The 55408-nt window shown below is 63.0% G+C and carries 59 protein-coding genes and 1 pseudogene (2 of these 60 cut by a window edge); 33 read left to right on the forward strand and 27 right to left on the reverse strand.

Annotated features, from left to right (window positions below; all coding sequences use genetic code 11):
* Window positions 1-113 carry the 5' end (the start) of an LLM class flavin-dependent oxidoreductase gene (locus NCS02_RS22565; protein ID WP_008349006.1) on the reverse strand. The gene continues 943 nt to the left of window position 1, outside the view, so 113 of the gene's 1056 nt are visible here — the first part of the coding sequence; its start codon is at window positions 111-113; its stop codon lies off the left edge, out of view.
* Window positions 114-453: 340 nt separating this feature from the next.
* Between NCS02_RS22565 and tauA the strand changes: the two genes are divergently transcribed.
* The 5 genes from tauA to NCS02_RS22590 all read left to right on the forward strand — a co-directional run bounded on the left by tauA (window position 454) and on the right by NCS02_RS22590 (window position 6082).
* Entirely contained in the window at window positions 454-1419 is a 966-nt protein-coding gene (tauA, locus tag NCS02_RS22570) for a taurine ABC transporter substrate-binding protein (RefSeq protein WP_372492545.1), read from the forward strand.
* Entirely contained in the window at window positions 1416-2195 is a 780-nt protein-coding gene (locus tag NCS02_RS22575; protein ID WP_250503380.1) for a taurine ABC transporter ATP-binding protein, read from the forward strand. Before tauA ends, NCS02_RS22575 begins: the two co-directional genes overlap by 4 nt.
* Window positions 2192-3067: an ABC transporter permease subunit gene (locus NCS02_RS22580; protein ID WP_175982627.1), complete on the forward strand. Its 876-nt coding sequence runs from the start codon at window positions 2192-2194 to the stop codon at window positions 3065-3067. The genes NCS02_RS22575 and NCS02_RS22580 overlap by 4 nt, the downstream gene beginning before the upstream one ends.
* Window positions 3068-3333: 266 nt before the next feature.
* Window positions 3334-5022 carry an ATPase gene (locus NCS02_RS22585; RefSeq protein WP_250523297.1) on the forward strand — a complete coding sequence of 563 codons (1689 nt, stop codon included), beginning with the start codon at window positions 3334-3336 and terminating at the stop codon, window positions 5020-5022.
* 73 nt (window positions 5023-5095) lie between these two features.
* Window positions 5096-6082, forward strand: coding sequence for a transglutaminase family protein (locus NCS02_RS22590; protein ID WP_008349015.1), 987 nt, complete (start codon window positions 5096-5098; stop codon window positions 6080-6082).
* Here the strand turns inward: NCS02_RS22590 and NCS02_RS22595 are convergent.
* Genes NCS02_RS22595 through NCS02_RS22605 form a run of 3 tightly spaced genes read right to left on the reverse strand, consistent with a single transcriptional unit; the run spans window position 6069 to window position 7921 of the window.
* Window positions 6069-6815, reverse strand: a complete 747-nt coding sequence (locus NCS02_RS22595; RefSeq protein WP_250503382.1) for an SDR family NAD(P)-dependent oxidoreductase — start codon at window positions 6813-6815, stop codon at window positions 6069-6071. The genes NCS02_RS22590 and NCS02_RS22595 overlap by 14 nt on opposite strands.
* A gap of 4 nt (window positions 6816-6819) precedes the next feature.
* The gene (locus tag NCS02_RS22600) at window positions 6820-7182 is read right to left on the reverse strand and encodes a cupin domain-containing protein (protein WP_008349017.1); all 363 of its coding nucleotides are present in this window, start codon (window positions 7180-7182) and stop codon (window positions 6820-6822) included.
* 34 nt (window positions 7183-7216) lie between these two features.
* Window positions 7217-7921 carry a glutathione S-transferase family protein gene (locus NCS02_RS22605; protein ID WP_250523298.1) on the reverse strand — a complete coding sequence of 235 codons (705 nt, stop codon included), beginning with the start codon at window positions 7919-7921 and terminating at the stop codon, window positions 7217-7219.
* Window positions 7922-8041: 120 nt separating this feature from the next.
* Between NCS02_RS22605 and nudC the strand changes: the two genes are divergently transcribed.
* On the forward strand, window positions 8042-8959 hold the full coding sequence (gene nudC / locus NCS02_RS22610; RefSeq protein WP_250503383.1) for an NAD(+) diphosphatase: 918 nt from the start codon (window positions 8042-8044) through the stop codon (window positions 8957-8959).
* A 100-nt stretch (window positions 8960-9059) separates the two neighbouring features.
* Entirely contained in the window at window positions 9060-9647 is a 588-nt protein-coding gene (locus NCS02_RS22615) for a histidine phosphatase family protein (RefSeq protein ID WP_033536518.1), read from the forward strand.
* A gap of 211 nt (window positions 9648-9858) precedes the next feature.
* Here the strand turns inward: NCS02_RS22615 and NCS02_RS22620 are convergent, their stop codons facing one another.
* The 7 genes from NCS02_RS22620 to NCS02_RS22650 form a co-directional block, all read right to left on the reverse strand.
* Window positions 9859-10524, reverse strand: coding sequence for a MarC family protein (locus NCS02_RS22620; RefSeq protein ID WP_008349021.1), 666 nt, complete (start codon window positions 10522-10524; stop codon window positions 9859-9861).
* Between the two features lie 89 nt (window positions 10525-10613).
* On the reverse strand, window positions 10614-10955 hold the full coding sequence (locus tag NCS02_RS22625; protein WP_008349022.1) for a hypothetical protein: 342 nt from the start codon (window positions 10953-10955) through the stop codon (window positions 10614-10616).
* A 64-nt stretch (window positions 10956-11019) separates the two neighbouring features.
* Complete coding sequence (locus NCS02_RS22630) at window positions 11020-11778, reverse strand: flagellar brake protein (RefSeq protein ID WP_250441250.1); 759 nt, start codon at window positions 11776-11778, stop codon at window positions 11020-11022.
* A gap of 222 nt (window positions 11779-12000) precedes the next feature.
* Entirely contained in the window at window positions 12001-12987 is a 987-nt protein-coding gene (locus NCS02_RS22635) for a hypothetical protein (RefSeq protein ID WP_175982634.1), read from the reverse strand.
* 221 nt (window positions 12988-13208) lie between these two features.
* A complete protein-coding gene (locus tag NCS02_RS22640; protein WP_033536494.1) occupies window positions 13209-14294 on the reverse strand; it encodes an alpha/beta fold hydrolase in 1086 nt (361 codons plus the stop codon).
* Between the two features lie 108 nt (window positions 14295-14402).
* Window positions 14403-15740 (reverse strand): glycosyltransferase family protein, encoded by a 1338-nt coding sequence (locus tag NCS02_RS22645; protein WP_250503384.1) that lies wholly within the window; start codon window positions 15738-15740, stop codon window positions 14403-14405.
* A gap of 112 nt (window positions 15741-15852) precedes the next feature.
* Window positions 15853-16485 (reverse strand): TetR/AcrR family transcriptional regulator, encoded by a 633-nt coding sequence (locus tag NCS02_RS22650; protein ID WP_250441248.1) that lies wholly within the window; start codon window positions 16483-16485, stop codon window positions 15853-15855.
* Between the two features lie 156 nt (window positions 16486-16641).
* Between NCS02_RS22650 and NCS02_RS22655 the strand changes: the two genes are divergently transcribed.
* Window positions 16642-16914: a hypothetical protein gene (locus tag NCS02_RS22655; RefSeq protein WP_175982636.1), complete on the forward strand. Its 273-nt coding sequence runs from the start codon at window positions 16642-16644 to the stop codon at window positions 16912-16914.
* On the opposite strand, the gene NCS02_RS22660 is transcribed toward NCS02_RS22655, so the two are convergent.
* The 3 genes from NCS02_RS22660 to NCS02_RS22670 are packed head-to-tail and all read right to left on the reverse strand — an operon-like array spanning window position 16907 to window position 19895.
* Window positions 16907-17233 carry an AtuA-related protein gene (locus NCS02_RS22660; protein ID WP_250436884.1) on the reverse strand — a complete coding sequence of 109 codons (327 nt, stop codon included), beginning with the start codon at window positions 17231-17233 and terminating at the stop codon, window positions 16907-16909. The genes NCS02_RS22655 and NCS02_RS22660 overlap by 8 nt on opposite strands.
* Window positions 17220-18578 carry an acyclic terpene utilization AtuA family protein gene (locus tag NCS02_RS22665; protein ID WP_250436886.1) on the reverse strand — a complete coding sequence of 453 codons (1359 nt, stop codon included), beginning with the start codon at window positions 18576-18578 and terminating at the stop codon, window positions 17220-17222. The genes NCS02_RS22660 and NCS02_RS22665 overlap by 14 nt, the downstream gene beginning before the upstream one ends.
* 12 nt (window positions 18579-18590) lie before the next feature.
* Window positions 18591-19895: a CitMHS family transporter gene (locus NCS02_RS22670; RefSeq protein ID WP_250481978.1), complete on the reverse strand. Its 1305-nt coding sequence runs from the start codon at window positions 19893-19895 to the stop codon at window positions 18591-18593.
* Window positions 19896-19993: 98 nt separating this feature from the next.
* On the opposite strand from NCS02_RS22670, the gene NCS02_RS22675 reads away from it, so the two are divergent.
* Complete coding sequence (locus NCS02_RS22675) at window positions 19994-20890, forward strand: LysR family transcriptional regulator (RefSeq protein ID WP_250503386.1); 897 nt, start codon at window positions 19994-19996, stop codon at window positions 20888-20890.
* A gap of 7 nt (window positions 20891-20897) precedes the next feature.
* Here the strand turns inward: NCS02_RS22675 and NCS02_RS22680 are convergent, their stop codons facing one another.
* Entirely contained in the window at window positions 20898-21956 is a 1059-nt protein-coding gene (locus NCS02_RS22680) for an NAD(P)-dependent alcohol dehydrogenase (RefSeq protein ID WP_008349042.1), read from the reverse strand.
* Between the two features lie 317 nt (window positions 21957-22273).
* On the opposite strand from NCS02_RS22680, the gene NCS02_RS22685 reads away from it, so the two are divergent.
* Window positions 22274-22594, forward strand: coding sequence for a hypothetical protein (locus NCS02_RS22685; RefSeq protein ID WP_250457612.1), 321 nt, complete (start codon window positions 22274-22276; stop codon window positions 22592-22594).
* On the opposite strand, the gene NCS02_RS22690 is transcribed toward NCS02_RS22685, so the two are convergent.
* Window positions 22585-23016 carry a hypothetical protein gene (locus tag NCS02_RS22690; RefSeq protein WP_250503387.1) on the reverse strand — a complete coding sequence of 144 codons (432 nt, stop codon included), beginning with the start codon at window positions 23014-23016 and terminating at the stop codon, window positions 22585-22587. The genes NCS02_RS22685 and NCS02_RS22690 overlap by 10 nt on opposite strands.
* Window positions 23017-23340: 324 nt before the next feature.
* Between NCS02_RS22690 and napE the strand changes: the two genes are divergently transcribed.
* The 14 genes and pseudogenes from napE (at window position 23341) to NCS02_RS22755 (ending at window position 34001) form a co-directional block, all read left to right on the forward strand.
* Window positions 23341-23499 (forward strand): periplasmic nitrate reductase, NapE protein, encoded by a 159-nt coding sequence (gene napE, locus NCS02_RS22695; RefSeq protein WP_008349047.1) that lies wholly within the window; start codon window positions 23341-23343, stop codon window positions 23497-23499.
* A gap of 25 nt (window positions 23500-23524) precedes the next feature.
* Entirely contained in the window at window positions 23525-23872 is a 348-nt protein-coding gene (locus NCS02_RS22700) for a chaperone NapD (RefSeq protein WP_008349049.1), read from the forward strand.
* Entirely contained in the window at window positions 23844-26327 is a 2484-nt protein-coding gene (gene napA, locus NCS02_RS22705; RefSeq protein WP_250523299.1) for a periplasmic nitrate reductase subunit alpha, read from the forward strand. Before NCS02_RS22700 ends, napA begins: the two co-directional genes overlap by 29 nt.
* 18 nt (window positions 26328-26345) lie before the next feature.
* A complete protein-coding gene (locus NCS02_RS22710) occupies window positions 26346-26828 on the forward strand; it encodes a nitrate reductase cytochrome c-type subunit (RefSeq protein ID WP_008349053.1) in 483 nt (160 codons plus the stop codon).
* Between the two features lie 20 nt (window positions 26829-26848).
* A pseudogene (locus NCS02_RS22715) lies at window positions 26849-27455 on the forward strand (NapC/NirT family cytochrome c).
* A gap of 24 nt (window positions 27456-27479) precedes the next feature.
* The gene (ccmA, locus tag NCS02_RS22720) at window positions 27480-28103 is read left to right on the forward strand and encodes a cytochrome c biogenesis heme-transporting ATPase CcmA (RefSeq protein ID WP_008349058.1); all 624 of its coding nucleotides are present in this window, start codon (window positions 27480-27482) and stop codon (window positions 28101-28103) included.
* Complete coding sequence (gene ccmB / locus NCS02_RS22725) at window positions 28100-28768, forward strand: heme exporter protein CcmB (protein ID WP_008349060.1); 669 nt, start codon at window positions 28100-28102, stop codon at window positions 28766-28768. Before ccmA ends, ccmB begins: the two co-directional genes overlap by 4 nt.
* Before the next feature lie 5 nt (window positions 28769-28773).
* Window positions 28774-29517 (forward strand): heme ABC transporter permease CcmC, encoded by a 744-nt coding sequence (gene ccmC, locus NCS02_RS22730; RefSeq protein WP_250523300.1) that lies wholly within the window; start codon window positions 28774-28776, stop codon window positions 29515-29517.
* A complete protein-coding gene (locus NCS02_RS36335; RefSeq protein WP_268811663.1) occupies window positions 29514-29639 on the forward strand; it encodes a hypothetical protein in 126 nt (41 codons plus the stop codon). The genes ccmC and NCS02_RS36335 overlap by 4 nt, the downstream gene beginning before the upstream one ends.
* Entirely contained in the window at window positions 29636-30091 is a 456-nt protein-coding gene (gene ccmE / locus NCS02_RS22735) for a cytochrome c maturation protein CcmE (protein WP_250519997.1), read from the forward strand. The genes NCS02_RS36335 and ccmE overlap by 4 nt, the downstream gene beginning before the upstream one ends.
* On the forward strand, window positions 30088-32055 hold the full coding sequence (locus NCS02_RS22740) for a heme lyase CcmF/NrfE family subunit (RefSeq protein ID WP_250503391.1): 1968 nt from the start codon (window positions 30088-30090) through the stop codon (window positions 32053-32055). The genes ccmE and NCS02_RS22740 overlap by 4 nt, the downstream gene beginning before the upstream one ends.
* A complete protein-coding gene (locus NCS02_RS22745; RefSeq protein ID WP_250441239.1) occupies window positions 32052-32591 on the forward strand; it encodes a DsbE family thiol:disulfide interchange protein in 540 nt (179 codons plus the stop codon). The genes NCS02_RS22740 and NCS02_RS22745 overlap by 4 nt, the downstream gene beginning before the upstream one ends.
* On the forward strand, window positions 32584-32976 hold the full coding sequence (locus NCS02_RS22750) for a cytochrome c-type biogenesis protein (RefSeq protein WP_008349071.1): 393 nt from the start codon (window positions 32584-32586) through the stop codon (window positions 32974-32976). Before NCS02_RS22745 ends, NCS02_RS22750 begins: the two co-directional genes overlap by 8 nt.
* The gene (locus NCS02_RS22755) at window positions 32973-34001 is read left to right on the forward strand and encodes a tetratricopeptide repeat protein (RefSeq protein WP_250503392.1); all 1029 of its coding nucleotides are present in this window, start codon (window positions 32973-32975) and stop codon (window positions 33999-34001) included. Before NCS02_RS22750 ends, NCS02_RS22755 begins: the two co-directional genes overlap by 4 nt.
* A gap of 9 nt (window positions 34002-34010) precedes the next feature.
* Here the strand turns inward: NCS02_RS22755 and NCS02_RS22760 are convergent, their stop codons facing one another.
* The 11 genes from NCS02_RS22760 to NCS02_RS36610 form a co-directional block, all read right to left on the reverse strand.
* On the reverse strand, window positions 34011-34232 hold the full coding sequence (locus NCS02_RS22760; RefSeq protein WP_250503393.1) for a DUF3079 domain-containing protein: 222 nt from the start codon (window positions 34230-34232) through the stop codon (window positions 34011-34013).
* A gap of 127 nt (window positions 34233-34359) precedes the next feature.
* A complete protein-coding gene (locus NCS02_RS22765) occupies window positions 34360-35535 on the reverse strand; it encodes an NAD(P)H-dependent flavin oxidoreductase (RefSeq protein ID WP_008349076.1) in 1176 nt (391 codons plus the stop codon).
* 75 nt (window positions 35536-35610) lie between these two features.
* A complete protein-coding gene (locus NCS02_RS22770; RefSeq protein WP_175982649.1) occupies window positions 35611-36279 on the reverse strand; it encodes a response regulator in 669 nt (222 codons plus the stop codon).
* A gap of 45 nt (window positions 36280-36324) precedes the next feature.
* Window positions 36325-38175, reverse strand: coding sequence for a type IV pili methyl-accepting chemotaxis transducer N-terminal domain-containing protein (locus tag NCS02_RS22775; protein ID WP_250503394.1), 1851 nt, complete (start codon window positions 38173-38175; stop codon window positions 36325-36327).
* An 18-nt stretch (window positions 38176-38193) separates the two neighbouring features.
* On the reverse strand, window positions 38194-38877 hold the full coding sequence (gene narI / locus NCS02_RS22780) for a respiratory nitrate reductase subunit gamma (protein WP_008349085.1): 684 nt from the start codon (window positions 38875-38877) through the stop codon (window positions 38194-38196).
* Complete coding sequence (gene narJ / locus NCS02_RS22785) at window positions 38874-39551, reverse strand: nitrate reductase molybdenum cofactor assembly chaperone (RefSeq protein ID WP_250503395.1); 678 nt, start codon at window positions 39549-39551, stop codon at window positions 38874-38876. Before narJ ends, narI begins: the two co-directional genes overlap by 4 nt.
* 13 nt (window positions 39552-39564) lie before the next feature.
* Entirely contained in the window at window positions 39565-41118 is a 1554-nt protein-coding gene (narH, locus tag NCS02_RS22790) for a nitrate reductase subunit beta (protein WP_250458177.1), read from the reverse strand.
* Window positions 41115-44822: a nitrate reductase subunit alpha gene (locus NCS02_RS22795; RefSeq protein ID WP_250519999.1), complete on the reverse strand. Its 3708-nt coding sequence runs from the start codon at window positions 44820-44822 to the stop codon at window positions 41115-41117. Before NCS02_RS22795 ends, narH begins: the two co-directional genes overlap by 4 nt.
* Before the next feature lie 204 nt (window positions 44823-45026).
* Window positions 45027-46415, reverse strand: a complete 1389-nt coding sequence (locus NCS02_RS22800) for a NarK family nitrate/nitrite MFS transporter (RefSeq protein ID WP_034472401.1) — start codon at window positions 46413-46415, stop codon at window positions 45027-45029.
* A 2-nt stretch (window positions 46416-46417) separates the two neighbouring features.
* Window positions 46418-47668 carry an MFS transporter gene (locus NCS02_RS22805; protein WP_250503397.1) on the reverse strand — a complete coding sequence of 417 codons (1251 nt, stop codon included), beginning with the start codon at window positions 47666-47668 and terminating at the stop codon, window positions 46418-46420.
* Window positions 47669-47766: 98 nt separating this feature from the next.
* Window positions 47767-48123, reverse strand: a complete 357-nt coding sequence (locus NCS02_RS36610) for a hypothetical protein (RefSeq protein WP_350029570.1) — start codon at window positions 48121-48123, stop codon at window positions 47767-47769.
* Here NCS02_RS36610 and NCS02_RS36615 point away from each other — a divergent pair.
* The 9 genes from NCS02_RS36615 to NCS02_RS22855 all read left to right on the forward strand — a co-directional run.
* A complete protein-coding gene (locus NCS02_RS36615) occupies window positions 48005-49240 on the forward strand; it encodes a peptidoglycan DD-metalloendopeptidase family protein (RefSeq protein WP_502800896.1) in 1236 nt (411 codons plus the stop codon). The two genes, NCS02_RS36610 and NCS02_RS36615, sit on opposite strands and share 119 nt — an antisense overlap.
* 54 nt (window positions 49241-49294) lie before the next feature.
* Window positions 49295-49819, forward strand: a complete 525-nt coding sequence (locus NCS02_RS22820; protein WP_502800895.1) for a septal ring lytic transglycosylase RlpA family protein — start codon at window positions 49295-49297, stop codon at window positions 49817-49819.
* A gap of 104 nt (window positions 49820-49923) precedes the next feature.
* Window positions 49924-50148: a hypothetical protein gene (locus tag NCS02_RS22825; RefSeq protein WP_008349097.1), complete on the forward strand. Its 225-nt coding sequence runs from the start codon at window positions 49924-49926 to the stop codon at window positions 50146-50148.
* A 368-nt stretch (window positions 50149-50516) separates the two neighbouring features.
* Window positions 50517-51401 carry a ubiquinol oxidase subunit II gene (gene cyoA, locus NCS02_RS22830; protein WP_008349099.1) on the forward strand — a complete coding sequence of 295 codons (885 nt, stop codon included), beginning with the start codon at window positions 50517-50519 and terminating at the stop codon, window positions 51399-51401.
* A gap of 3 nt (window positions 51402-51404) precedes the next feature.
* Entirely contained in the window at window positions 51405-53414 is a 2010-nt protein-coding gene (cyoB, locus tag NCS02_RS22835; RefSeq protein WP_250503399.1) for a cytochrome o ubiquinol oxidase subunit I, read from the forward strand.
* Window positions 53414-54022 (forward strand): cytochrome o ubiquinol oxidase subunit III, encoded by a 609-nt coding sequence (gene cyoC / locus NCS02_RS22840; RefSeq protein ID WP_250503400.1) that lies wholly within the window; start codon window positions 53414-53416, stop codon window positions 54020-54022. Before cyoB ends, cyoC begins: the two co-directional genes overlap by 1 nt.
* A complete protein-coding gene (gene cyoD / locus NCS02_RS22845) occupies window positions 54022-54354 on the forward strand; it encodes a cytochrome o ubiquinol oxidase subunit IV (RefSeq protein WP_008349105.1) in 333 nt (110 codons plus the stop codon). The genes cyoC and cyoD overlap by 1 nt, the downstream gene beginning before the upstream one ends.
* Window positions 54355-54535: 181 nt before the next feature.
* The gene (locus tag NCS02_RS22850) at window positions 54536-55063 is read left to right on the forward strand and encodes a 2,4'-dihydroxyacetophenone dioxygenase family protein (RefSeq protein ID WP_008349107.1); all 528 of its coding nucleotides are present in this window, start codon (window positions 54536-54538) and stop codon (window positions 55061-55063) included.
* 56 nt (window positions 55064-55119) lie between these two features.
* Window positions 55120-55408, forward strand: the 5' end (the start) of a protein-coding gene (locus NCS02_RS22855) for an MFS transporter (protein WP_250503401.1). The gene runs 1013 nt beyond the window's last position; 289 of the gene's 1302 nt are visible here — the first part of the coding sequence; the start codon lies at window positions 55120-55122; the stop codon falls past the right edge of the window.

The raw sequence follows: 55408 nt of genomic DNA on the forward strand, positions 1-55408 counted from the left end.
ACGAGCGCCTTGTTGCGCGCCCACGAGGCATCGTAGGGCTCGGCGGGATCCTGCAACGCCGCGCGACTGCCATGCACGAGCGCCCAGACGCCGAAGCGGGGAAGATTGGACATCGCTTGAATGAACCGAAGGACAGGTTGGAGAGGATGCTCATGCTAACGCCGGGCCCGCCCGCGGCGATCCAATTTCTATCGATAAGGAATTATCCATTTGGCATTTGAAGACTCGGGAAACTGTCTTCCTGAGCGCAGTTCTTCCGATAACCCTATGACGGCGCACGGCGAATATGCGAAGCACGCGCCGCGTCATTTGCTACGCACGATTGCTTCGTAGCCGCGGCACGCAAAGTGCCTATAGTCGAAGGCTTCACCACATCATTTCGTCCGTTCCATGAAACCTTCGATCCATCGCCGCGCGCTGATCGCCGGCATCGCATCCATCGTTCTCGCTGCTATGGCGCCCGTTCACGCAAACGCCGAAACGCGCGAAGTGGTCATCGGCTATCAGGACATGGTCGTGCCCTGGCGTTATGCGCAGGCGAGCGGCGCCGTCGAGAAAGCCACCGGATACAAGGTCACGTATCGCAAGCTCGGCAGCGGCGCGGATGTCATTCGCGCGCTCGCATCGGGCTCCATTCAGTTGGGCGAAGCCGGCTCCAGCCCGATCGCGGCGGGCTTGTCGCAAGGCGTCGACCTTTCGCTGTTCTGGATTCTCGACAACATCAACGACGCCGAGGCGCTCGTCGCGCGCAACGGCTCGGGCGTAAGCAAGCTCGCGGATCTGAAAGGCAAGACGCTCGGCGTGCCGTATGTGTCGACGTCGCATTTTCATGCGCTCGTCGCCTTGCAACAGGCAGGCGTCGATCCGTCGACGGTGAAGATCGTCAATCTGCGTCCGCCGGAGGTCGCGGCGGCGTGGGAACGCGGCAATATCGACGCGACGTATATCTGGGACCCGGTGCTCGCCAAAGCCAAGCAGAACGGCAAAGTGCTGATCACGTCGGGCGAAGTGGCGAAGGAATCGGGCAAGGCGACCTTCGACGGCTTCGTCGCGTCGCGCAAGTTCGCGCAGGACAATTCGGCGTTCCTGAACGGTTTCGTCAAAGTGCTCGCCGATACCGACGCGCAATACCGCGATCACAAAGCCGACTGGACCGCCGCGTCGAAACAGGTGCAGGCCGTCGCGCAGGAATCCGGCGCGAATCCCGCCGACGTGCCCGCGAGTCTCGCGCTCTACGCCTTCCCGAGCGCGGGCGAGCAGGCGTCGCCGACCTGGCTCGGCGGCGGAGCGCAATCCGGGGCGGCAAAGTCGCTCGCGGCAACCGCTCAGTTCCTCAAACAGCAGGGCACGATTCAGAACGTGCTCGCGGATTACTCCACGGGCGTCGATCCGCGCTTCGTGCAGCAGGCCGCGAAATGACATCGCTTTCCATCCGCAACCTCGGCGTCACGTATGAAGGCGCGAGCACGCCCGCGTTGCAAGGCGTCGACTTGCAGATCGGCAGCGGCGAGTTCGTCGTGGCGCTGGGTGCATCGGGATGCGGCAAGACCACGCTGCTGAATTGTCTCGCGGGTTTCCTGGAGCCGACCGAAGGCGAAGCGTCGCTGAATGGCGAACCGATCGACGGGCCCGGCGCCGAGCGTGGCGTCGTGTTCCAGAAGCATGCGCTGATGCCGTGGCTGAACGTCATCGACAACGTCGCGCTTGGCTTGCGTTTTCGCGGCGTGAAGCGCGACGAGCGCCGCGAGATCGCGCGTCGCACGCTCGCGCTCGTCGGCCTCGCGCAACATGAACACGCGAAGGTCTACGCGCTGTCGGGCGGGATGCAGCAGCGCGTCGGAATTGCGCGCGCGCTCGCGAGCGATCCCGAAGTATTGCTGATGGACGAACCGATGGGCGCGCTCGACGCCCTCACGCGCGAAACCGTGCAGGAACTCGTGCTCGACGTTTGGGCGCGCACCGGAAAGACGGTGTTCTTCATCACGCACAGCGTGGAAGAGGCACTCTTTCTGGCGACGCGCCTCGTGCTGATGACGCCAGGTCCGGGCCGCATCGAAGAGGTGCACGAACTGCCCTTCTCACGGAACTACGTTCGCAGCCGCGATGCGCGTGCCGTCAAATCGTCGCCCGCGTTCATCGAATGGCGGGAGCGGCTGACGCGCCGCCTGCATCGCACCGAGACGGAGGCGGCGTGAACCGGCCCGCTCACGATGTCCCGCTGCCGAACGCCCCAAGCGCATCGCCAGCCACGCGACGCGTCACCCGCACGAAGCATCGCGCGCGCTATCGCGGAATGCCGGGCGCGGGGCCGACCGCGCTGCCCAGCGCGCTGTGCGTCGCGACGCTCGCGGCATTGTGGTGGGCGGCCACGCATTTCCACTGGCTGCCGCCGCTCTTTCTGCCTTCGCCCGAGGCGGTCTGGCAGGCGTTCATCGACGCGTTGCACGGACGGCTTCAGGGCGGATTGCCGCTCTCGGAGCATCTCTTGTGGAGCGCGATCCGCGTGTTCGGCGCGTTCGCGCTCGCGGTTGTCACGGCGGTGCCGGTCGGAATTCTGATGGGCGTGAGCCGCATCGCGCGCGGCGTGCTCGATCCGCCGCTCGAGTTCTATCGGCCGCTGCCGCCGCTCGCGTATCTACCGCTCGTCGTCATCTACTTTGGTATCGATGAAACCGCGAAGATCGTCGTCATCTGGCTCGCCTGCTTCGCGCCGATCGCGATGGCCGCGCGCGCCGGCGTCAGGAGCGCGACTGCCGAGCAGGTGAACGCCGCGTGGTCGCTCGGCGCGAACTTCGGGCAAGTCGTGCGGTTCGTCGTGCTGCCCGCCGCGCTGCCCGAAATACTGACGGGCCTGCGCATCGCCGTGGGCTTCGGCTGGACCACGCTCGTCGCCGCCGAAATGGTCGCCGCGACCGCCGGCCTGGGTCAGATGGTGCTCAACGCGTCGAGCTTTCTGCGCACCGACGTGGTGGTGATGGGCATCGTGCTGATCGGCGCGATCGCGTGGATTTTCGACTTCGGCATGCGCGCGCTGGAGCAGCGGCTCGTGCCGTGGAAAGGACGCTGAGCCGCAAGGGCCTGGCGTCGCGGCGAACTTGGAATCGGCTGGACTCCTGATCCAGTAAGGGTTCCCTATCCGGCAATAAGGAAAATTAATTATTGACGTACTGCTGCTGAAAGGCAGAATCTCTCGGAAACAATCCTAATAAGTATTTCAGCGGCGCGACACGCTGAGAACAGATTTCCTTCCGCCATGCGTTGACGTGGTCTCTATACATGGAGAACAAAATGAGAAGGATACGAGGGATGGTCCTGGCTATTTCATCAGGAGTATTGATCAGTGCATGCGGCGGCGACGCCGGCTCCGATGTCTCAGGCCAGAGCACGAAAAGCATCGCAGGACAGCCGGCTTCACAGACCGAATCGACGACCAAGGGCTACGCGTTGTCGACCGTCATCTGGAGTCGCGTTCCCATCGGCGTGTGCTGGGACATGAACAACGCGGATTTCGCGCGCTTCGCGTCGGCACGAAACTGGAGCCGCCTCGCAGTTCAGGAAACCTGGGAACAGCATTCGGGCGTGCGTTTCACAGGCTGGCAGCAATGCACGAATGACCCCAATTACTTCGAGATCCGAATCAGCGTCGATGACAGCGCGCAGAGCGGGCCGCATACTTTCGGCCTCGGCGCGATGCTGAACAACGCGGTCGGCGGAATGGCGCTCAACTTCACGTTCAGGAACTGGAGTCGAAGTTGCCAGGGACGCGAAGAATACTGCATACGCCGCATCGCCGCGCACGAATTCGGTCACGCGCTGGGCTTCGCGCACGAGCAGAACCGGCCCGACACGCCTTCGACCTGCAACGAGCCCGCGCAGGGCACGAACGGCGACACGACGATCGGCGCGTGGGATGTCGCTTCGATCATGAATTACTGCAATCCCGAATGGAACGGTGACGGCAAGCTGAGCGCCACCGACATCGACATGGTGCAGAAATACTATGGGCCGCCGCCTTCCACTCAGACGGTGTACACGCTGACGCGTGCGCAGGCGCCGGCGCGGATTACCGCCTACGAGTTTCCTTCGCGCGCTGTGAAGGCGTCGATCGATCTTTCGCTGGGCGGCGACTATCAGCGCGTCGATCAGATGTTCGCAAGCGCCGACGGCAAGCGGCTGCACGTGCTGATGGAGCGAAATTCGACGTCCGTCGATCTCGCCACCATCGACACCGCGAGCAACAAGGTCGTGCGCGTCACGCCCATCGGTCCGATGTTGACGACGTTCACCGGCTATGGTTTTCAGCCCGCGTTGACCGGAAATCAGGTCTATCTGTGGAACAAAAATATCATCGACGTCGTCGATACGGATTCGGGAACGCTCGTCAGAAAGCTCGTGCTGCCGAAAGAATTCAGCGTCATCAAGATCGCGACGGCCGCCAATGACAGCGAGCACATCTTCGCGCTCGCGAACGAGCGGGGAACGAGGCTGGAGGTGCTGCGCATCGAATCGGCGAGCGGCTTCATCAGGGGCGGCTATCCGGCCGGTTCGGCGCCGGCGGCGCCGCGCGATGAGTTCACCGTCACGCCGGATGCGAAGAAAGCGTATTTCGTCGGATTCGCGTCGCCGAATGCACAGGGCAATCTCACGGAGATGGACCTGGAGAGCGGCTTCACGCGCGTGCTGACCGATCTGCCGGAGAAGAATCCGAAGTTCATCGCGGCGATCAACAATCAGCAAATTCTCTTCGCCGATGACAATGCCAACAGCCCGAGCTCGGTCATCCTCTACGACGTGACGAGCAGAAGCAAGACGACCGCGCTGAGTTCGTCGAAGTCGATGGCGTATCTCCAGTACGAGCCGAAAACGAAATCCATTCTTCTGGAGCAGGACGGCGTCTGGTCCGTCAATCAGTTGAGGCAGCGCGCGGACGGAAAATACAGAGACGTCGATCTCGGCCTGCGATCGTTCAGCAGCGGTTCGGCGTATGGCGGCGTCGCTCCGTTCGTGCTCGTGACGCGTTGATGTTCAAGGCGGCGCGCCAGTGGCATGATTGTCGGGTCGACCCGATCGTGCAGCGCTGGCCCGGAGGTGGCACATGTCCGTCTTTCTCGAAGTCGAGCACGTCACGACCTATCGCTACAACACGCCGGTGGAATTCTCGCCGCATCGCGTGATGTTCCGGCCGCGCGCCGCGCACGATATCCGCGTGCTGTCGGCGACGCTCGCGGCCGCTCCGCACAGCACGCAGTACTGGATGCACGACGTGTTTTCCAATTCGGTCGCGGTCGTCGAGCCGCGCGTGCCCGCCGACACGCTCGAACTGCGCGCGCGTTTCGTCATCGAGCATTTCGGCATCAGGAATCTGGAGTTGCCGGTCGCGCCCGAAGCCGAGAATTATCCGTTTCAGTACGCCGACGAGGACCGGCTCGATCTGGCGTCTTTCCTGCCGCCGCAGTATCCCGACGATCAGCCGATGCTGCGCGACTGGGTCGCGCAGTTTCTGCCCCGGCGCGGCGTCACGCACACGCGCGACATTCTGGGGAACATCAACGCCGCCATTCGCAGCGACTTTCAGTATCAGTCGCGCGACGCGATGGGCACGCAGCGTCCGTCGGAGACACTGAACCGGCGCAGCGGCACCTGTCGCGATTTCGCGCTGCTGATGATGGAAGTCGTGCGCGGACTCGGACTGGCCGCGCGCTTCGTGTCCGGGTATTTGTACGATCAGGCGCTCGACACGCCCGCTGCGCCGGCCGTCCGCAACACGGGGCTGCAGCAGGGCGCGCGACAGATCGAGAGCCGCGACGAGCCGCTCGTCGTCGGCGCGGGCGCGACGCACGCGTGGCTGCACGTCTTTTTGCCGGGCGCGGGCTGGGTGCCCTACGATCCGACGAACTCGCTCGTCGGCGGCACCGATCTGATCCGCGTCGCGTACACGCGCAAGCCCGAACAGGCGGCGCCGGTGTCCGGATCGTGGTTCGGCGCCGCGGAGGACTTCGCCGGGATGGACGTCAGCGTCAGCGTGCGGCGCATCGAGCCGCCGAGCGAGCCGTTGGCGTCGGCGGCGATCAAAACGGACTGATCCCCGACATGCCGCCATCGACGGCTAGATCGGCGCCGGTCATGTATTGCGATGCATCCGTCGCAAGGAAAAGGACCGCCGATGCGATCTCGGCGGGGTCGGCCGGACGCTTCATCGGGATGACTTTCGCCCACTCCAGCAATTGCGTCTCCGACATGCCCAAGCTGTCGAAGATCGGCGTGTTCGCGACGCCCGGCGAAATACTGTTGACGCGTATGCCGAGCTCGACGAATTCGGCGGCGAAGCTTTTGGCCAGAGAAACGACAGCCGCCTTCGACGCGCAATATGCGGAGAAATTTTTCGTGCCCTGATTGGCCGCGAGCGATGCCACGAGAACGATCGATGCCGGCCGCGCGAGCGAAGGCAGCGCTTCGCGCACCGTCGCATACACGCCGCCGACGTTGATGTTCAAGACATCGGTGAATTGTTCCAGCGAGGTTTCGCGCACGGGCGTCTGCCGGGAAATGCCGGCGTTGGCGACCAGAACGTCGATCTCGCGCTGAAAATGCTCGACTGCGGTTTTGTAGAGACGCTGCATGTCGGCCGGACTGGCGGCGTCGGCCACGACGCACAGCGCATTCTCGCCGAGCGTTTGCGCGGCCTGACGCAGCTTCTCCTGGTTGCGTCCGCTGATCACGACGCGGGCGCCCTCCGACACGAACCGTTGCGCGGTGGCGAACCCGATGCCCGAGCTTGCGCCGGTCACGACCGCCAGTTTTTTATCGAGCAGCATCGTTTCATCCTTGCAGGTTGATGACGAGGGCGCGACCCGAGCGAAGCGCGCGCGTCGAATGCCCCGAGCCTTTCAGATCGCCTGCGACGAACACCGAGCCTTCCGCGAAGCGCCGCGCGATGTCCCCGTCCTGCACCGCGATTTCAAGCTCGCCTTCGAGGACGACGACATACTGGCGCGACGGCGGATTATGACGATCGAGAAAATAGCCTTCGTCGAACTCATGCACCAGCACGCTCTCGCATGGCTGCGGCGGCGATAGCGTCACCGAAATGCCGTTGAACGGCACGGCGACGGTTTCGAACACGCGAATGGTCCTGAATGCCGAGTGCCCGTCGGCGTCGGTGTAGATCTCAGCGCAGTCCATGACGTCTCCTTGTCGACGATCCGCTTCGAAAATGTCACGCCACCGCTCCCTGGCCCATGCGTTCGCGCACCGCGCCGCAATGTTCGACGAGCTTGCCGCGCGTGGCGACGAATCGTTTGAGCGGCGTATCGATGTCGTAGAACCAGAAGTTCGCGACGAACCCGTACAGCGCGGCATCGATGCTCGCGGGCGCGTCGCCGAACATGAACGGACCGTCGCCGAGCAGATTCGCTATTGCCTGGAGACTCGCGATGCCGCGTGCATACACGGCGTCCGGCTCGTATCTGCCGATGCCCTGATATCGATAGCGTTCGAAGTTGTATTTGCGCGCGCCTTCGAGCGCGTCGGCGCCGATGTCCGGATGCTGCGTCAGGAGCGCATCGCGAAACTGCGGCCAGTAGCGGTCGTCGCGCCAGCGCGAGTACGACATCACCCAGTAAAGATCGTCGAGCGTGCGGCGGACCAGCAGATCGAGATCGCGCTGCGCGGCGCCCAGCGCGTCGTCCAGTTCGATTGCGTGCTTGCTCTTCAGATGCGCGATGATCGCATCGCTGTCGCCGATGGTTTCATCGCCGTCGACGAGATACGGCAACTGCCCGCGCGGCGCGGCGCTCGTGTCCAGCACGTGACGATGCTCGAATGGCAGGGCCGCGAGCTTCAGGAACGCGAACACCTTCAATCCGAACGGATTGTTGTCTTCGAGGCCGAACAACTGAGGATACGAATAGAGCGTGATCATCGACGTCTCCGTGCGTCCTCCAGCAAGGACGCGCCAAGTTCGTTACGATTCCCGGTTGGCCTTGCATCTTCCCGTCACGCGTCGCGCCGCTTCCGCGCGCCGCCACACACGAAAAATACTATGCCCACGCCGCCTCATGCCATCGGTTTTACACTCGATCCGCTCGATCGCGTATCGGAGAAGCGCGACGATGAAACCTACGTCGCCGGCCTGCGCGACGATCCCGCCACGCGCTTTCTGCTGTTCGTGAACAACGTGCCGCTGTTCAAGCGCGCGAACGGTCACGATCCGCTTTTCGTCGCCCAGGAAATCGCGGCGCTCGGCGCGCCCGCGCAGACGGTTCTTCTCGGCCGCGACGCCGACCGCCGCGCGCTGTTCGCCCATTCCTTCGATGCAGAAACGCCGAGCCTCGCCGATGTCGAAGCGGTCGAACTGCGCCCCATCGCGATGCAGGGTCTCGTGTCGCCGCCGCTCGTCAGCGCGCTCGGCGAAGCGCGATCGATGCTCGACTGGCATCGCCGGCATCGCTTCTGCGCGAACTGCGGCCATCCGACCGATTCGGCGGGCGCGGGCTGGCGGCGCATCTGTCCGAACTGCAAGGCGCAGCATTTTCCGCGTGTCGACCCCGTGGTCATCATGCTCGTCACGGAGGGCGAACGCTGCCTGCTCGGGCGTCAGCCGCAATTTCTGCCGGGGATGTATTCGTCGCTTGCGGGCTTCGTCGAGCCGGGCGAGACTTTCGAGCACGCGGTGTATCGCGAAGTGCTGGAGGAAGCGGGCATCCGCTGCACGGACGTGCGCTATTTCGCGTCGCAGCCGTGGCCGTTTCCTTCATCGTTGATGATCGGATGCTTCGCGCGCGCCGTCACGACCGATATCACCATCGACAGGAACGAGCTCGAAGATGCGCGCTGGTTCACGCGCGAGGAGATCCGCGCGATGCTCGACGGCACGCACGAACAGGGACTTTCCGCGCCGAAGCCCTTCGCGATCGCGCATCATCTGCTGAAGGCGTTCGCGACGCGCGAGGTGGACTGAGTGGGCAGCTTCGCGGCGCGGCTCCGGCGATCGGTGCAGAATCCGAACCTGTGTTGCGCGGGGCGCGGCGAGAGCATTCATCAGACATCGGGTGAACGACATGAACATGAAAGGCGGCATGCATATCTGGCTGATCCGGCATGGTGAGACCGAGTGGAGCAAGTCGGGCCAGCACACCGGCACGACCGACATTCCGCTCACCGACGAAGGACGCAGACAGGCGCGGGCGCTCGCGCCGGTGCTCGCGTCGCAGTCTTTCGACTTAGTTTTGACGAGCCCGATGGGCCGCGCGATCGAAACCTGCCGGCTCGCGGGTCTGGGCGATCGCGCGACGGTGGAGTCCGAGCTTCACGAGTGGAATTACGGCATCTACGAAGGCCGCACCACGCCGGAAATCCGTGAAGAGGCGCCGGACTGGTCGGTGTGGTCATCGCCGATTCCGGAGGGCGAAAATCTCGCGGATGTCGGCAGGCGCGCGCAGGCGCTCATCGACAAGCTGCTCGCGACGAATGCGATGAACATCGCACTTTTTTCGCACGCGCATTTTTCGCGTGTGTTCGGGGCGCAGTGGGCGACGGGATCGCCGGCTCTTGGGGCGCATCTCGCGATGGATACCGCCGCGATGAGTGTGCTCGGATTTGAGCGCGACGTCCGCGCCATTGTTAAGTGGAATCTCTTGCCTTTTTGATGTTTTTTGCGATAGGTCCCGTGATCGTGTCGGCCTTTTCTTTCGCCGGATCCCGTTTTCGTGTCGGTGCATTAGGACAGGGGCAACGCCAATAGACCGACACCAACACGGGATCCGGCGAAGAACCATAAAAACCATCATCAGCAAAAAGCCCATACCAACGGTGCCTGCGAAGTTCCTGCGATCCGCCATCAAAACCCCGTCTCCCGCTCTACTTGACGTTGAGCTGAACCGATGCGATCAGTTCCGACAAACCGAGCCAGAGAATTTGCACGCCGATACAAAAGATGATGAACGCGAAAAGGCGCATGGCAATCTGCGTTCCGACGGCGCCAAGCAGGCGCTCCAAATGCCCCGCGAATCGCACGCACACATAGATGCTCGCGCACAGAACGACAAGCCCGACGCCCACGCCGGCGAGATGCACCGGCTGCAGCCCATGACGCGGCGAGCCCGTGCCGAGCGCGATGGCGACCGCGATCGCACCCGGCCCGACGGTGATCGGCAGCGTCAGCGGATAGAACGCCTTCGCACGCAGCGACGCGCCGCCGCGCGGCGTGGGCGCGGGTTCGGCGCCGTCGTCGTCATCGGGCGTCTGAAGCAGGCTCCAGCCCGCCATCGCGACGACGAAACCGCCCGCCACGCGCAACACCGGAATCGAGATCCCGAAAAACGTCAGCACATAAGCGCCGATCAAAAGCGACGCGAGCAAGATCACGAAACTGTTGATGCAGATGCGCCGCGCGAGCTCGGCGCGATCGGCGTCGCCGATATGCGGCAGCATGCTCAGCACGACGAGCGCCGTCGCGGGAGGATTGATGATCGGGAACAATCCGGCGACGATCACAAGGACCGTCTTGGCGAATTCGTTGAGCATGCGCGTCGTTGTCCGTCGTTCGTTGGCGTGCTGCAAGCCCGGACATTGTGCACGCTAAGCCGGCGCGCGTGCGCGCAATGACGGTCCGATCAGACGAACGGTGCGGTGAGAATCAGCGTGCATTCGGTGAGAAACGAGCCGATCCCGACGCCGATCAGCACGCGCGCGACGATCGTCCATACGCGCCGATCGACATTGCCCGCGCAGCGCCACGCGAGCGTGCACCACAGCAGATACAGCGCCGAGCACACGGCGAATACGCCGAGCATGCCGGGCCAGAACCAGACGGTGATCAGCAGAAATGTTTCGGGAGTGACGCCGCTCGTCCAGAGGTCGAGATAGACGAACCACCACGCGAGGTGGATCGGCACGCCCAACAGCCACCAGACTTTCCAGAAGCGTTCTTCTCCGCGCCAGGCCTTGCGCAACATGCGTCGTCGTGAGTGGAAAGAGGCACGCATTTTACTCCACGCGTTGCGCGCCCTTTCCGCGCCTTCAGGCCGACAGGCTGCGGCGTTTCGCTTCCATGCGCGTGATGAGCCGCTGCAGCACGTTCTCCGCGGCGGCCGAAAGCCGCACGAAGCGAAAGCCGACGACGTAACGCACATCGCCGCGCGGCGTCGTCACGGAGCGCGGCGACACGAGTTCGAGATCGACGGGCAAGGCCGCGCCCGGACCGAGATGAAGCACGACATCGCGGAACACGGTGCCGCGCTCCGTTTCCGCGAGACGCGGCGTGTCCATGCGCAGCGCGATGCCACCGAGCGACAGGTCGTGCACTTCGTGGCGGAACGCTTCGCCGTCGGCGAATGCACCTTTCGCGTAGAAGGGTTCGAGAACCGGCGTCGGCACGCGGAAGTATTCGCGACGCTGGAACTGATAGAGCTTCTCGGGGAACGGCACTTCGAACGCCTGACGTCCTTCGTGGGTCACGGCGCGCGCGGCGAGCGTCGTGAATTCGACGCGCACGCCGTCCGGCGCACCCTTGAAATACAACTGCCGCGCTTCGAGCAGCACACGATTGTCCGCCTCGACGCCGCCCCAGTCGAACACGATGCACGCTTCGCGCGCGTCGGTTTTCAGCAGTTGCGTAACGATCTGTCCGCGCCCGCTCGTCACGGTGAGCATGTCGCCCCGCTGCACGAGCGTTCGCAGAACGATCGATATTTCGGATGGCGTGTGTCGCGCGAAGCGCTCATGATCTTCCGCGAATTTTTCGATGTCTGTCGTTTGCGGCAACGGTTCGGCGAGCATGATGGTCCAATCTAGTTATCAGTTTGGGACAGCGAGCGACGACTACCTGCTTTGCCTTATGTTGCCCGAAAAAAAACGGCTTCAGTACATCGGTAACGACTAGATTTTCACGGCAATTCAGCGTTTTGCAGAGCAGCAAACCATTTGTCTTACGGATAACTTTCTAAAAAAGAGAAGGCCGGGCGCGAACACCCGGCCTTCTCGCGCTTCATGCGACACGCGTCACGCGAGCGTATCGAGTTCGCTTGCGAGCGCGCGGCGTCGGATCGGCGCGAGCGCAGCGCCCATGCGTTCGCCCTGCGCCTCGCTGATGAGGCTCATCAGGATTTCGCCGAAGCGCGGTTCGTCCACGCCCGAGATGATGTACTGCCACCGATACGCATCGACCAGTCCCGCATGCACGCGCGCCTCTTCGTCGGCGGAAAGCGCGCGGTCGAGTTGCGATACGAAGTAATGCGCGTCGGCGGCGGCTTGCGCCTGCATCATCCCGTCGATGGCCGCGACTAGCTCGATCAGATCGCCGATCGCGGCATCGCGCGCGTCGTCGTCGAGCCGCGCGTCTTCGCGCATCCACTCGAGTTCGTCGATGATCGCGTGCTGCGACTCCTCCTTCCAGTGGAACAGGAAGATGTCCTTGAATAGCGGCGACAAGCTCGCGTCGCTTTCCATGCTCTGCCGGTAATGCACCTGCGTGACGATTTCGACGCAACACGTCAGCGCGAGAATCGACCACGTCGATTTGCCGAGCACGAACGCGGCAACCTCGTCGGCCTGCGCGATGAAGCGATAGCCCGGCGGCAGCGTTTGCGCGGCGAGCGCTTCCACGCGGCGAAACAATTCCTGATGCTTCAGCTCTTCGTCGGTGAACCGCACGATCGCTTCGAGCGCGGTCTGATCGCCGAGCGCATGATCGCGGCCGACCTCGAGCATCTTCGCGCCGACGAAACGCTCGATCATGCCGAACATGTTGGCGTACGTGCGGCCCTGAACCTGCGACATCAGACGGCGCTCGCGCGCGTCGAGGAACGGCAGACGATGCACTTCGGATAGTCCGTCGGGCATGAACTTGTGCGCGGGATCGAAATGACGGCCGCGCAATACGTCGCGATCGATATCCCAGCGGATGCGGCGGGACACTTCGATGCACTTCGCATAACGTTGCTGCGGGGTGATTTTCCTGGATTGAGACTCGTGCTGAACGGCTTCCATGTGCGAACTCCGGAACGACTCTGCGTCGATGACTCTGATGAATGCGCGCCCTGCAATCCGCGCGCTGCGTCGAACAGGTCTGCGTAGGGTCGTGCGCCGCGTCACCGTTCTGCGAATCATTCTCTGCAACGGCCCGCTCTCGCACATGAGGCGCATGTCCCGGCTGGGCACCGGGACACGGCATTTGGCGGCAATGAAGGGGGACGCAGGTCCCGAAGCGCTCAGGCGGCGGGCGCGTCGAAGCCCGCGCGGCGCGCGAGCACGATGGCCTGCGCGCGGTTTTCGACTTCGAGCTTCGCGAAAATGCTGGTGATGTGATTGCGCACGGTCTTCTCGCTCAACGCGAGTCGCGCGGCGATCTGCGCGTTGTCGCGCCCGCCCGCGAGCAATTCGACGATATCGCGCTCACGCGGCGTCAGCGCGGAGAACGCCGGATCGCTCACGTTCGATGACGGCAGAAACCCCCGCACTTCCTCGCGCCAGCGTTGCCACGCAGGCTCGGATTCGAGCGTGATGTGATTTTCGCTATCGAGCGGCACGAAGCGCGCGCCGGCAATCTGCCCGGCGAGCAGGCGGCTTTCGTCGAACGGCACGCGCGCATCGCCGCTCGCGTGCAGCACGAGCGTCGGACATTGCACGCGCGGCAGCAGCGCCACCACGTCGATCTCGTTGAACACGCGCATGATGCGCGCGGCGTTGCGCGGCGTGGTCGTCAGACGTTCGAGTTCGTTGAACCAGTGATGCTGCTCCGGCGTGCCGCCGGGAATGAACTGCGTCGTGAAGAACTGGCGAAACGCCGGATTCTGCTTGCCCCAACCGAGTTCGGCGAGCTTCACGAGCATTTCGGCTTCCTCGTGCAACGCCGGATCGCACGAGCGTTTCAAACGGCCGCGCGCGTAGCCGCCATGCAGCACGAGATGCGTGACCCGCTCCGGATGCGCGACCGCATACGCGATGGCAATCGACGCGCCCTGCGAAATTCCCAGCAGCGGAAAGCGTTCGAGGCCGCTCGCATCGGCGACGGTTTCGAGATCGCGCAGCCAGGCGTCGAAGGAAATTTCGCCGACGTCGCGATCGGAGAGACCGCAGCCGCGCTGATCGTAGCGAATCAGCGTGTGACGGCCGCACAGTTCGAGCATCAGATGGTTCCAGACCGGGCTCGTGAAATCGAGCTCCAGATGACTGAGCCAGTTCGCCGCCTTGATGAGCGGCGGGCCGGAGCCGCACGTCGCGTACGCGATGCGCACGCCGTCGCTCGCCGTGCAAAGGCGGATATGCTGCCGAGGCGTGGACGGGCGCGGCATCATCGGAACGATGTGTAAGTAGGGACTACCTAAAAAATCGATGCACGCGCGGCGGCTCGCGCGATCGCTCATGCTTGCGCGTAAAGCTTTGGAAAGTCAAGGAATAGACAGTCAGGGACGGCGCGCGCCGCGCATCTGGCTCGTCAGGTCGCCGTGATGCATGATGAGCGCGCGCAGCGACGGCCACATATGCATGTAATGCACCATGAAGCTGTCGCGCGACTGAAGCTGATACGGCGTGTTGATGGTCGCGCAATCGAGCAGATGGCACGAGTCGGCAAGGCCATGCCGTGCGAGCACCTTGATGAACACGTCCTGGTCGCCGCCGCTCGCATAGGTCGACGATTTATCCGCGATCGCGCCGATGCTCTGCTCGATTTCCGTCAGCACGTCGAGGTTTTGCGGCGTGTTGCGAAAACCCATGATGCCCGAGTTGAACTGCCAGCTTACGTCCGTCGCGAGCACGCGATCCCGCTTCTCGCATAGCGGTTCGAGCCGCCGGCTCTGATCGGCGACGAGCACGTCGGCATCGATCCAGAAGACCCATTCGTGTTCCGGCAAATGGCGCAGCAACACCCAGGGCTTGATCCAGTTGCCGCTCGCGCCCGCGCCCGCTTCGGCCGGCACGTCGCGATAGAGATGCAGCGCGTAGCCGTGACGCTCGCAATAGCGGCGCACGTTGCGCTCGGCGATCGCGCCGTATTCGCGGATATTCGGCGTATGAAGCATCGCGAGCGCGATGGACGCGCTTCGGTTCGACGCTTCGTAGCGTGTTTCATCGGCTTCCGGCTGCGGCAAGGCGAGATACGGCAGGCCGCGCGCCTGACACTCGTTGATGTGCTCCGCGAACAGATCGCGCAAGTCGGCGAAGACCGGCTGATTCTTCGGCGCATCGGGCATATCGGCGAGCGCAAGAGAGAACGCGGGCCATTCCGCCCATATCGGCGACACGTTCAGCGCCGCGAGCACAACGGGATGATGGCCTTCGATCGCCTCAGTGAACGGCCGAGGTCCTAGCGCACTCAGCAGCTGCGCTTCGCTCGCGAGCGCCCTGCCGAACCTGGCGCCCTCGCAGATGCGTTGAACCCGCTCGCGCGCGGCCGCCGTGTTGCGCCAAAGCTGAAACGCCGCCATGACGTCGCCGGGGTCATCGTCACGATACGAGACGATCCAATCGCGGTTTTCCCCGCGCATGAGCGTCTCGCACGGAATGTCGCGTAACAGCAGGCAATCCTGCGTGATCAGCAACACGAGATCGCCCTCGGCACACGCGCGCAGCTTGCGCAACAACACCTGATACTTCAACAGCATCCGCAGATGTGCCCAGCCGATCGCGGCCGTATCGACATACTCGTGCGGATAAGCAAGACGCGCGCAATAGCGGCGATGATTTTCGAACGACGCGCGCGCGGTGTCGTCGGCAAAAAAACTGATGACGTGAGTCGTCATGGCGATGCTCCAAAATGCCGGGTGTCGGGGATTTTGGTCCCGTCATCGGCGCGCGGGCAAGCGCAAGGACACTTTGTTTCGTCGTCGATTGTGACGGCTGCGAACGTTTCGCTCAGCGCTTCGCGCGCAGCGGCAGCGTCGCGATGAACTGATCGACCGCCGCGAAAAGCGCCGCACGCCGCACGCCGTCCTGCGCCTGAATCGACAGACCCGCGAACAATGTCATGCACAGCGCGGCGAGCGCCTGAACATCGGTGCGCGCGTCGAGCTCGCCATTTTCGACGCCCTGCGCGAGCCGCGCCGCGACGATCGACGCGACCTTGCGCCGGCGCTTCTGCATCTCGGCGCGCAATTGCGCGTGCTCGCCGCCGACGGACATCGCGCCCAGAAAGATCATGCAGCCACGCGGAGTCTTCCTGCCGGTGAACAATTCGACGCTCGCGCGGAACATCGCGCGCAGGCCGTCGCGCACGGATTCGTGCGCCTGCAACTGCCTGAGCGCCGCGCCGCCTTCGGCTTCCGTGTACAGCTCGACCGCCTCCCGATACAGATCTTCCTTGCTGCCGAACGCGGCATAGAGGCTCGGCGAATTGATGCCCATTGCTTCGACGAGATCGGCCATCGAACAGGTGTCGTAGCCTTTCGCCCAGAACAGTTCCATCGCGTTTCGCAACGCCGCTTCGCGGTCGAATGCGCGCGGCCGGCCGCGCGCCCTGTGCTGCGTCTCGTGCATTTCCGACGACATGTCTCACTCCTTTTCGATGCCGGCGATTAGTGCGTCCATCGAAATTCTGAATTATGTGTCGATCGTAACAAAATAACTGGACGCTGTCGCGCGCCGATGCTTAAATATCTGTATCGATCGTCACATAAACATCGGAACCATCTCAGGAGTGTCGCCATGAAATCGACTTTGTCCGCGCTCGCAGCCGCTTTGCTGCTGGCAAGCCCGCTGGTGTCGTTTGCGCAAGCCACGGAAACGGCTGCATCGCCTGCGCCGTATTCGGTGTTCGTCGATCAACCCACCGGCTTCACGTTCGTGAAAATGCCGTCGGGCTGGAAGTTCGTCGGCGCGGTCTCGCAGGAAGAGGCGCAGCATGTGCCGGCGAACGTGTTGACGTCGGTGTTGCCCGCGGATTCCGCGCGCAAGATCGACACGGCGTCAGTCAGATAGGCGTTGGGCTGGAAACCGCATCGATTTCGATATCGAGCAAAGCCGAGCTCATCGACTTGCCGTGCGCGTCGAGCGCGAGCGAACGCGTGACGCCGCCGCCGAGCGCATCGCGCAAAACGAAATTGAACGCGTGCAAGAGCGGCAGTTCGTAACGCACGACATCGCCCTTCACGACATCGGCGAGATGCGCTTTCACGCGCTCGGGCGTCAGTTGCGCGCGCAGATGCGCGTAGTGCTTCGCGTCGAAGCAGATCACCGACACGTTCGACGTGTTGCCTTTGTCGCCGGTGCGGCCGTGCGCCAGTTCACGCAGTTTCATCGCTTGCCTCCACGAATTCGAAAAGGGGCTTCACGTGTTCGCGCGCGAGCAGCACGGACTGCACCGCGATGACTTCCCGCGTCGCCTTCGTCACGCCGCCGCCGCCCGCCGGGCCGTTGGTATAGAGCGTTTCGATCTCGTTGCCGATGCGCGCCGCCTCCTTCGCGCTCGACGTGCGTCCCGCGACGCGCACGCGCACTTCATACGGCTCTTCGGCGTTCGATGCGAGCGCGTCGCCGTAAAGCGAATTGACGCCGATGAGGTCGAAGCGCAGTTCGCTCGTATCGATGCACATGATCGACAGCCGTTCGCGCGCGATATCGAGCGCGAGCCGCGCGCGTGCGACCGCGCCCGGACCGCCGTAGGAAATCTGACCTTCGCCGATATAGCCATCGACATAGGCGACCGATGTCTTCAGCGTATCCGTGCGCGCGTGGCCGCGTCCGCCGGTCACGCGCACGCGGTCGCGCGCTTCCTGCGCGACGCGAACTTGCGTGAAATCCGCGACGACGTCCGGCTGAAAATAACGCGCCGGATCGTGAATCTCATAGAGCAGTTGTTCCTTGCACGTCGCTTCGGTCACGCAGCCGCCTGCGTGCGGCACCTTCGTCACGATGACAGAACCATCCGCGCTCACTTCGCCGATCGGGAAGCCGAGACGCGCGAGATCGTTCACGTCCTTGTAACCGGGATCGGCAAAATAGCCGCCCGTCACCTGACCCGCGCATTCGAGCAAATGACCGACGACGGTCGCCTGTCCGAGCGTCGTCCAGTCGTCCATCTTCCAGCCGAATTCGTGGATGAGCGGCGCGGTGAATAGCGACGGATCCGCCACGCGGCCGGTCAGCACGATGTCCGCGCCCGCCGCGAGCGCAGCGACGATCGGCGCCGCGCCGAGATACGCATTCGCCGACACGATGCGGTCCGCGTACGCGCTCACATCGTCGCCGGATTCCTCGAAGCGCAGACGCGAACGCAAAACGACATCGAGCACGTCGTCGCCGGTGACGGCTGCGATTTTCAATCCGTCAAGGCCGAGCTCGCGCGCGATCCTCGCGGTCTTCTTCGCCGCCGCACGCGGATTCGCCGCGCCCATGTTCGAGATGATCCGCACGCCATTTTTCGCCGCGACGGGCAGCACGGCGCGCATGCGCGTTTCGAGCAACGGGTCGTAACCGAGTTCGGGATCGTTGCGGCGCGACTGCTGCGCGATCGCGATCGTGCGTTCGGCAAGGCATTCGAACACGAGATAGTCGAGCGCGCCGTGCTCCGCGAGTTCGACGGCAGGCTCGATGCGATCGCCCGAATAACCCGCGCCCGCGCCGATTCTGATGATGTCTTTCATGGTGCTTTTCCTTTACAGCGGGAACACGCCCAGCACGACGCACGCGATCGTCATGACGACCGACGCGCCGAACAGCAGCGGGAACGTGAACTTCTGATGATCCGCGAGATCGATGCCGCACAAGCCAACGACGAGAAACGTCGCGGGCGTGAGCGGGCTCACGGGAAAGCCGGTCGTCATCTGCCCGAGGAGCGCCGCCTGGCCGACATGCACCGCCGGCACGCCGAGTTGCGACGCCACTTCGGCGATCACCGGCAACACGCCGAAATAGAACGAATCGGGATCGAAAAGCATCGAGAGCGGCATCGACAGCAGGCCGAGCACGACCGGAATGTGGCCGGCAAAAGCGGGCGGCACGAAACCGACCGCCGCCTGCGCCATCGCCTTCAACATGCCGCTGCCTTGCATGATGCCGGTGAACACGCCCGCCGCGAGCAGAATGCCGGCCATCATCAACGCGGCGCGAGCGTGCGCGTCGATGCGCTTTCGCTGCATGTCGACGTTCGGGTAATTCACGATCAGCGCAATGCACAGCCCGACCATGAACATGATGGCGGGCGGAATCTTTTCGCCCATCGCGACCATCGTGCCGAGCACGACGACCGTCAGCACGATGTTGAACCAGAAATTCTTCGGGCGGCGCAGCGACTGTTCTTCGGGCGTCAGTTCGCGCTTCGGAAGCGGAATCGCGCCGTTCGCGCTCGAATAGCCGAGACGCTTTTCCTCGCGGCGGCCGAGCCACCACGCCATGCCGAACACGAACACGAGCCCGACGGCCTGCACCGGAATCAGCGGATTGAACAGCGATGAAATCGGCAGATGCAGCGACGCCGATGCGCGGATCATCGGCCCGGTCCACGGCAGAAAGTTGATGCCCGCCGCCATCGAAACGGCCGCGGCGAGCACGCGCTTGTCCATGTTCAGGCGATCGTAGAGCGGCAGCATCGCGGGAATCGTGACGAGAAAGCAGACGGCGCCCGAGCCGTCCAGATGAATCAGCAGCGCGAGCAGCGTCGTGCCCATCACGATGCGCGTCGGTTTCGTGCCGACCGCGCGCAGGATGCGATCGATGATCGGATCGAGCGTGCCCGCGTCCGTGATCGTGCCGAAGTAAAGGATCGCGAACACGAACATACCGACGACCGGCGCGAGGCTCTTCAATCCGTCGATGACGAACCTGCTCGTCGAAAGCCCGAAGCCGCCGATCAGCGACGCCACGATCGGCACGATGATGAGCGCGACGAGCGGCGACATCCGTTTGGAAAGGATCGCCCCGAGCAGGACGACGATGGTGGCGAGGCCGAGCATCGGCAGCATGAACGTGTCTCCGAATTGTCTTTTGATGCGGTCTAGAGTAAGTTCGGAGCGGCAATTACACAATTGAAACGATTTGATCGCAGCTATCACGGACCATAATGGATCTGAATCTTCGCGATATCCGCGCGCTCGTCGCCGTGGCCGAGGCGGGCAGTTTCACGCGCGCCGCCGAACGCCTGCATTTGTCGCAACCCGCGCTGACCGTGCAGATACGCCGCTTGGAGGAAGCCGTCGGCGCGCGGCTTTTCGACCGCAACAGCCGCAACGTCGCGCTGACGCCGACCGGACGCGAACTGCTGCCGCTCCTGCGCAAGTCGTTGCGCGACATGGAGAACGTGCTGCGCGATGCCCGCGCGATGGGCATCGGCGAAAGCGGCACGATCCGCATCGCGTGCCTGCCGACGTTCGCGGCGAGCGTGTTGCCTGAGTTGATCATCGGCATGAAGCGCGAGGTGCCGCGCGTCGCATTTCAGATTCGCGACGTCGTGGCGAGCACCGTGAATGCGCTCGTGCGCAGCGAGGAAGCCGATATCGGGCTGACCGGCGGCGATGTGGCCGATCCGTTGCTTGAAGTGCTGCATGCGGGCGTGGACCGGCTCGTCGCGGTGTGTCCGAAGGCGCATGCGCTCGCGAAGAAACGCCGCATCGCGCTCGACGAGCTCGCGCATTCGCCGCTCGTGCTCACCGCGCCAGGCACGAGCGTGCGCGCGGTCGTCGACGCCGCGCTCAGCGAGACGCGCGAAACGCTCGAGATAGCGTGCGAGCCGACTTACATGATGACCGCCGTCGCGATGGTGCGCGGCGGCCTCGGCGTGACGATCCTGCCGGAAACCGCGCGCGAGGTGCGCGCGGAACCGGGGCTCGTCGCGAAACCGATCGACCATCCGGCGTTCGTGCGGCCGATCGCCATCGTGAAGAAGCGCGGCAGGACGCTGCCGGCAGTGACGGAACGCTTCGTCGAAAGCATGCGCGAGGCGATGACATCGCCCCGCTGATACAGGCTTACTTTTCCATCGTCGCCATGTCGATCACGAAGCGATACTTCACGTCGCTCTTCAACATGCGCTCGTAAGCCTTGTTGACTTCGTCCATGCGAATCATCTCGATGTCGGACGTGATGCCGTGCTTGCCGCAGAAATCGAGCATTTCCTGCGTTTCCGCGATGCCGCCGATCAGCGAGCCCGCGAGCGAGCGGCGCTTGAAGATCATGTTCATCACCGAAGGCGACGGATGCGGATGCTCCGGCGCGCCGACGAGCGTCATGGTGCCGTCACGCTTGAGAAGCGACATGAACTGATCGAGATCGTGCGACGCGGCGACCGTGTTCAAGATGAAATCGAAGCTGTTCGCGTGCGCGGCCATCTGATCCGGATCTTTCGACACGACGACTTCATGCGCGCCCAGACGCTTCGCATCCTCGATCTTGCCCGGCGACGTGGTGAAGAGCACGACATGCGCGCCCATTGCGGCGGCGATCTTCACGCCCATGTGACCGAGACCGCCGAGACCGACGATGCCCACCTTGTGCCCCTTCTGCACGTTCCAGTGGCGCAGCGGCGAGTACGTGGTGATGCCCGCGCACAGCAACGGTGCAACGGCCGCGAGTTCGAGGTTCTCGGGGATGCTCAGCACGAACGCCTCGTCGACGACGATGTTCGTCGAATAGCCGCCGAAGGTCACGCCGCCCGACTTCTTATCCGGCGAGTTGTAGGTTTGCGTAAAGCTTTCCGGGCTCTCGCAATATTGTTCGAGTCCTTCCTTGCACGCATTGCAGACGCGGCATGAATCGACCATGCAGCCGACGCCCGCCAGTTGCCCGACCTTGAACTTCGACACGTCGGAACCGACTGCCGCGACGCGACCGACGATCTCATGGCCCGGCACGACCGGATAGTTCGTGCCGCCCCATTCGTTGCGCGCCATATGCAGGTCGGAATGACAGACGCCGCAGAACAGAATGTCGATGCGGACATCGTTCGGACCGACATCGCGGCGTTGAATTTCGAGCGGACCGAGCGGCTTGTCGGCTGCGGATGCTGCATAGGAATACGCTTTCAGCATGGTTTGCTTCCCTCTTTGATTTGCATCTGTGAACAGGACCGGCGCTTGCTCCTGCCGGAGAAGCGCGGCTATTGAATCAGACGTGCTGGATGGTCTTTGTGTGCGGCAGCGAACGTTCGCCATCATGCTCCGCCACGCGTTGCGAGCGACTTGCCGATCGCGCCGGTAGTTAGGCGGAGACGCGCAACGTCAGTACTGTATGCCTATCGGGGATTATCTGCCGAAACGACCGCGCGCCAGGCGCGTCGCCGGAGAATTTGACAATCGGCGCCGTGAGGATCGACCTCGCGGCGGAAGCATTTCGAGAGACCAGAACGATGAAAGCGAAAGCCATTACGGCCAGCATCGGCATGCCGGCCGGCGCGGTCAGCGCCGAGTTTCATATCGATACGGGGCGGCTCAGGATCTTCGAGCGCGGCATGCTGCGCGTCGAATTGTTTCCGCCGCAATCGTGGTTCACGGTGGCGTCGGTGGCGGGAAACAGCCGCTGGGGCACGCGGCCGCTGGAAGCGGATATGCGTCTCGTCGTCGAGAGCTTTATCCTGCAGCGCTTCGGCATGAAGGCGTATCGGGGCGAGACTTCCAGCGCGCAACGCGTATTCGATTCGCGATCCGAATCTTTAGCGGATCATCTCTGACTGCGCGCGGGCGGCTGATAGCCCGGAACCTGATGCAGCGCGCAATCGCACGCTGCGGAGAGCGCCGCCAGCCGCTCGATGTTCTCGCGCAAGTCGGCCTGCGTGCGCGCAATCGTTTCACGCAGCGCTTCGACCCGCGGCATGATCTGTTCCGCGATCACGCTGCTTTCTTCTTTCTTCCCGAGCCACGCTTCGGCGTCTTCGCGCGCTTCGCGCAGTTCCATCACCGAGACTTCGGTCTGTGCCTGAAGACGCGCATAGGTTTGCGCGAGTTCGCCGAGCCCCATCGATTCCATGCGTTCGACGAAATCGCGCGTCGAATGCATTGCGAGTTCACCGGCGTCGTAAGCCACGAACTGGGCATCGTCGATTGAAAGCGAGATGCGGCCTTCGGGCGTGGCGAATTCGAGCTTGATCGGCATGATGCGTGGATGTCTGTAATCGAAGAAGTGACCGGATTCTAGAAAGCCGCGCATAAAGCGACATTCAGAACAAGATGAAAGCCATATCGCGCGCGTGAAATGGAGCATTAACGTCATTGCGATTCGTTCGAGCGCGCGAAACGATGCACGGCGATTAATTCGAATTCCGCCACATTTGGCGCGATGGAAATTTATCGACAGTTGCAAAACCCGCCCTCGACGCCGTGCGATTTTCAACTTGAAAAGATGCATTTCTTAAACCAACAATGGATCCATCTTTCGCGCTGGCCACCCCACTTCGCCAACCGAGATCTGACGCGCCCCATGGATGAGAAAGACGAAATACGCAAATCCGAAGAGTTGCGCAGCTTTCTGTTTCTGACCGTCGTCATGGTTCCCGTGCTCACGGTCATGATCATCGCCACTTACGGATTCGCGGTCTGGTTCTATCAGATGCTGATCGGCGGACCGCCACATCATTAACGAGCGTCGCGACTATTTGAATTAAATGGAGCTCAAACCCGTCGATATCAACGATCGTTACGCCGACAAGACCGACGAGTCTTGCGAGTTTCACATAGCCGGCGTCGTTGTATTCGGCCGTATAGAAGCGCTGCAACGAATTACGCGCGCGCTCGCGGCTTTGCCTGGCGCGCAAGTTCACGGATCGAGCGCCGACGGCAAGATCGTTCTCACGCTCGAAAGCGATCGCTCCGCTTGCGTCGCCGAACAATTGCAGGCGGTGCAATCCATTCCCGATGTCATCAGCACCGCGCTCGTCTATCAGCATCACGAAGCCGCCGATCCGCTCACCGAGGACATCGACGATGAAACTGACTCGTCGCGCGTTCATTAAGCAGACGGCCGCCACCACGGCGGCCGCATCCGCGGGCATCACGCTGCCCGACATGCACGCCGTCGCGCAGAGCGACGACATCGCCTGGTCGAAAGCGCCCTGCCGCTTCTGCGGAACGGGATGCGGCGTGCTCGTCGGCGTGAAGGGCAATCAGGTCGTCGCGACACAGGCCGACCCGCAGGCGGAAGTCAACCGCGGACTCAACTGCGTGAAGGGCTACTTCCTCTCGAAGATCATGTACGGCCAGGACCGTCTGACGACGCCGCTCATGCGGATGAAAGACGGCAAATACGACAAGAACGGCGAATTCCTGCCCGTGTCGTGGGATGTCGCGTTCAACGTGATGGCCGAGCAGTTCAAGCGCGTGCTGAAGGAGAAAGGGCCGACGGCCGTCGGCATGTTCGGTTCGGGGCAATGGACCGTCTGGGAAGGCTACGCAGGCGTCAAGCTGATGAAGGCGGGATTTCGCAGCAACAATATCGATCCGAACGCGCGGCATTGCATGGCATCGGCCGTGACGGGCTTCATGCGGACCTTCGGCATGGACGAGCCGATGGGCTGCTACGACGACATCGAAGCCACCGACGCCTTCGTGCTGTGGGGCTCCAATATGGCCGAGATGCATCCGGTGCTGTGGTCGCGCGTGACGGCGCGGCGGCTTTCGAATCAGGACGTGCGCGTCGTCACGCTGTCGACGTTCGAGCATCGTTCGTTCGATCTCGCCGATCAAACCATCGTCTTCACGCCGCAATCCGATCTCGCGATCATGAATTACATCGCGAACTACATCATCAAGAACGGCAAGGTGAACCGCGATTTCGTCGACAAGCACACGAACTTCAAGAAGGGCAACGCGGACATCGGTTACGGGCTGCGGCCCGACCATCCGCTGCAAAAGGCGGCGAAGAACGCGGGCGATCCGAACGGCTCGCAGCCGATCACCTTCGACGAATTCGCGCAGTTCGTCTCGCGCTACGACGCTGCCTACGTGACGAAAATTTCCGGCGTGCCGAAGAACAAGCTCGACCAGCTCGCGCAGTTGTACGCGGACCCGAAGACGAAAGTCGTGTCCTTCTGGACGATGGGCTTCAATCAGCACACGCGCGGAACCTGGGCCAACAACATGGTCTACAACCTGCATCTGCTGACGGGAAAGATATCGACGCCGGGCAACAGCCCGTTCTCGCTGACGGGCCAGCCGTCCGCGTGCGGCACGGCGCGCGAAGTCGGCACGTTTTCGCATCGGCTGCCCGCCGATATGGTCGTGACCAACCCGAAGCATCGCGAGGAAGCGGAGCATATCTGGAAGCTGCCCGCGGGCACCATCCCCGACAAGCCGGGCTTTCATGCCGTGCTGCAAAACCGCATGCTCAAGGACGGCAAGATCAACGCTTATTGGGTGATGGTCAACAACAACATGCAGGCTGCCGCGAATATCAACAACGAAGCGCTGCCGGGGTATCGCAAGGATTCGAATTTCGTCGTCGTGTCGGATGTGTATCCGACGGTCACGGCCGTCGCCGCCGATCTGATCCTGCCATCCGCGATGTGGGTCGAGAAGGAAGGCGCCTACGGCAACGCGGAACGGCGCACGCAGTTCTGGCATCAGCTCGTACAGGCGCCAGGCGGCGCGCATTCGGATCTCTGGCAGATCGTGGAATTCTCCAAGCGCTTTAAGGTCGAGGAAGTCTGGCCCGCCGAACTGCTCGCGAAAAAGCCCGAATACAAGGGCAAGACGCTCTACGACATCCTGTATCGCAACGGCCAGGTCGACAAGTTTCCCGCTTCGCAAGTCGATTCGAAATATCGCAACAACGAGGCTGCGGCGTTCGGCTTCTATATCCAGAAAGGTTTGTTCGAGGAATACGCGAGCTTCGGACGCGGCCACGGCCACGATCTCGCGCCGTTCGACATGTATCACCAGGCGCGCGGCATCCGCTGGCCGGTCGTCGATGGCAAGGAAACACGCTGGCGTTACAAGGAAGGCTCCGATCCGTATGTGAAGGCCGGCGCCGACTGGCAGTTCTACGGCAATCCGGACGGCCGCGCGGTGATCTACGCGCTGCCTTACGAGCCGCCCGCCGAATCGCCGGACAAGGACTATCCGTTCTGGCTCGCGACGGGCCGCGTGCTGGAGCACTGGCATTCGGGATCGATGACGCGCCGCGTGCCCGAGCTGTATCGCGCGTTTCCGAACGCGGTGTGCTTCATGCATCCCGACGACGCCAAAGCGCTTGGCCTGCGACGCGGCGTCGAGGTGCGCGTGATATCGCGGCGCGGCGAGATGCGTACGCGCGTCGAGACGCGCGGCCGCGACAAGCCGCCGCGCGGGCTCGTCTTCGTGCCGTGGTTCGATTCAAGCCAGCTCATCAACAAGGTGACGCTCGACTCCACCGATCCGATCTCGTTTCAGACCGACTACAAGAAGTGCGCGGTCAAGATCGTGCGGGTCTAGGGTCCGGGAGCCGACGCCATGCGTACGTTGACAGCCATCGTCATTGCATCGCTTCTTGCGCTGGCCGTGCTCGCGATCGCGCAGCCCACGGTGCCCAGTCTGCCGTTCCACGATTCGCTGCGCGGCACGGCGCCGCTCGATGAGGAACCGAAAGCCCCGCTCATCGCGCCGACCGAAAACAAGGACGTGATACGCGGACTCAACTACGCACAGCAGCCGCCGACGATCCCGCACAAGATCGACAACTATCAGCTCGACAAGAACGCCAACCGCTGTCTCGGGTGTCACGCGCGCAGCCGCGCCGAGGAAAGCGGCGCGGTGCCGGTGGCGGTGTCGCATTACATGGATCGCGAGGGCGGCGTGTCCGGGCATCTGTCGCCGCGACGCTACTTCTGCACGCAATGCCACGTCCCGCAGGCCGATACGAAACCGCTCGTCGGCAATACGTTCGTCGCCGTCGAAGACGTCAGGCAGCAGCCGGACAAAACCAAGAAGCGATAGACGATAAACAAGCGACCATCATGTGGGCACTGATCAAGCGCTACTGGAATCACCATTCGCCGGCCGAGCCTCTATTACAGCCTCGGCTTTCTGACGCTGGGCGGCTTCGTCGCCGGCGTGGTGTTCTGGGGCGCCTTCAACACGGCGATGGAGCTGACCAACACCGAAGTCTTCTGCACCGGCTGTCACGAGATGCGCGACAACACCTACGCCGAACTGAAGAACACGATCCACTTCAGCAACCGCACGGGCGTGCACGCGAAGTGCTCGGACTGCCATGTTCCCCACAACTGGACCGACAAGATCGCCCGAAAGATGCAGGCGTCGAAGGAAGTGTGGGCGAAGATTTTCGGCGCGGTGAACACGCGCGAGAAGTTCCTCGACAAGCGGCTCGAACTGGCCGAGCACGAATGGGCGCGCTTCAAGGCGAACGACTCGCTCGAATGCCGCAATTGCCACTCGTTCCAGTACATGGACTTCACGCGGCAAAGCCCGCGCGCGCAGCAGGCGCATCAGCGCTTTCTGGAGACTGGCGAGAAGACGTGCATCGATTGCCACAAGGGCATCGCGCATGAACTGCCGAACATGGCGAAGGCGCAAGAAATCGACGACAGAAGGAAGCAGTAAACAACGCCAAGAGAGGAAACATTCATGCTCAGCGCCCGGCAACTCGACGTGATGCGCGGCAGCCGCACGATCGTCGCCGGCGTGAATCTGTGCGTCGATGGCGGCGCGGCGTTGCTCATCCACGGCGCGAACGGCAGCGGCAAGAGCTCGTTGATCGCCGCGCTCGCGGGTCTGTTGCCGCCCGCCGCGGGGAAGGTGTCGTGGCGCGGCGTGAACGTGCGCGACGATCCGGCGCGCTTCAGACGCGACCTCGCGTATCTCGGCCACGCCGACGGCTTCAACGGCGAACTGACGGTCGCGGAAAACCTGCGCTTCGCGGCGTTGCTCGGCGCGAACGCCTTGCACGCGAACGAGCGCGACGTGCTCGAGCGCGCCGGTTTGCAGCCGCTGATGCACGCGCGCCTGAACCGGCTGTCGGAAGGTCAGCGGCGGCGCGTGGCGCTCGCACGGCTCGTGCTCGCGGCCAAGCCGCTGTGGCTGCTCGACGAACCCACCGAAGCCGTCGATGACGCGGGCGCGCTCTGGTTCGCCGCATGCATCGACGATCATCTGCGCGAAGGCGGCGCGCTCGTCGCGACGACGCATCGCCCGCTTGCCGTCGATGCCGCGCGCGCACGTCATCTGCATCTCGAACGGAGCGCGGCATGATCGCGCTGACGCTTCGGGTGATCCGGCGCGAGCTGCTCTTGAACTGGCGCTCGCGCACCGTGACGCTTTCCGTGCTGCTCTTCTTCGTGCTGGCGTCGAGTCTGTTTCCGCTCGGCGTCGGTCCCGATCCGAAGCTGCTGCACGCAATCGCGCCGGGCGTGCTGTGGGTCACGGCGCTGTTCGCGGCGCTGCTTTCGGCTGGCCAGCTCTTCAGCAACGATTTCGCGAGTGGCGCGCTCGAACAGATGCTGCTTTCGCCGCAGCCGCTCGCGGGCATCGTGCTCGGCAAGATCGCCGCGCACTGGATCACGACCGGTCTCGCGCTCGTCGTGCTCGCGCCCGTCGTCGCGCTCGAATACGGGCTCGATGCGCGCACGATCCTCATGCTGATGGCGTCGCTCCTGATCGGCACGCCGCTGCTTTCGCTGATCGGTTCGATGGGCGCGGCGCTCACGCTCGGCGTTCGCGGCGGCAGCGTCGTGCTCGCATTGCTGATTCTGCCGCTCTACGTGCCGGTGCTCGTATTCGGCGTCGGCGCGGCCGATCCCGCCGCGAGCGCCGCATGGGCGAACGCGAATTTCTCGCTGCTCGCGGCGGCGTTGTGCATCGCGCTATGGCTGTGTCCGTTCGCGAGCGCGGCGGCCCTGCGCATATCGATGGAATAGCGCCTATGAACTGGTTCCGCTACGCGTCCGCCCGCAACTTCGAACGCTTCGCCGCGCGCGCGACGCCGTGGTTCGCGTTCGCGTCGGTCGTGTTCATCGCGATGGGACTCGTGATCGGCCTCGGCGTCGCGCCCGCCGATGCGCTGCAACGCGACATCTACCGCATCATGTTCGTGCATGTGCCCGCCGCGTGGATGTCGATGCTCATCTACTTCGTGATGGCCGCGTACAGCGCGCTGCATCTCGCGATGAACGCGCGCCTTTCCGCGATGATGGCCCGCGCGCTCGCCCCGACCGGCGCGTCGTTCACGGCGATCGCGCTGATTTCGGGCGCGTTGTGGGGCAAGCCGACGTGGGGCACATGGTGGGTCTGGGACGCGCGGCTCACGTCGGAGTTGATCCTGTTCTTCCTGTACGTCGGCTATCTCGCGCTGCACGCGGCCATCGACGGCACCCGCCGCGCCGATCGCGCGTGCTCGGTGCTCGCGCTGATCGGCGTCGTGAATGTCCCGATCATCTATTTTTCCGTGCAATGGTGGTACACGCTGCATCAAGGACCGTCGCTCGGATTCGGCAGCGGCGTCGCGATGAAAACGTCGATGGCTCGGGGCATCGTCCTGATGACGGCGGGATTCTGGTCGTATGCGATCGCCGTGGCGTTGGCGCGCGCGCGCGTCATCCTGCGCGCGGCCGAACGCGTGCGCGCGAGCGACGAGCGTCCGTCGCGAATCGAGGAGCGTGCCGCATGAACACGCTCGCATCCGTCCCGACGATGCTCGCCGCGAATCCGCTGCTTTGCGCCGCGTTCGCGATCACTTTTCTGCTGATGGGCGCGGAGGCGTGGCTCGTCCACCGCGCGCTGCGCCGATGAAAGCGCGCCATCGCCGCTTCGCGTTCATCGCGCTCGGCCTCGCGAGCGCCGCGCTCGCGTGCGCGTTCGTGCTCAACGCGTTCCGCGCCAACGTGATGTTCTTCGTCAGCCCGAGCGAGATCGCGTCGCACGAGGAAACGCGCACGCAGCGCTTCCGGCTCGGCGGACTCGTCGAACGCGGATCGCTCTTGAAGCACGCCGACAGCCGCACGGTGAGCTTCGTCGTCACGGACGGGCGCGCGTCGATTCCTGTCGTCTACACGGCCGCGCTGCCCGATCTCTTTCGCGAAGGCAGCGGCGTCGTCGCGCAAGGCACGCTCGGCGCCGACGGACGTTTTCACGCCGACGAAGTCCTGGCCAAGCACGACGAAAAGTACACGCCGCCGCCACTCGAACGCGCGCTGCGTGAAGCGCGCGCATCGGCGGACGGGAACGCGGGAGCGCGCCGATGATCCCCGAGATCGGCCATTTCGCGCTCATCCTCGCGATGCTGCTCGCGCTCGTCGCGGGCATCGTGCCGATGCTCGGCGCGCGACTTGCCATCGAAGGATGGATGCGCGTCGCCGCGCCCGCCGCGTGCGGGCAATTCGGCTTCGTCGCGATCGCGTTCGGCTGTCTCGCGGCGTCGTTTCTCGACGACGATTTTTCCGTGATCTACGTCGTCGGCAATTCGAACTCGGCGCTGCCGGCCATTTACCGGTTCACCGCGGTCTGGGGCGGTCACGAAGGCTCGCTGCTGCTGTGGGCGCTGCTGCTCACGCTCTGGATGAGCGCGGTCGTGTGCTTCGGCAAGCGCCTGCCGTTGCCGTTCGCGGCGCGCGTGCTCGGCGTGATGAGCTGGATCGACGCGGGCTTTCTGCTTTTCATGCTGCTGACGTCGAATCCGTTCACGCGCATCATGCCGCCCGCGATGAACGGCCGCGATCTCAATCCGCTGTTGCAGGATCCCGGCATGGTGATTCATCCGCCGCTGCTGTACATGGGCTACGTCGGCTTTTCGGTGGCGTTCGCGTTCGCCATCGCCGCGCTGCTCGATGGCAAGCTCGACGCCGCCTGGGCGCGCGCCTCGCGCGCGTGGACGCTCGCCGCGTGGATGTTCCTGACGCTCGGCATCATGCTCGGCAGCGCGTGGGCGTACTACGAACTCGGCTGGGGCGGATGGTGGTTCTGGGATCCGGTCGAAAACGCGTCGTTCATGCCGTGGCTCGTCGGCACCGCGCTGATTCATTCGCTCGCCGCGACCGCCAAGCGCGGCGCGTTTCGCGCGTGGAGCGCGCTGCTCGCGATCTGCGCGTTCTCGCTCTCGTTGCTCGGCACGTTTCTCGTGCGCTCGGGCGTCGTGACATCGGTGCACGGCTTCGCGTCCGATCCGGCGCGCGGCGTGTTCATCCTCGCGTTGCTCGCGCTGTTTTCGGGCGGCGGTCTCGCGCTGTTCGCGTGGCGCGCGCCGCGAGCCGTGTCGGCGGTCGCTTTCGAGCCCGTATCCCGCGAGGCGTTGCTGCTGTCGAACAATCTGCTGATGCTCGTCGCCGCTGCATCGGTGATGCTCGGCACGCTCTATCCGATGGTCCTCGACGCGCTCGATCTCGACAAGATTTCCGTCGGCGCGCCGTACTTCGACAGCGTGTTCGTCCCGCTGATGACACCCGCGATCTTTCTGATGGGCGTCGGGCCGCTCGCGCGCTGGAAGGCCGCGCGTCTGCCGCAGCTTGCCGTGCGGCTGCGCTGGGCCGCGCTCGTGAGCGTGGCGAGCGCGTTCGTGCCCGGCGTGTCGCGTCCGTTCGTGAGCCTCGGCTTGCTGCTCGCCGCGTGGACGTTCGCGACGATCGCGACGAGCGTGATCGAGCGCATCATCAAGGGACGGCAGCGCGTGCGGCTCGCGACCGTCGGCATGTGGCTCGCACACGCGGGCGTCGGCGTGTTCGTCGTCGGCGTGACGATGGTGAAGGGCTTTCCCGTCGAACGCGACGCGCGGCTCGCGCCCGGCGAGAGCGTCGATGCGGGCGGATATCGCTTCCGGCTCGGCGACGTGCGCGCGATCGACGGACCGAACTATCGCGCGACGCGTGCGACGATCGCGGTGACGCGCGACGGCAAAGCTATCGCGACACTGCATCCGGAGAAACGCGAATTCCTCGTCTCCAACACGCCGACGACCGAAGCCGCGATCGATCGCGGCGTGCTGCGCGATCTGTACGTCGCGCTCGATCAGCCGGCGGGCGGCGGCGCGTGGACCGTGCGCATCCAGATCAAGCCGTTCGTGCGCTGGATCTGGGGCGGCTGCGTGTTGATGGCGCTCGGCGGCCTGCTCGCGGCGGCGGATCGGCGTTACGCAAAGCTGCGCGCGCCGCAACGGGCCGCCGCCGTTGCGATTGCCGTGGAACCGCCGCGAAGCATCGGCGAGACAGGACGATGAAGCGCTTTCTGATTCCGCTCGCCGTGTTCGGTCTGCTCGTCGCGGTGCTCGCGGCCGGATTGCGCCACGATCCGCGTCGCCTGCCTTCCGCGCTCATCGGCAAACCCGCGCCGGAGTTCGATCTGCCGCGTCTCGATGCCGCGAACCGGACGATGTCGTCGCACGCGCTGCGCGGACAGGTGTGGATTCTGAACGTGTGGGCGTCGTGGTGCGAAGCGTGCCGCGATGAGCATGCCGTCCTGATGGATTTCGCGGCGAGCGGCGCGGCGCCGGTGTACGGCCTGAACTACCGCGACGAACGTGCGCCCGCGCTGCAATGGCTGAAGGCGGCGGGCAATCCGTACGTGACGTCGTTCGTCGATCGCGACGGGCGCACCGGCATCGACTATGGCGTGTACGGCGTGCCGGAGACGTTCGTGATCGATCGCGCGGGCGTCGTGCGCTATCGGCAGGCGGGACCGCTCACGCGCGCGTCGATCGATGGCGTGATTGGTCCGCTCGTCGGCAAGCTGCAAAAGGAGAACGCGCGTGATTAGGCGGCTCGCGTGGATGATCGCTGCGTGCATCGGGTGCGCTCAGGCGCAGCAATCGCCCGATGACGAACGCGCGCGCCATCTCGCGGAGCATTTCCGCTGCGTCGTGTGCCAGAACCAGAGCCTCGCCGATTCGACCGCCGATCTCGCCGCCGATCTGCGCGCGCGCATTCGCGAGCAAGTCGGGCAAGGCGCGAGCGACGAGCAGATTCAGGCGTACATGGTGCGCCGATACGGCGACTTCGTGCTGTATCGGCCGCCCGTGAAGCCCGTCACGTGGGCGCTGTGGTTCGGGCCGTTCGCCGTGCTCGCGGCGGGCGCGGTTGCGATGGCGCTGCATATCCGGCGCGCGCATCAGACCCGAAGAAAAAGGAGCATGAGCCGATGATCCCGTTCTGGCTGATCGTTGCCGCGATGCTCTTCGCCGCGCTCGCATGCGTCGTGCCGCCGCTGTTGCGCGCGCGCGTCGCGAATCAGCGAACGACGCACGCCGCGCTCGCCGGCTTGCTGGTCGCGCTCGTGCCGGCGTCCGCGCTGACGCTTTACATGCGTGTCGGCGATCCGGCGGCGCTCGCGATTCAAGCGGCGGCGGGTTCATCGGTGAGCGAACACGCGGACACGCCCCGGTCGATGGAAGCGGCCGTCAGTCTTCTGGCCGCGCGGTTGCGGCGCAATCCCGACGACGCCCAAGGCTGGACGATGCTCGCGCGTTCGTACATGGTGCTGACGCGCGCCGACGATGCCGCGCAGGCGTATCGGCGGGCGGTTGCGCTGAATCCGCGCGATGCCGAATTGCTTGCCGATTACGCCGATGCCATCGCGAGCGCGACCGGCGGCGATCTCAACGACGCGGCGCTGAAGGTCATCCACTCGGCGCTCGCGCTCGACGCGACGCAGCCGAAAGCGCTGGCGCTGGCTGCATCGGCGGCATTCGACCGGCGCGAATACACGCAAGCCATCGGATACTGGGAGCGTTTGAGGCAGGTGCCGGATCTCGCGCCGCAGATCGCGCAGCAGGCGCAGAAGAATATCGACGAAGTGCGGGCGATCGCGGACGGCACCGGTTCGGCGTCGATCGAAGTCCGCGTGCAGTTGAGCCCTGAGTTCGCGTCGCGCGTCCGTCCAACGGATACGGTCTTCGTCTACGCGCTCGCCGACGATGGCTCACGCATGCCGATCGCGGTCCAGCGCCTGAGCGCGAACCAGCTTCCTGCGACGGTTTATCTCAACGATTCAATGTCGATGACGCCGAACCGCCGCCTCTCGGATTTCGAGCGCATCGACATCGCTGCGCGCGTGTCGGCGTCCGGGAAAGCGCGGCCATCGCCCGGCGATCTGAGCGGATCGAGCGGACGGGTATCGACGAAAGATGCGGGCGTGATTGAACTGACGATCGGCGAAATCGTGCGCTGAAGTCGCGATTCAGCGCGCTTTGGCGACGGACGGTTGAATCGACTTGGCGTTGTCGGCGATTTCGAGGCCCCACTCGCCTTGCTCGTACCAGTCTTCGCCAAGCAACTCGGCCGGATGCTGCGCCCGGCTCGAACCGTTTCCGCAACGCATGGCGTCCGTCGCGCAATAGTGATCGCAGCCCCAGCAATTGCGCTCGGGATGCTTTGGGTTCAGGGGAAAGCGCTTCGACATCGTGCGGTACTCCGTGGATTGCGGCGTGCGAGCCAATCGGCATCAAGCCTAAGATCGGCCCCGTTCCGAGCCAATAGGAACGGGACGATCGGTCACGGCTCGCAGCGAAACACGATGTTTCCGCTTCTCAGCACGCCGCCGGGGACGATTTCGTCGCGCCCGTCAACAGGAGTTCGATCAGATCGCGCACGTTGCGGATCGCTGCGCCGAACGGCAGTTTTTCGCGCCCGCGGAAGAACAGTCCATTGCCGACGTCGCCCCGCAATGCCGCGGCAAGCCGCGTATCGATGCAGAAATGCCCGAATTTCTCGATGCCATCGCGCAAGCCGCACGCGCTCAGGCATTCGAGCGCCGACGGACACGTCTGTTTGCGCGCGCCGATTTTCGTTCGAATGCGTTCTTCGTTACGCAGATAGCGCATGAGCCACGGCGTCTTGACGGCGCGCGCGGGCAGGCCGGTCACGCTGATGAACTCGACGATATCGTCGGGCTCCGCCTCGACCAGCACGCGCTTGAACTCCGGATGCGCGTCGCCTTCCTCGGTGACGGCGAACGGCGTGCCGACCTGCACGCCGTTGGCGCCGGCCGTGAGCCACTTGCGCACGGCTTCATGGCTGTTGATGCCGCCCGCGACGATCACCGGCACGTCTTCGCGCTTGAGTCCGAGCGCCGCAAACGATGCATCGAGTTCCTTCAGAACGCGCTCGAAGCCGAAGCGCTCGTCGTTCATATCGGCGACGTCCGCGACGCCGAGATGGCCACCCGCGTGTCCGGGATGCTCGATCACGATGGCGTCGGGCAAGCGGCCTTTCTTCATCCATTTCTTGAGGACGAGCGTGACGCCGCGGCTATCGGAGAGAATCGGAATGAGCGCGATATCGCAACCTTGCGTGAGATCGGGCAAGTCGAGCGGCAGGCCCGCGCCCATCACGATGGCATCGGCGCCCTCTTCGCACGCCACGCGCACGTAATCGGCGTGCGCGCTCACGGCTTTCATCACGTTCACGGCGATCATGCCGCGTCCTTGCGACAACTCGCGCGCCGACTTGATCTCGCGCGCGAGCGCGATGAGGTTGGCGCGCTCGAGCGTCGGCCGCGAGTGGTCTTCGCGGCACATGGCGAGCAAGTCTTCGTGATGATGACGCAAGTCGATGCTCGCGATGGTGCCGACCGCGCCTTCTCGCGCGACGCTGCCCGCGAGCCGATGCGCGGAAATGCCGACGCCCATGCCGCCCTGCACGATCGGCAGCAGATTGCGGCCGCGAATCGTGAGCGGCGCGAAAGAATGATCGTGAGAGGTCATGGGCAAATCAGTTTGATGTGAATTCATGGTGTACAGCTTGATGTGATCCGAGCTTCGATGCAGCGCGACGACCGTTCAAACGGCTTCCGTTGCCTGCACCGCATCGTGCCCGACCGCGTAGATCGCGACCTGCACGCGGCTCGTGAGATTGAGCTTGCGCAAAATGTTGCGCACGTGGATCTTCACCGTGCTTTCCGCGAGCATCAGCGAGCGCGCGATTTCCTTGTTGCTTGCACCGTGCGACAGTTCGCGCATGATGTCGCGCTCGCGCGTAGTGAGTGGATCGGCGGCGACCGCTGGAGCGGGAACCGGCGCGGCCTTCGGTGCACGCATGCTTGCGATGAGCTTCGCCGTCATGTCGTCCGCGATGACGGGCTGGCCCCCCGCCGCCTTGCGGATCGCGCTTGCGAGCGTCTCCGTTTCGATGCTCTTGAGCAGATAGCCGCACGCGCCATCGCGCAATGCCAATGAAAGTTCGTCGAGATCTTCGGATACGGTCAGCATGACGACCGCCGTTTCCGGTACGTCCTGCACGAGCAACTTGAGCGTTTCGAGGCCGGATAGTCCGGGCATGTTGAGATCGAGCAAAATCACGTCCGGGCGAAATTGCTTGGCGCGCTTGAGACCTTCGAGCCCGTCGGACGCTTCGCCGACGACTTCGAAGTCTGACTGCCGTTGCAGGAGCGCGTGAACGCCTGAGCGAAATAACGCGTGGTCGTCGATCAACAGAATGCGGATGGTCATGACACAACTCGAAGCAACTCTCGAAGCGAGCGCGCGTGACCATATTCAGACAGCCTGACGCGCCGGGGCGGGCAAGACGAGTTCGACGCGCGCCCCGCATGCTGGCGCTCCGGTCAGCCGCAGAATTGCGCCGAGCCTTTGCGCGCGCTCGCGCATGATATGAAAGCCGATATGCGTCTCGCCAAGGACGGCCATCTCCTTTGGATCGTAGCCCTGACCATCATCTTCGACAAGGAGGCTAAAGTCACGACCATTGACGATCGTCACGAAAACGCGCTGAGCTTCCGCGTGTTTGCGAATGTTCGACAGCGCCTCCTGCAAAATGAAAAGCACTTGCAACTGCTGATCCGGCGGCAAGGGCAAGCCGCCTTCCTCCCGATAATCGAGCGATGGCGCAATGCCCGTTTGCATGCCAAAGCGTTCGACGGATTCGTTTACCGCCCGCCTCAGATCGCCGGTGCCGAGCCTGGTGCGGAAATTCATCAGGAGTTCCCGCACGTCGTCGTAGCTTTCCGCCAATCCGCCTGTAAGCATAGGCACGATCTCGCGGATTTCGTCCATGCGTTCTTCGCGCGTGGCCGCATCCAGAAGATGTACCTGCATCTTCATGAAGTTCAGGCTTTGCGCGATGCTGTCATGCAAGCCCTGCGCAACGAGATTTCGCTCCTCCGACACCGCAAGCTGCCGCGCCAATGCCGCAAGCCGTCGGTTCTTGAGCGCTGTGCCGAAGTGCGTGCCGAGTGTTTCGAGCAAGTGCGCTTCGGTTGCGGGAATAGTCCGCTCGCCGCCGAAGTGCAGCGAGAACGCGCCGAGCTTCTCGCCTTGCGAAACGATGCTGAACGCCGCGACGCTCGCGAAACCCGCGCGTTGGCATGAACGCTGCGCGCATGCGCAGGCGTCTGCGGCGAAGCAACTTTCATCCTGAAGCAGCGCGGCCGGCAATCCTTCCGAGCCGATCAGACGCACTTGACCATCTTCGGTGAAGAGACGAACCGCCGCGCCGTCGGCGTCGAATTGACGCATGAGGCGTGCAAGAAAGCCTCGGCACAGCGCATCGACGTCATTCGGCTGATTCACGAACGCCGCCATTTCATAAAGGGCCGTCAGTTCGCGGTTCTGCGCGGCCAGCTCGGCGGTCTTCGCTTCGACCCGGCCCGCAAGGTCGCGATAGAGCGTCTGCAATTCCGCGGCCATGCGATTGAAGCCCGCGGCAAGATGTCCGAACTCGTCCTGCGTTTCGACGGGCAGACGCGCATCGAACTCGCGTGCCTCGATGCGCGCAAGCCCGTCCTGCAAGCGCTGAACGGGCACGACGATCCACAAGAAGAGCAAATAGACGATCGCCGCGGTGCCGATACACGCCATCGCCGCAAGCGCCATCTGCGACGTGCGCAGCCACGCGGTCTTGCGTGCGTTCTCCCGCTCGATCAAGCCGACGAGGTCGTCGGCGCCAGTGACGAAAGTGCGCAATTGCAGCAGATAGCGCGCCACCGCCTGTGGGTCTGCGCTCGCCATGCCCTCGCGAACATCGGGTTCGAGTCGCGAATGCCACGCGTTCGCGACGTGATCGAACTGTCGGCGCACATCGACATCGTCTGGAAGGAAGAGCGGGCGCGCTGGATCGCCTTTACGCAGGCGGTCGAGCGTTGCGTTCATCTGCTCGATCTGCAGTTGCAGCAACGGCGATGGCGCCTTTTCACCCTTCAATAGCGCAATCGCGACTGCGTTCGCGCGCATGCGCAGGCTGCCTGCGTCGTTGATCGCGGCGCCTGCACCCTGCAGTTGCCATGAGAGCCAGAGTGTCCCGCCGATCATCGCGAGCACGAGAACCAGCGACACCATCGACAGCGTGACGATGCGTGTGGTTAGACGTTCGCGAAACGACGACAGGAACATGCTTCTCGATCAAGGGAATCAGCGGCTGCGGACCAATTGCCAGGCCCGTCCAAGATAGCCGAGCGAAGCGAAGCCGCTCCACACATGCACGAGACGCGTGAACGGGAATATCACGAAGAGACTCATGCCCATGAACAAATGTATACGGAAGAGCAGCGGCGCATCTGCGACATAGTGCGCGGCATCGGCTCTGAACGTGAAGATGTGCTGGGCCCAGGTCATGAGCCGCACCATCATCGAGCCGTCCATGTGACCGGCCGATACGCCAATCGTCGATAGACCCAGGAGCAGCGTGATCAAGATCCACAGCAACAACACGCGGTCGCCGACTTTCGTCACGGCGGACAGGCGCGCGCTCGTCAAGCGTCGATGCAGCAGGATCAGCAAGCCTGCGAGGCATAACGTGCCCATTACACCCCCAGCGATCATTGCGAATACCTGCTTGACGCTATGCTCGACGCCGAGCGCGTCCCATACGGCGACCGGCGTGAGCAGGCCGACGAGATGCCCGAAGAACAGCCCGAGAATCCCGACGTGAAACAAGATGTTGCCAAGTCTGAGATTGCCGCGATCGACGAGTTGGGTGCTATCCGCCTTCCACGAATATTGCTCGCGTTCGAAACGCACGAAGCTGCCGAAGAGAAAGATGCTGGCGGCGATATACGGATAGATACCGAAAAAGAAGGAGTTGAGCATGTTCATCGTGCGTCCTTTGCGGCAAGAGCGGCCGCGCCGGCAGTCATTGCGCCGCGCGGATGAAAGCGAATGGTCTGCGTATCCTGGCGCATGTGCGGTGCGAGCAGCGGCTCGACGCCGTCCGCGCCGGGACCGAAGGTTTCGAGCATTTCGTCCATGTCGCGCACGGGCGGCTGCGCGAGCGGACGCGGGTCGACCGTCGCGAGCTCGCGCAACACCGCGAAAACCGTGGCATACGGGCTCTCATTGCGCGCGAGACGTTCACCGATGGCATCGAGCACATGAATGGCGTCATTGAGCAGCGACTGCGCGCGGGCCGGCTCGATCGCGCCCAGCGCTTCGAGAAAAAGCGGCACGTAGTCGGGCAATTCGTTCGTTTCGATATCGAGGCCGAGACCGCGATACTCGTCGAGCAGATCGACCATCGCCTGACCGCGATCGCGGCTTTCGCCATGAACGTGTTCGAACAGATGCAGCGAATGCGACGGATTGCGGTCGAACGTGGCCACGTATGTAAGTTGCACTTCGATCAGCGGACGCTTCAGCGACGCGATGAGCGGTGCAAGGCGCGTTTGGGCCTGCGGCCAGTCGTGCAACGCGGCTTCGATTTCTGGCAGCGCGTCAAGAAGCGCGGGCTCGGGATAATCGAGCAGCGCGGAAAGTATGGAATATAGCGACATGTGTGATCCTCGGTCAGCCTTCCTGCAGTGCCTTCTTGCGCGACTTCGGCAACGCCGCGTAACTTACTTCGCCGTGCGTTCGCGATCCGAAAAGCGATCCGTCCGATACCCCCGATGATCCGCAATTGCCGAACGAGAAACCGCAACTGCCCTTTTCGTCAAAGCTGTCCTGCGCCATTTCCTTGTGCGACGACGGCACGACGAAACGGTCTTCGTAGTTGGCGATCGCCATCAATTGATACATCTCTTCCACTTGCGACGCGGTGAGGCCGACATCGTTCAGCACGGCGTCATCGTTCACGTTGTTCACGTTCTGCGCACGCTTGAACGCGCGCATCGCGAGCATGCGGTTCAGCGCGGAGACGATCGGCGCCTCATCGCCGGCGGTGAGCAGGTTCGCGAGATAGCGCATGGGAATGCGCAAGCTCTTCACGTCCGGAATCACGCCGTTCATGCCCATGTGACCGGCATCCGCGGCCGACTGGATCGGAGAGAGCGGCGGCACGTACCAGACCATAGGCAGCGTGCGGTATTCCGGATGCAACGGGAACGCGACCTTCCACTCGCACGCCATGCGATACACCGGCGAGCGCTTCGCCGCGTCGAGCCAGCTTTGCGCGATGCCCTGACGGAGCGCTTCGGCCTGAACTTGCGGGTCGTGCGGATCGAGGAACAGATCGAGTTGCGACTGATAGAGATCCGTCGTCGCTTCGACCGACGCAGCCTCGGCAATGCGGTCCGCGTCGTACAGCATCACGCCGAGATAGCGGATACGGCCTACGCAGGTTTCCGAGCACACCGTCGGCTCACCCGCTTCGATACGCGGATAACAGAACACGCACTTCTCGGCCTTGCCCGACTTCCAGTTGAAATACATCTTCTTGTACGGGCAACCGGACACGCACATGCGCCAGCCGCGGCACTTGTCCTGATCGACGAGCACGATGCCATCGTCTTCGCGCTTGTACACCGAACCCGACGGGCACGACGCCACGCATGCCGGATTCAGGCAGTGCTCGCACAGTCGCGGCAGATACATCATGAAGGTGTTCTCGAATGTCGAGTACATCTCCTTCTGCACGTTTTCGAACAGAGCGTCGCGTCCGCGCGAATCGAATTCGCCGCCGAGATCGTCTTCCCAGTTCGGGCCCCAATGGATCTTGTCCATCTTCTTGCCCGTGATCGCGGACACCGGGCGCGCCGTGGGCGGCGTTTCCGAAAGCGGCGCGTTCTGCAGGCGCTCGTAGTCGTATGTAAACGGCTCGTAGTAGTCGTCGATGGCAGGCAGATTCGGATTCGCGAAAAGGTTCGCGAGCACTTTCAGCTTGGGCCCTTGGCGCGGCTCGAGGCGTCCGTCGCTTTTGCGAATCCAGCCGCCGTTCCACTTCTCCTGGTTCTCCCACTGCTTCGGATAGCCGATGCCCGGCTTCGTCTCGACGTTGTTGAACCACGCGTACTCGACGCCATCGCGCGATGTCCACACGTTCTTGCACGTCACCGAACACGTATGGCAGCCGATGCACTTGTCCAGATTCAGGACCATCGCCACCTGGGCGCGGATCTTCATGATGCTGCTCCTTCCTTCAGCGGGCCTTCGAGCCAGTCGACTTTCTTCATCTTGCGCACGATCACGTATTCGTCGCGGTTGCTGCCCACGGTGCCGTAATAGTTGAAACCGTAAGCCTGTTGCGCATATCCGCCGATCATGTGCGTCGGCTTGAGCACTGTGCGCGTGACCGAGTTATGGATACCGCCGCGCATGCCGCTCGTCTCCGCGCCCGGCACATTGATGATCTTTTCCTGCGCGTGATACATGAGGCACATTCCGCGCGGCACCCGCTGACTGACGACGACGCGCGCCGTCAGCGTGCCGTTCACGTTGAACACTTCGACCCAGTCGTTGTCCCTGAGACCGGCTTCCTTTGCTTCCGCTTCCGAGACCCACACATGCGGGCCACCGCGCGACAGCGTGACCATGCGCAGGTTGTCCGTGTACGTCGAGTGAATGCCCCATTTCTGGTGCGGCGTGATCCAGTTCAGCACCAGTTCGTGCTCGCCGTTAGGCTTTGCACCGAGCATCGGCGCAATGGTTTTCGTGTCGATCGCGGGCTTGTAGACGCACGAGCCCTCGCCGAAATCGAGCATCCAGCGGTGATCCTGATAGAACTGCTGACGCCCCGTGAGCGTGCGCCATGGAATCAGTTCGTGAACGTTCGTGTAGCCCGCGTTGTAGCTGACTTCTTCCGACTCGAGCCCGGACCATGTGGGCGCGGAAATGATCTTGCGCGGTTGCGCCTGAACGTCGCGGAAACGGATCTTGTCGTGCTCGCGGCCGAGCGCGAGGTGCGAATGATCGCGTCCCGTGATCTTCGAGAGCGCTTCCCACGCCTTCACCGCGACGTGGCCGTTCGTTTCAGGCGCAAACGTGAGAATCATCTCTGCGGCGTCGATGGCCGTCTCGAGACGCGGACGTCCCTTGCTCTGACCGGATAGATTCCCGAGCTCTTCGACTTCGTACGCTGTATTCCAGTTGATGCCCTTGCCGCCGTTCCCTAGTTTCTCCAGCAGCGGACCGACCGACGTGAACTTCTCGTAGATCGCGGTGTAGTCGCGCTCGACGACCGTCATCGAGGGCGCGGTCTTGCCCGGGATCAGGTCACATTCGCCGCGACGCCAGTCCTTCGGCTCGAACGCCTGGCCAAGTTCGCCCGGCGTGTCGTGCATGAGCGGCGTACAGACGAGGTCCGTGCGCGTGCCGAGATGCTTTCCGCCGATTTCCGCAAACTTCTTCGCGATGGTCTTATAAATTTCCCAGTCGCTCTTGCTTTCCCATAACGGTTGCACCGCTTCTGACAACGGATGGATGAACGGATGCATGTCCGACGTGTTGAGGTCGTTCTTCTCATAGAACGTCGCGCTCGGCAGCACGATGTCGCCATAGAGGCAAGTCGTGCTCATACGGAAATCGAGCACGGTCAGCAGATCGAGTTTGCCTTCCGCCGCGTCGCGCACGTTCACTTCGCCGGGTTTGATCGCGTCGGTTTCATCGCCGAAGAGCGCGTTCTGCGTACCGAGAAGATACTTCAGGAAGTATTCGTGTCCCTTGCCGGAGCTGCCCAGAATATTCGACCGCCACACGAACATGTTGCGCGGGAAGTTCGCCGGATTGTCGGGGTCGTCGCATGCGAAATCGAGCTTGCCCGACTTGAGTTGCTCCACCGTGTATTCAATCGGATCGCGACCCGCGCGCTTCGCGGCGTCGACGATATCGAGCGGATTCGCACCGAGTTGCGGCGCCGAGGGCAACCAGCCCATGCGCTCGGACTTCGCGTTCATGTCAAGCATCGAGAGATTCTCGTAACGCGACTTGTCGGCGGTCGGCCCGAGAATTTCGTCGACGGCGACTTTCTCGTGACGCCATTGGCTCGTATGGTTATAGAAGAACGACGTGCCGTTCATCTGGCGCGGCGGACGCGACCAGTCGAGTGCGAACGCGAGCGGCGCCCAGCCGAATTGCGGACGGAGCTTTTCCTGGCCGACGTAATGCGCCCAGCCGCCACCGCTCTTGCCGACACAGCCGCACATCATCAGAAGGTTGATGATGCCGCGATAAATCATGTCGTTGTGATACCAGTGATTCAGCGCTGCGCCGACGATCACCATGCTCTTGCCTTGCGTACGGTCCGCATTGTCGGCGAACTCACGCGCCACCTGGATCACGAGATGGCGTGGCACGGTCGTGTGCTTTTCCTGCCATGCGGGCGTGTACGGGGTGTCGTCGTCATAGGACGTCGCAACGTTCGCGCCACCGAGGCCCTGATCCACGCCGTAGTTCGCCATCTGCAAGTCGTACACGGTCGCAACGCGCGCGCCCGTGCCGTCTGCGAGCGTGATGCGCTTCACCGGCACGCGACGCGCGAGCAGTGCGTCATGCTCCGCGCCGAAGTATGGGAAGCTCACCTCTGCAATCTCGTCATGAGCGTCGATCAGCGACAGGCACGGATCGATGTCGCGACCCGAACCGCCGTCCTTCTGTTCGAGGTTCCAACGGCCGACTTTCGCGCCGTCGTTGTGATTCGCCTCGCCCCAGCGGAACCCGATCGTGCCGTTCGGCGCGACGATCTTGCCGCTCGTCTCGTCGATGACGAGCGTCTTCCATTGCGGATTGTTCGCTTCGTCGAGATCGTTCTGCAGTTGCGATGCGCGCAGGAAATGATCGGGCACGAGCGTGCCTTCGTGTTCGCGCAGCACGACGAGCATCGGCATGTCGGTATAGCGCTTCACGTAGTCACGAAAGTACGCTGACTTGCCGCTCGCGTGGAATTCCTTCAGCACGACGTGGCCCATCGCCATGGCGAGCGCGGCGTCCGTGCCCTGCTTCGGCGCGAGCCAGATGTCGCCGAACTTCACCATTTCGCCGTAATCCGACGACACCGCGACCGTCTTCGTGCCCTTGTAGCGCACTTCGGTGTAGAAGTGCGCGTCGGGCGTGCGCGTCTGCGGCACGTTCGAGCCCCAAACCATCAGGTACGTGGAGTTGTACCAGTCGGCGGATTCGGGCACGTCGGTCTGCTCGCCCCAGATTTGCGGCGATGCGGGCGGCAGATCACAGTACCAGTCGTAGAACGACAGGCATGCGCCGCCGATCAGGCTCAGATAGCGCGCGCCGGCCGCATAGGAAACCATCGACATCGCTGGAATCGGCGAGAAACCGATCACGCGGTCAGGCCCGTACTTGCCAATGGTGTACGCATTCGCCGCCGCGATGATCTCGCTCGCGGTGTCCCAGTCGGCGCGCACGAAACCGCCGAGGCCGCGCACGCTCTTGTAGCGCTTTGCCTTCACGGGGTCTTCGCAAATGGACGCCCACGCCGCGACCGGATCGAGCGTCTTGCGCGCTTCGCGCCACATTTCGATGAGACGGCCGCGAACCATCGGATGCTTCACGCGCTGCGCGGAATACACGTACCAGCTATACGACGCGCCGCGCGGACACCCGCGCGGTTCGTGATTCGGCAAATCGGGGCGAGTGCGCGGATAATCCGTCTGCTGCGTTTCCCACGTGATCAGGCCGTTCTTCACGTAGACCTTCCACGAGCACGAGCCCGTGCAGTTCACGCCATGCGTGGAGCGCACGATCTTGTCGTGCTGCCAGCGGCTGCGATAGCCGTTTTCCCATTTGCGGTCTTCGTTCACGACCGCGCCATGTCCATTCGAGAACGTGGACTTGATGCGCGACATGAACTTCAGCCGATCCAGAAAGTGACTCATCCGTTTCTCCGGGCGTGGCGGCCATGCGCCGCCATGAATACGTTGATTCGAGTGTAGGGACGCGATCGCCGCGCGCCCATTCCCCGAAAGGAGGCGTCGACGCGCATCAGACGGACTAGTGCGCGTACTCCTTTCGGACTAGGTCTATCTCCGCGCACGCGGACGAACTTGAGGCCCGACTACGCGCCCCGCGTGCCGGAGGGTTCAGCAAGGCATGTCCGCATTGCGGCGTGCGTAGCAGAACCACGTCACCGCCGCGCACAGCGCATAGAAGGCGATGAAGCACCAGAGCGCGGTGTCGGGCGAGCCGGTCATGCTCATCGACGTGCCAAAGCTGCGCGGAATGAAGAAGCCGCCGTACGCGCCGATTGCACCGGCAAAGCCGAGCACCGCCGCCGATTCTTTTCCCGCTTCGTGCAGCGCCTGCTTTTTCGCCGAGTCGGATTCGCCTTCGGCTTCGCGCTGCTTCTGCGTCAGGAAGATCACGGGGATCATGCGGAAGGTCGAGCCGTTGCCGATGCCCGTCAGCGCGAACAGTGCGATGAACATCGCGAGGAAGCCGGCGAAGTTGCCGCTCGCGCCGTCGTGCGGCAGAAACGCCATCACGCCGAACACCGCCGCGATCATCGCGATGAAGGTCCACAGCGTCACGCGCGCGCCGCCGAGGCGATCCGAGATCCAGCCGCCGACCGGCCGCGTGAGCGCGCCAGCGAGCGGCCCGAGGAACGCGTAAGCAGTGGGATTGACCGATGGGAACTCAGCCTTCGTCAGCAACGCGAGGCCCGCCGAAAAGCCGATGAACGAACCGAACGTGCCGATGTACAACAGGCACATGAGCCAGTTGTGCTTGCGCCGGAATATGACGGCCTGTTCGGCGAACGAGGCTTTTGCATCGGCGATGTCGTTCATCCCGAACCAGGCCGCGAGCGCCGAGATGACGATGAACGGCACCCAGATGAAGCCCGCATTCTGCAGCCAGATGCTGTGCTCGACGCCGTTCACGTCGTAGGACTGGCCTGCGCCCGCGAATGCGCCGAACACGCTCGCCGAGATCACGAGCGGCGTCACGAACTGAACGATCGACACGCCCAGATTGCCGATGCCCGCGTTCATGCCCGTCGCGAAACCCTTCTTCGCCTTCGGGAAAAAGAAGCTGATGTTCGCCATCGACGAACTGAAATTCGCGCCGCCGAGGCCGCACAGCAACGCCAGAACGAGCAGCGTCGGATAGCCCGTCGACGGATCGCGCAGCGCCAAGCCCATGCCGAGCGCTGGAATCAGAAGACTCGCGGTGGAGAACGCTGTAAAGCGGCGTCCGCCGAATATCGGCACGAGAAACGAGTAGAAGATGCGCAGCGTCGCGCCAGAAAGCGGAGGCAACGCGGTGAGCCAGAACAACTGGTCCTTCGTGAAGTGAAAACCACCCTTATCGAGATTGACAACGACGACGCTCCATAGCGACCACACGGCGAACGCCAGCGCGAGCGCGGGAATCGAGATCCAGAGGTTGCGGCGGGCGACCGATTCGCCCGTTGCGCGCCAGAAGGCGGCGTTCTCGGGATCCCAGCGAGTGAGCAGATAGCGTGAAGACATGGTTAGTGCTTGGGTTGAAACGTGAAGTGCATGCAGATGAGACTGACCGCGGTCGCGCCGAACATCAGCATGAAACAGGTGGTACGCACGCCGGTGAGGTCGACGAGCAAACCAAAGAGAATCGGCAACAGGAAGCCGGCAAGTCCGCCCGCGAGGCCGACGATGCCCGACACGGCGCCGATGTTCGTCGAGAACTCGTCCGACACGAACTTGAACACCGACGCCTTGCCGACCGCCATCGCAACGCCGACGACAAACATGAGCACCGTATAGGCGACCGGTCCCATTTCGATGTGGAACGTGCGCGGGCCGTCTTTCGCGTGGACGACGAAATCCGTCACCGGATAGCTCAGCAGGAAGAAGCACGCGAGCGCGACCCACATGACGATCCAGGTCGTGCGATACGCGCCGAAGCGGTCCGACATCCAGCCGCCGAGCGCGCGCAGCACGCCGCCCGGCAACGAGAAGCAAGCGGCGAGAAACGCGGCCTGTTCGATGCCGAAGCCGTACTGATTCACGTAGTACTGCGGCATCCACAATGCGAGGCCGACGTAGCCGCCGAACACGACCGAGTAGTACTGCGCGTAACGGAGCACGCGCCGGTCTTTCAGCACGGTCATCTGCGCGGCGAAACTCTGCGTGCTGGCGCTGCGATGCGCGGGATTGGACGCCGACACGAACCAGAAGACGATCGCGGTGAAGAGCATCGCGACGGAATAGACCTTCGGCACGATCGTCCATGTGCCCGCCGCGAGAATCAGCACGGGCGCGACGAACTTGGTCAGCGCCGCACCCGAATTGCCCGCGCCGAAGATGCCCATCGCGAGGCCTTGACGCGACTTCGGGAACCAGCGCGCGACATACGGCGTGCCGACTGAAAACGACGCGCCCGCGACGCCGACGAACAAGCCGAGCACGAGGAATTGCCACAGTTCCGTGGCATAGCCGATCAGCCAGATTGGCACGATAGTGACTGCCATCGTGCAGAAAAAGACGATGCGGCCGCCGAAACGGTCGGTCCAGATGCCGAGCGGCACGCGCAGCAACGAACCCGTGAGCACCGGCGTCGCGGCGATGAGGCCGAACTCGGTATCGGTGAGATGAAGCTGCTTTTTGAGAGGGATGCCGAGAATGGCGAAGACCATCCAGATGGCGAAGCAGATCGTGAATGCGAAGGTGCTTGCGCCGAGCACGCGCCAGGCGCGCGTGTCGGTCGATGCTTTTGTAGCGAGGGTTGATTCGACGACGCTCATCGTCCTTTCCTTGTCGTTGTAACTTTCCCGACAAGGGTAAGGAGCGTCGCGCGAGACGCCTATCCGCCGTGCGGATGCGGCGGCGGTGTGCCGCTAGCTCATGCGGCGTAGTCCGGACGGAGTAGTGCCTGTCGCGTCACGCGTTCTGCGATGCCAGCGCGATGCAACTCGCCGGATCGATCGAAAAATGGATGGTCTCCCGGACCGGCGTTTTGTGCGATGGATGCACACGCGCGAGCACGATCTCTCCGCCGATCATGAAATCGGTCGTGCCGAAGCTCGAAACGCATCCTGTCGCGTAGCTTTGCGTCGAGGTTCGAGAGCGGTTCGAACACCATGCCGGACTTGCGGCGATTCGGCGGCACAAAGGTCTCGTCGCGCGCCGAGAAAACGGTCACGCCGTTCACCGAAATCGATCCGCCGACCGGACGTTCCAGCCCGGCAATGGAGCGCAGCGTCGTCTTGCCGCAACCGCTCGGGCCGAGCCGCGTGGAACGCGATATGGCTGCTTTCATCGCGTCGAATGTCAGTTCCAAGCGTGGCGCCCGGCGAGCGCGCCTTTTTTTAACCACCGCATCGTCAAAGAGTGTCAACCGACGGTGTAACGGTCAACGCCGGACGCAAAACACCGTTATCCGCAATGACGAATTGCCGCTTCGCCTCGTGCAATTTGAGATAGAGCGATGTTCAGCAGATTCGAACTCGCTGCTTCCGCCGCCGCTGGCTTTTGCCGGCGTCGCATCCGCCAAACAATCCGATCAACACCACCAGCGCGGCATGGCAAAAGTGCGCCACTTCGCCTCTTTGCCGGCACCGAAGCTCAAAGAAGTCCAAATGATTAGCTCTGTCCAATCGCGCCGCCTGTCGTGCGCAGCATGTCTTGCCGTCGTCTTCAGCTTCGTTCTTGGCGGATGCGCCAGTCGAACGCTCGAGCAGACCGCGACCAAGCCAGCTTCGCAAACCGACGCTGCCGCTGCCCCGGCGGCACCTGCCGGCTTCTACCGCGTCACAGGCGCGGACACCCTCGCTTCGATCGCAGCCGCCTACGGTCGCGACCCGAACGCGATTGCCGCCTGGAACGGGCTTTCCGCCAGCACTCCACTGACGAACGGCCAACTGCTGCGGGTCGGTCCGCCATCGGCATCGGTTGCCGGCTCGGACGATTCCACGCAGCGGAGTGTGAACGCAACACGCTGCCGATCCGATTCCTTGTCCTGGCCGATAAAGGGCCCAATCCTGAAGCGCTTCCGCGTGGACGGGGTCCGGGGCGTTGTCATCGGTGGCGCAGCGGGAGACACGATCCGTGCGGCGAAAGGAGGACGCGTGGTGTATGCGGGTAACGAGATCGCGGGCTACGGCAGCCTCGTAATACTGAAACATGACAGTCGCTACCTGACTGCCTATGGCCATATCCAAAACGTTCTGACCAAGGAAGGGGCCGACGTAACGAAGGGGCAAGCCATCGCGACGATGGGCGCTCAAACGAATGGTCAGCCATCGCTGCTTTTCGAGGTGAGACGGGATCGTCAGCCAGTCGATCCCCTGCCCTACCTTTCCGACTGCGCTTCGTGATCCGTCGAACGTCAGGTCAGGTTACTTGCTCTCGAACAAAGCGATATGCACCGAATGAACATGCTTCAGCCGCGCATCCTCAGCGCCTTCGCCTGCATCCTGTTGATCGCCGGATGTGCAGCCTCTCTGTCGGAGCTCCGCAATGAGGGCGCTTCGACAAACCAACCGGCGAGCGCGTCGAGCTTTCCGGTTCAATCCGCAAACGACGATTCCGTTTCGACCGAAATCACTTCATCCGACCGGCCGGACGAGACACCGACCGCGCGCGCGTACCATCAAGCCGGGATTGCATCCTGGTACGGGCGAACGTTTCACGGTCGACGCACCGCCAGCGGCGAGCGCTTCGACATGTATGCCATGACAGCGGCACATCGCACGCTACCGCTCGGATCGTGGATCCGCGTCACGCTTCCGGGAGGGAGCCCGTCCGTCCTCGTCCGAATCAACGATCGCGGTCCGGTTTCACGCAACAGAATCATTGATCTGTCATACGGGGCAGCCGCTGCGCTGGGCATTGTCCGGCGTGGTTCGGCCCAAGTCGAACTATCGACCGATTCTGGTTTCCATACTCCGTCGTAGACTGCCGCTCCCATGTCTCGACTCTCACACAAGCGGGCAGCGTCCCCCCGCCTCCCGCTCACCAAGGCAATGCTCCTGCCATTGCCGCCTATGCACCGCAACTCATGACGCGCCGGTCCTGCATCTTCCTGTTCGTGCTGACCTACCTTCTGGGTTGCGTCCTGGCTGCGATGGACACCAAGGGGAGTCCGATCGACGTGATGCAGGCGACCATGTCCGCATGGAGCGCTTCGAACCGCGAAGCCGTTGCCGATGCGAGCCAGCGACGGCGCGATGAAATCGAGCGATCGAATGCCATTCGGGAATCCCGGCCTCTCGCCGGGCTTTAGCGAGAAGAACCGAAGAAGGCGCCTGGGCCGTGGCTTCACCCGGGCACGCGGCTCGGCTTCACCACGTGAGACGATCGAACCCGGCGAAGTTATCGCGGCGATCCATCGCGCGCGGCTCGAACACGCTTTGACGTCGCTTTATCACACTCGCAATTCCATCCCTTCGTTGTAGACTCGCCTGCTCCTTTCGGAGTAGGCAAAAAGTTCCGCCTTCGCGCGACACTCCGTCGCATCAACTTGATCTGAAACAAAATTTCAACCATTCGCGTCATCGCGAAAAATCGCGCGTGGCATGATCTTGACGCGGCGCAAAGCCGTGCAACGGCGTTCTTCCCGGGACGCTTCGATCATCGAAACCAGCGAATGCAATGAATGAAAATACCCAACGTTTAGCAGTGCCATTGTTATCGGGGTTGATAGCCAGTCTTTGTCTTTCGGGATGCAAGCTGGAGGTGTTGGACTCGAAAGGCGTGATTGGCGCAGCGGAATCGTCGCTGATCGCCACCGCGACTTACGCCATGCTTCTCGTCGTAGTCCCGGTGATCCTGCTCACCCTGTTCATCGCATGGCGCTATCGCGCGTCCAACACGAAGGCCACGTATGCGCCGAAATGGGCGCATTCCACGGCCATCGAAGTCGTGGTCTGGGCGATTCCCGCAGCCATCATCCTGTACCTCGGCATCCTCACGTGGAAAACCACGCACGAGCTCGATCCGTACAAGCCGCTGCAATCCGAAGTCAAGCCGATCAACGTCGAAGTCGTGGCGCTCGACTGGAAGTGGCTGTTCATCTATCCGGATCTTGGCGTCGCGTCGGTGAACCAGCTCGCGTTCCCGGTCGGCACGCCGGTGAACTTCCGCATCACGTCCGATTCGGTGATGAATTCGTTCTTCATCCCGCAACTCGGCAGCCAGATCTACGCGATGGCGGGCATGCAGACGAAGCTGCACCTGATGGCCGATCACGCAGGCGACTACGCAGGCATCTCGGCGAACTACAGCGGCAAGGGCTTCTCCGACATGAAGTTCCGTGCACTGGCCATGTCCAACGAAGACTTCGACGCGTGGCTGAAACAGGTCAAGAACGCGCCCGAGAATCTGAGCATGGACGTCTACGCCGGCGTCGCGCGTCCGAGCGAAAAGGTCGCGGTGCGCTACTTCTCGACCGTCGATCCGAAGCTCTTCAACAACATCGTCGCGAAGTACAACTACGGCAACTCGGTCGTAGGCGCAAATTGTGTAACCAAGGGGTAAGCCATGTTCGGCAAACTAACGCTTGAGGCGATCCCGTACCACGAGCCAATCATCATGGGGGCGACCGTCTTCATGGCGGTCCTCGCGCTCGGTACGGTCGGCCTTATCACTAAACTCGGCAAATGGGGCTGGCTCTGGCGCGAGTATCTGACTTCGGTCGATCACAAGCGCATCGGCGTCATGTATCTGGTCGTCGCCGGGCTGATGCTCGTGCGCGGCTTCGCCGACGCCGTCATGATGCGCGTGCAACAGGCCATCGCGCTCGATGGGCCCGGCTATCTGCCGCCGCATCACTTCGACCAGATCTTCACGGCCCACGGCACGATCATGATCTTCTTCATGGCCATGGCGCTGCTGGTCGCGTTCTTCAACCTCGTCGTGCCCCTGCAGATCGGCGCGCGTGACGTGGCGTTCCCGTTCATCAACTCGCTGTCGTTCTGGATGACGGCCGTCGCCGCCATTCTGATCAACCTGTCGCTGTTCATCGGCGAGTTCTCGACGACGGGCTGGCTCGCGTATCCGCCGCTCTCCGAGACGCAGTTCAATCCGGGCGTCGGGGTCGACTACTACATCTGGGCGTTGCAGTTGTCCGGCGTCGGCACGCTGCTCACCGCGGTGAACTTCTTCGTGACGATCGTGAAGATGCGCGCGCCCGGCATGACGTGGATGAAGATGCCGGTCTTCACGTGGACGGCGTTCTGCTCGAACGTGCTGATCATGGCGACGTTCCCGATCCTGACCGTCGCGCTCGCGCTGCTGGCGCTGGACCGTTACCTCGGCATGCACTTCTTCACGAACGACGGCGGCGGCAACCCGATGGTCTACCTGAACCTGATCTGGGCCTGGGGTCATCCTGAGGTCTACATCCTGGTTCTGCCCGCCTTCGGCATTTACTCGGAAGTGGTCGCGACGTTCTCGAAGAAGCCGTTGTTCGGCTACAAGACGATGGTCTGGGCCACGTGCTGCATCATGGTGCTGTCGTTCCTCGTGTGGCTGCACCACTTCTTCACGATGGGCTCGGGCGCTAACGTCAATGCCTTCTTCGGCATTATGACGATGGTCATTTCCATCCCGACCGGCGTGAAGATCTTCAACTGGCTCTTCACGATGTACCGAGGCCGCGTGCAGATGACTTCGCAAATCCTCTGGACCATCGGCTTCGTCATCACCTTCACGCTGGGCGGCATGACGGGCGTGATGCTCGCGATTCCCGGCGCGGACTTCGTGCTTCACAACAGCCTGTTCCTGATCGCGCACTTCCATAACGCGATCATCGGCGGCGTGGTGTTCGGTTACTTCGCCGGCATTTCGTACTGGTGGCCGAAGGTGTTCGGCTTCAAGCTCGACGAAAAGCTCGGCAAGAGTGCGTTCGTGTGCTGGTTCGTGGGCTTCTTCGTCGCGTTCGTGCCGATCTACATCCTCGGCTTCATGGGTGCGACGCGCCGCCTGAATCACTACGACGACCCGTCGTGGCAGCCGTTCTTCATCGCCGCTGCCGTGGGCGTGGGCATCATCGCGCTGGGCGTCGTGTTCCAGGTCGCGCAGATCGTGGTCAGTATCATCCGCCGCAATCAGCCTGCGTATCGCGATGTCACCGGCGATCCGTGGGGTGCGCGCACGCTCGAGTGGTCCATCAGCTCGCCGCCGCCGGTCTATAACTTCGCGAATCTTCCCGCTGTGCGCGAACTCGACGACTTCGCCGATGCCAAGGAACACGGCCGCATCGATACGCGTCCGTACCGCGACATCCACATGCCGTCGAATACGAGCGCGGGTCTGGTCATCGGCCTGTTCGCGCTGGCCTTCGGTTTCGCGGCTATCTGGCACATCTGGTGGCTCGCTGCTGCAAGCATGGTCGGCATCTTCGCGACGGCTATCGGTTACAGCTTCCGTGATAACGCCGGCTTCATCATCCCGGCCGCGACCGTGAAGTCGACCGAAGAGCGCAATCGTCCGCCGAAGACGCCTGCGAAGGCCGGCTCGGCTCGCGAACTCGAACTGGAGGCAATGTAATGTCGCAATCGACTCTATCCGCGCAACACGCGCATGGCCATGAGCACGAGCACCAGTCGCATTCGGTGTTCGGCTTCTGGGCCTATCTGATGACCGACTGCGTGCTGTTCGCGTCGCTCTTTGCAACCTTCGCGATGTTCGCGATGCAGACCGCAGGCGGCCCGACGCCCAAGGATCTCTTCAACCTGAAGGACGTCGCGTACGAAACGGGCCTGCTTCTCACGAGCAGCCTGACCTTCGGTCTCGCGATGATCTCGGCGACGCGCCGCAAGTCGGGCGCGGTGCTCGCGTGGCTGTTCGTCACGTTCCTGATGGGTGCGGGCTTCCTGTTTCTGGAAATGCAGGAGTTCGCGCATCTGATCGCTGAAGGCGCGGGTCCGCAACGCAGCGCGTTCTGGTCGGCGTTCTTCACGCTCGTCGGCACGCACGGTTTGCACGTGTCCATCGGCATGATCTGGCTGGTCGTGTTGGCCGTGCAGATCGCACGCAATCCGCAAATGAACGAACGCGAATTGCGCCGTCTCGCTTGCCTGAGCCTCTTCTGGCACTTCCTCGACATCGTCTGGATTTGCGTGTTTTCCTTCGTCTACCTTGGGAGCGTCGTCTGATGGCACATGCTCATACCGAAACAAGCGATTTCCCGCACGTCACCGTGCGCGGTTATCTCATCGGCTTCGTGCTGGCTGTCGTGCTAACTGTGGCGTCGTTCTGGGCCGCGACCTCGGGCGCGTTCAAGGGCGAAAGCGCGATCGTCGCGCTCGCCGTGCTGGCCGCGGTGCAGGTGATCGTGCATGTGGTGTTCTTCCTGCACGTCAACTCGTCGAAGGGACAGCGCTGGCATGCGATCTCGTTTGCCTACACCATTCTCATGTCGCTGATTCTTATCGTCGGCACGGTTTGGGTGATGCATAACGTGCACATGCTGATGATGGCGCGCTAATCGCTCGGCTTCATCGCGTGATCTAAGGCGGACCTGCCGGTCCGCCTTTTTTTCGTCCGTCGAAAAGGCGGTATCTGCACGAATTCATCATTCGTTGAAGAATCTTGACAATTCGCGGAACGAGGAAGAATATCTGTCCATAATTTGATTCACGAATCCACAATATGGACAAGGAGACGCGATGACCGCGCCGAAACCCGCGGCGGATGCCATGACGCCGTATCAACTTCCCTTCCCTAAAGAAGCGCAAAAGGAAATCGTCGTGCCGAGCGCGATTCCCGCCGACGAGCGCGAATGGGTGCCGCAGGCCGAAAACGTCTGGTTCCGTCCGCTGTGTCTGAACGTGTCGACCGGCTACTGGATGAACCTCCTGCGCGTGCGCAAATCCGGCGTGCTGTCGCGTCATCGTCATCCGCAGGCGGTCCACGGCATGGTGCTCAAAGGCCGCTGGCGCTATCTCGAACATGACTGGGAAGCGACCGAAGGCAGCTATGTCTTCGAGCCGCCCGGCGAAACGCACACGCTCTATGTTCCCGAAGACGTCGAGGAAATGATCACGTACTTCCAGGTGAACGGCGTGATGTTCTATTGCGACCCGTACGGCAACTACACCGGCTACGAAGACGTCTTCACCAAAGTCGACATGTGCCGCAAGCATTACGAATCGGTCGGACTCGGTGCCGACTTCGTCGATCAATTCATTCGCTAGCATCCACCCAAACTCAACCCTCTAACAGACTCGACAGAGCATTCGGAGGAGACAACATGCTGGAAAAATCACCGCGCCTGAAGCGCATTCAGTGGGTCGCGCTCACTTTTCTGACGCTCGCGGGCATCGTGAATTATCTCGATCGCAGCACGCTCTCGATCGCGAATCACTCCGTCACGCAGGAGCTCGGCCTCTCCGCCTCGCAGATGGGCCTGCTGCTCTCCGCGTTCTCGTTCGCGTACGCGTTCTCGCAGTTGCCCATCGGCGTGATGCTCGACCGCTTTGGCGCGCGCATCATGCTCGGCCTCGGCATGTTCGTGTGGTCGGTCGCGCAGTTGTTCGGCG

This window comes from Caballeronia sp. NCF2 (genome assembly GCF_023631205.1).
Lineage (GTDB): Bacteria > Pseudomonadota > Gammaproteobacteria > Burkholderiales > Burkholderiaceae > Caballeronia > Caballeronia zhejiangensis.

What these genes read in the sequence shown, in the direction of transcription:
- NCS02_RS22760 (WP_250503393.1), bottom strand. Translation starts at nt 34,232, where the DNA reads ATGTCGAAGCGCTTTCCCCTGAACCCAAAGCATCCCGAGCGCAATTGC.
- NCS02_RS22665 (WP_250436886.1), bottom strand. Translation starts at nt 18,578, where the DNA reads ATGAAAGACATCATCAGAATCGGCGCGGGCGCGGGTTATTCGGGCGAT.
- ccmA (WP_008349058.1), top strand. Translation starts at nt 27,480, where the DNA reads ATGCTCAGCGCCCGGCAACTCGACGTGATGCGCGGCAGCCGCACGATC.
- NCS02_RS22600 (WP_008349017.1), bottom strand. Translation starts at nt 7,182, where the DNA reads ATGGACTGCGCTGAGATCTACACCGACGCCGACGGGCACTCGGCATTC.
- NCS02_RS22650 (WP_250441248.1), bottom strand. Translation starts at nt 16,485, where the DNA reads ATGTCGTCGGAAATGCACGAGACGCAGCACAGGGCGCGCGGCCGGCCG.
- NCS02_RS22690 (WP_250503387.1), bottom strand. Translation starts at nt 23,016, where the DNA reads ATGCCGATCAAGCTCGAATTCGCCACGCCCGAAGGCCGCATCTCGCTT.
- tauA (WP_372492545.1), top strand. Translation starts at nt 454, where the DNA reads ATGGCGCCCGTTCACGCAAACGCCGAAACGCGCGAAGTGGTCATCGGC.
- cyoB (WP_250503399.1), top strand. Translation starts at nt 51,405, where the DNA reads ATGTTCGGCAAACTAACGCTTGAGGCGATCCCGTACCACGAGCCAATC.
- cyoC (WP_250503400.1), top strand. Translation starts at nt 53,414, where the DNA reads ATGTCGCAATCGACTCTATCCGCGCAACACGCGCATGGCCATGAGCAC.
- NCS02_RS22755 (WP_250503392.1), top strand. Translation starts at nt 32,973, where the DNA reads ATGATCCCGTTCTGGCTGATCGTTGCCGCGATGCTCTTCGCCGCGCTC.
- NCS02_RS22575 (WP_250503380.1), top strand. Translation starts at nt 1,416, where the DNA reads ATGACATCGCTTTCCATCCGCAACCTCGGCGTCACGTATGAAGGCGCG.
- ccmB (WP_008349060.1), top strand. Translation starts at nt 28,100, where the DNA reads ATGATCGCGCTGACGCTTCGGGTGATCCGGCGCGAGCTGCTCTTGAAC.
- NCS02_RS22595 (WP_250503382.1), bottom strand. Translation starts at nt 6,815, where the DNA reads ATGCTGCTCGATAAAAAACTGGCGGTCGTGACCGGCGCAAGCTCGGGC.
- narH (WP_250458177.1), bottom strand. Translation starts at nt 41,118, where the DNA reads ATGAAGATCCGCGCCCAGGTGGCGATGGTCCTGAATCTGGACAAGTGC.
- nudC (WP_250503383.1), top strand. Translation starts at nt 8,042, where the DNA reads ATGCCCACGCCGCCTCATGCCATCGGTTTTACACTCGATCCGCTCGAT.
- narI (WP_008349085.1), bottom strand. Translation starts at nt 38,877, where the DNA reads ATGAACATGCTCAACTCCTTCTTTTTCGGTATCTATCCGTATATCGCC.
- NCS02_RS22800 (WP_034472401.1), bottom strand. Translation starts at nt 46,415, where the DNA reads ATGTCTTCACGCTATCTGCTCACTCGCTGGGATCCCGAGAACGCCGCC.
- NCS02_RS22620 (WP_008349021.1), bottom strand. Translation starts at nt 10,524, where the DNA reads ATGCTCAACGAATTCGCCAAGACGGTCCTTGTGATCGTCGCCGGATTG.
- NCS02_RS22795 (WP_250519999.1), bottom strand. Translation starts at nt 44,822, where the DNA reads ATGAGTCACTTTCTGGATCGGCTGAAGTTCATGTCGCGCATCAAGTCC.
- NCS02_RS22660 (WP_250436884.1), bottom strand. Translation starts at nt 17,233, where the DNA reads ATGAAACTGCGTGAACTGGCGCACGGCCGCACCGGCGACAAAGGCAAC.
- NCS02_RS36615 (WP_502800896.1), top strand. Translation starts at nt 48,005, where the DNA reads ATGCCGGACTTGCGGCGATTCGGCGGCACAAAGGTCTCGTCGCGCGCC.
- NCS02_RS22615 (WP_033536518.1), top strand. Translation starts at nt 9,060, where the DNA reads ATGAACATGAAAGGCGGCATGCATATCTGGCTGATCCGGCATGGTGAG.
- NCS02_RS22745 (WP_250441239.1), top strand. Translation starts at nt 32,052, where the DNA reads ATGAAGCGCTTTCTGATTCCGCTCGCCGTGTTCGGTCTGCTCGTCGCG.
- NCS02_RS22740 (WP_250503391.1), top strand. Translation starts at nt 30,088, where the DNA reads ATGATCCCCGAGATCGGCCATTTCGCGCTCATCCTCGCGATGCTGCTC.
- NCS02_RS22630 (WP_250441250.1), bottom strand. Translation starts at nt 11,778, where the DNA reads ATGCTCGCCGAACCGTTGCCGCAAACGACAGACATCGAAAAATTCGCG.
- NCS02_RS22685 (WP_250457612.1), top strand. Translation starts at nt 22,274, where the DNA reads ATGAAAGCGAAAGCCATTACGGCCAGCATCGGCATGCCGGCCGGCGCG.
- NCS02_RS22635 (WP_175982634.1), bottom strand. Translation starts at nt 12,987, where the DNA reads ATGGAAGCCGTTCAGCACGAGTCTCAATCCAGGAAAATCACCCCGCAG.
- NCS02_RS22645 (WP_250503384.1), bottom strand. Translation starts at nt 15,740, where the DNA reads ATGACGACTCACGTCATCAGTTTTTTTGCCGACGACACCGCGCGCGCG.
- ccmC (WP_250523300.1), top strand. Translation starts at nt 28,774, where the DNA reads ATGAACTGGTTCCGCTACGCGTCCGCCCGCAACTTCGAACGCTTCGCC.
- NCS02_RS22590 (WP_008349015.1), top strand. Translation starts at nt 5,096, where the DNA reads ATGTCCGTCTTTCTCGAAGTCGAGCACGTCACGACCTATCGCTACAAC.
- NCS02_RS22605 (WP_250523298.1), bottom strand. Translation starts at nt 7,921, where the DNA reads ATGATCACGCTCTATTCGTATCCTCAGTTGTTCGGCCTCGAAGACAAC.
- narJ (WP_250503395.1), bottom strand. Translation starts at nt 39,551, where the DNA reads ATGTCGCTATATTCCATACTTTCCGCGCTGCTCGATTATCCCGAGCCC.
- napE (WP_008349047.1), top strand. Translation starts at nt 23,341, where the DNA reads ATGGATGAGAAAGACGAAATACGCAAATCCGAAGAGTTGCGCAGCTTT.
- cyoA (WP_008349099.1), top strand. Translation starts at nt 50,517, where the DNA reads ATGAATGAAAATACCCAACGTTTAGCAGTGCCATTGTTATCGGGGTTG.
- ccmE (WP_250519997.1), top strand. Translation starts at nt 29,636, where the DNA reads ATGAAAGCGCGCCATCGCCGCTTCGCGTTCATCGCGCTCGGCCTCGCG.
- NCS02_RS22670 (WP_250481978.1), bottom strand. Translation starts at nt 19,895, where the DNA reads ATGCTGCCGATGCTCGGCCTCGCCACCATCGTCGTCCTGCTCGGGGCG.
- NCS02_RS22675 (WP_250503386.1), top strand. Translation starts at nt 19,994, where the DNA reads ATGGATCTGAATCTTCGCGATATCCGCGCGCTCGTCGCCGTGGCCGAG.
- NCS02_RS22680 (WP_008349042.1), bottom strand. Translation starts at nt 21,956, where the DNA reads ATGCTGAAAGCGTATTCCTATGCAGCATCCGCAGCCGACAAGCCGCTC.
- NCS02_RS22640 (WP_033536494.1), bottom strand. Translation starts at nt 14,294, where the DNA reads ATGATGCCGCGCCCGTCCACGCCTCGGCAGCATATCCGCCTTTGCACG.
- cyoD (WP_008349105.1), top strand. Translation starts at nt 54,022, where the DNA reads ATGGCACATGCTCATACCGAAACAAGCGATTTCCCGCACGTCACCGTG.
- NCS02_RS22770 (WP_175982649.1), bottom strand. Translation starts at nt 36,279, where the DNA reads ATGACCATCCGCATTCTGTTGATCGACGACCACGCGTTATTTCGCTCA.
- NCS02_RS22710 (WP_008349053.1), top strand. Translation starts at nt 26,346, where the DNA reads ATGCGTACGTTGACAGCCATCGTCATTGCATCGCTTCTTGCGCTGGCC.
- napA (WP_250523299.1), top strand. Translation starts at nt 23,844, where the DNA reads ATGAAACTGACTCGTCGCGCGTTCATTAAGCAGACGGCCGCCACCACG.
- NCS02_RS22820 (WP_502800895.1), top strand. Translation starts at nt 49,295, where the DNA reads ATGAACATGCTTCAGCCGCGCATCCTCAGCGCCTTCGCCTGCATCCTG.
- NCS02_RS22625 (WP_008349022.1), bottom strand. Translation starts at nt 10,955, where the DNA reads ATGTTGCGCAAGGCCTGGCGCGGAGAAGAACGCTTCTGGAAAGTCTGG.
- NCS02_RS22850 (WP_008349107.1), top strand. Translation starts at nt 54,536, where the DNA reads ATGACCGCGCCGAAACCCGCGGCGGATGCCATGACGCCGTATCAACTT.
- NCS02_RS22655 (WP_175982636.1), top strand. Translation starts at nt 16,642, where the DNA reads ATGAAATCGACTTTGTCCGCGCTCGCAGCCGCTTTGCTGCTGGCAAGC.
- NCS02_RS22700 (WP_008349049.1), top strand. Translation starts at nt 23,525, where the DNA reads ATGGAGCTCAAACCCGTCGATATCAACGATCGTTACGCCGACAAGACC.
- NCS02_RS36335 (WP_268811663.1), top strand. Translation starts at nt 29,514, where the DNA reads ATGAACACGCTCGCATCCGTCCCGACGATGCTCGCCGCGAATCCGCTG.
- NCS02_RS22805 (WP_250503397.1), bottom strand. Translation starts at nt 47,668, where the DNA reads ATGAGCGTCGTCGAATCAACCCTCGCTACAAAAGCATCGACCGACACG.
- NCS02_RS22765 (WP_008349076.1), bottom strand. Translation starts at nt 35,535, where the DNA reads ATGACCTCTCACGATCATTCTTTCGCGCCGCTCACGATTCGCGGCCGC.
- NCS02_RS22825 (WP_008349097.1), top strand. Translation starts at nt 49,924, where the DNA reads ATGACGCGCCGGTCCTGCATCTTCCTGTTCGTGCTGACCTACCTTCTG.
- NCS02_RS22775 (WP_250503394.1), bottom strand. Translation starts at nt 38,175, where the DNA reads ATGTTCCTGTCGTCGTTTCGCGAACGTCTAACCACACGCATCGTCACG.